Source organism: Methylobacterium jeotgali, from assembly GCF_022179345.1.
Taxonomy (GTDB): Bacteria; Pseudomonadota; Alphaproteobacteria; order Rhizobiales; family Beijerinckiaceae; genus Methylobacterium; species Methylobacterium jeotgali.
Genome location: NZ_BPQR01000015.1, coordinates 1 through 54,576 on the forward strand (window position 1 = coordinate 1; position 54,576 = coordinate 54,576).

The 54,576-nt window shown below is 72.5% G+C and carries 55 protein-coding genes, 1 tRNA gene and 1 pseudogene (1 of these 57 only partly in view); 31 read left to right on the top strand and 26 right to left on the bottom strand.

All coding sequences use genetic code 11. From position 1 onward, the window contains the following. The 6 genes from MFF04_RS04625 to MFF04_RS04650 form a co-directional block, all read right to left on the bottom strand. A partial coding sequence (locus MFF04_RS04625) for a triphosphoribosyl-dephospho-CoA synthase (protein WP_238274294.1) occupies positions 1 to 239 on the bottom strand: 239 nt, incomplete at its 3' end. Continuing rightward, on the bottom strand, positions 239 to 1,147 hold the full coding sequence (locus MFF04_RS04630; RefSeq protein ID WP_238274295.1) for an ATP-grasp domain-containing protein: 909 nt from the start codon (positions 1,145 to 1,147) through the stop codon (positions 239 to 241). The genes MFF04_RS04625 and MFF04_RS04630, both read right to left, overlap by 1 nt. 189 nt (positions 1,148 to 1,336) lie before the next feature. Continuing rightward, positions 1,337 to 2,311, bottom strand: a complete 975-nt coding sequence (gene mch / locus MFF04_RS04635; protein ID WP_238274296.1) for a methenyltetrahydromethanopterin cyclohydrolase — start codon at positions 2,309 to 2,311, stop codon at positions 1,337 to 1,339. Next, complete coding sequence (locus tag MFF04_RS04640) at positions 2,256 to 3,452, bottom strand: ATP-grasp domain-containing protein (RefSeq protein ID WP_238274297.1); 1,197 nt, start codon at positions 3,450 to 3,452, stop codon at positions 2,256 to 2,258. Before MFF04_RS04640 ends, mch begins: the two co-directional genes overlap by 56 nt. An 8-nt stretch (positions 3,453 to 3,460) precedes the next feature. Then, complete coding sequence (locus MFF04_RS04645; RefSeq protein WP_238274298.1) at positions 3,461 to 4,354, bottom strand: NADP-dependent methylenetetrahydromethanopterin/methylenetetrahydrofolate dehydrogenase; 894 nt, start codon at positions 4,352 to 4,354, stop codon at positions 3,461 to 3,463. A gap of 149 nt (positions 4,355 to 4,503) precedes the next feature. Next, a complete protein-coding gene (locus tag MFF04_RS04650; protein WP_238274299.1) occupies positions 4,504 to 5,532 on the bottom strand; it encodes a beta-ribofuranosylaminobenzene 5'-phosphate synthase family protein in 1,029 nt (342 codons plus the stop codon). Between the two features lie 309 nt (positions 5,533 to 5,841). Here MFF04_RS04650 and MFF04_RS04655 point away from each other — a divergent pair, with 309 nt between their 5' ends. The 16 genes and pseudogenes from MFF04_RS04655 (at position 5,842) to folK (ending at position 19,583) form a co-directional block, all read left to right on the top strand. Next, the gene (locus MFF04_RS04655; protein ID WP_238274349.1) at positions 5,842 to 6,867 is read left to right on the top strand and encodes a molybdopterin-binding domain-containing protein; all 1,026 of its coding nucleotides are present in this window, start codon (positions 5,842 to 5,844) and stop codon (positions 6,865 to 6,867) included. Then, a complete protein-coding gene (locus MFF04_RS04660; RefSeq protein WP_238274300.1) occupies positions 6,867 to 8,510 on the top strand; it encodes a formylmethanofuran dehydrogenase subunit A in 1,644 nt (547 codons plus the stop codon). Before MFF04_RS04655 ends, MFF04_RS04660 begins: the two co-directional genes overlap by 1 nt. A gap of 46 nt (positions 8,511 to 8,556) precedes the next feature. Continuing rightward, on the top strand, positions 8,557 to 9,492 hold the full coding sequence (fhcD, locus tag MFF04_RS04665; RefSeq protein WP_238274301.1) for a formylmethanofuran--tetrahydromethanopterin N-formyltransferase: 936 nt from the start codon (positions 8,557 to 8,559) through the stop codon (positions 9,490 to 9,492). Beyond that, entirely contained in the window at positions 9,489 to 10,283 is a 795-nt protein-coding gene (locus MFF04_RS04670; protein ID WP_238274302.1) for a formylmethanofuran dehydrogenase subunit C, read from the top strand. The genes fhcD and MFF04_RS04670 overlap by 4 nt, the downstream gene beginning before the upstream one ends. Positions 10,284 to 10,429: 146 nt before the next feature. Continuing rightward, positions 10,430 to 10,636 (top strand): hypothetical protein, encoded by a 207-nt coding sequence (locus tag MFF04_RS04675; RefSeq protein ID WP_238274303.1) that lies wholly within the window; start codon positions 10,430 to 10,432, stop codon positions 10,634 to 10,636. A gap of 100 nt (positions 10,637 to 10,736) precedes the next feature. Continuing rightward, on the top strand, positions 10,737 to 12,338 hold the full coding sequence (locus MFF04_RS04680; RefSeq protein WP_238274350.1) for a sensor histidine kinase: 1,602 nt from the start codon (positions 10,737 to 10,739) through the stop codon (positions 12,336 to 12,338). Continuing rightward, positions 12,335 to 13,039, top strand: a complete 705-nt coding sequence (locus tag MFF04_RS04685) for a response regulator transcription factor (protein ID WP_238274304.1) — start codon at positions 12,335 to 12,337, stop codon at positions 13,037 to 13,039. Before MFF04_RS04680 ends, MFF04_RS04685 begins: the two co-directional genes overlap by 4 nt. A gap of 263 nt (positions 13,040 to 13,302) precedes the next feature. After that, positions 13,303 to 13,392, top strand: coding sequence for a pyrroloquinoline quinone precursor peptide PqqA (gene pqqA, locus MFF04_RS04690; RefSeq protein ID WP_238274305.1), 90 nt, complete (start codon positions 13,303 to 13,305; stop codon positions 13,390 to 13,392). Positions 13,393 to 13,443: 51 nt separating this feature from the next. After that, a complete protein-coding gene (gene pqqB, locus MFF04_RS04695) occupies positions 13,444 to 14,343 on the top strand; it encodes a pyrroloquinoline quinone biosynthesis protein PqqB (RefSeq protein ID WP_238274306.1) in 900 nt (299 codons plus the stop codon). 144 nt (positions 14,344 to 14,487) lie between these two features. Continuing rightward, positions 14,488 to 15,579, top strand: coding sequence for a pyrroloquinoline-quinone synthase PqqC (gene pqqC / locus MFF04_RS04700; protein WP_238274307.1), 1,092 nt, complete (start codon positions 14,488 to 14,490; stop codon positions 15,577 to 15,579). After that, complete coding sequence (pqqE, locus tag MFF04_RS04705; RefSeq protein WP_238274308.1) at positions 15,576 to 16,724, top strand: pyrroloquinoline quinone biosynthesis protein PqqE; 1,149 nt, start codon at positions 15,576 to 15,578, stop codon at positions 16,722 to 16,724. Before pqqC ends, pqqE begins: the two co-directional genes overlap by 4 nt. Further along, positions 16,721 to 17,434: a hypothetical protein gene (locus MFF04_RS04710; RefSeq protein WP_238274309.1), complete on the top strand. Its 714-nt coding sequence runs from the start codon at positions 16,721 to 16,723 to the stop codon at positions 17,432 to 17,434. The genes pqqE and MFF04_RS04710 overlap by 4 nt, the downstream gene beginning before the upstream one ends. Further along, positions 17,415 to 17,792 carry a hypothetical protein gene (locus MFF04_RS04715; protein ID WP_238274310.1) on the top strand — a complete coding sequence of 126 codons (378 nt, stop codon included), beginning with the start codon at positions 17,415 to 17,417 and terminating at the stop codon, positions 17,790 to 17,792. The genes MFF04_RS04710 and MFF04_RS04715 overlap by 20 nt, the downstream gene beginning before the upstream one ends. Before the next feature lie 142 nt (positions 17,793 to 17,934). Further along, positions 17,935 to 18,714, top strand: a complete 780-nt coding sequence (folP, locus tag MFF04_RS04720) for a dihydropteroate synthase (protein ID WP_373319956.1) — start codon at positions 17,935 to 17,937, stop codon at positions 18,712 to 18,714. Then, positions 18,711 to 19,070: pseudogene (gene folB / locus MFF04_RS04725) on the top strand (dihydroneopterin aldolase); the annotation flags it as partial. The gene folP and the pseudogene folB, both read left to right, overlap by 4 nt. Further along, on the top strand, positions 19,056 to 19,583 hold the full coding sequence (folK, locus tag MFF04_RS04730; protein ID WP_238274352.1) for a 2-amino-4-hydroxy-6-hydroxymethyldihydropteridine diphosphokinase: 528 nt from the start codon (positions 19,056 to 19,058) through the stop codon (positions 19,581 to 19,583). The pseudogene folB and the gene folK, both read left to right, overlap by 15 nt. 53 nt (positions 19,584 to 19,636) lie before the next feature. Here the strand turns inward: folK and MFF04_RS04735 are convergent, their stop codons facing one another. Then, entirely contained in the window at positions 19,637 to 20,734 is a 1,098-nt protein-coding gene (locus MFF04_RS04735) for a 2'-deoxycytidine 5'-triphosphate deaminase (protein ID WP_238274311.1), read from the bottom strand. Further along, entirely contained in the window at positions 20,734 to 21,252 is a 519-nt protein-coding gene (locus MFF04_RS04740) for a hypothetical protein (protein WP_238274312.1), read from the bottom strand. Before MFF04_RS04740 ends, MFF04_RS04735 begins: the two co-directional genes overlap by 1 nt. A gap of 107 nt (positions 21,253 to 21,359) precedes the next feature. Between MFF04_RS04740 and apaG the strand changes: the two genes are divergently transcribed. Both apaG and argE read left to right on the top strand, forming a co-directional pair. Then, positions 21,360 to 21,752 (top strand): Co2+/Mg2+ efflux facilitator ApaG/CorD, encoded by a 393-nt coding sequence (gene apaG, locus MFF04_RS04745; RefSeq protein ID WP_238274313.1) that lies wholly within the window; start codon positions 21,360 to 21,362, stop codon positions 21,750 to 21,752. A 5-nt stretch (positions 21,753 to 21,757) separates the two neighbouring features. Then, a complete protein-coding gene (argE, locus tag MFF04_RS04750; protein ID WP_238274314.1) occupies positions 21,758 to 22,918 on the top strand; it encodes an acetylornithine deacetylase in 1,161 nt (386 codons plus the stop codon). 67 nt (positions 22,919 to 22,985) lie between these two features. Here argE and MFF04_RS04755 read toward each other — a convergent pair whose 3' ends face one another. The 4 genes from MFF04_RS04755 to MFF04_RS04770 form a co-directional block, all read right to left on the bottom strand. Next, entirely contained in the window at positions 22,986 to 24,044 is a 1,059-nt protein-coding gene (locus MFF04_RS04755; protein WP_238274315.1) for a hypothetical protein, read from the bottom strand. 160 nt (positions 24,045 to 24,204) lie between these two features. Beyond that, entirely contained in the window at positions 24,205 to 25,230 is a 1,026-nt protein-coding gene (locus MFF04_RS04760; RefSeq protein WP_238274316.1) for an Hsp33 family molecular chaperone, read from the bottom strand. 172 nt (positions 25,231 to 25,402) lie between these two features. Next, positions 25,403 to 26,365, bottom strand: coding sequence for an ornithine carbamoyltransferase (gene argF, locus MFF04_RS04765; protein WP_238274317.1), 963 nt, complete (start codon positions 26,363 to 26,365; stop codon positions 25,403 to 25,405). A 26-nt stretch (positions 26,366 to 26,391) separates the two neighbouring features. Continuing rightward, a complete protein-coding gene (locus tag MFF04_RS04770) occupies positions 26,392 to 27,588 on the bottom strand; it encodes an aspartate aminotransferase family protein (protein WP_238274318.1) in 1,197 nt (398 codons plus the stop codon). A 239-nt stretch (positions 27,589 to 27,827) separates the two neighbouring features. Between MFF04_RS04770 and MFF04_RS04775 the strand changes: the two genes are divergently transcribed. The 3 genes from MFF04_RS04775 (at position 27,828) to MFF04_RS04785 (ending at position 30,261) form a co-directional block, all read left to right on the top strand. Next, positions 27,828 to 28,301, top strand: a complete 474-nt coding sequence (locus MFF04_RS04775) for a RidA family protein (protein WP_238274319.1) — start codon at positions 27,828 to 27,830, stop codon at positions 28,299 to 28,301. Between the two features lie 2 nt (positions 28,302 to 28,303). Then, positions 28,304 to 29,047 (top strand): glycerophosphodiester phosphodiesterase family protein, encoded by a 744-nt coding sequence (locus MFF04_RS04780; protein WP_238274320.1) that lies wholly within the window; start codon positions 28,304 to 28,306, stop codon positions 29,045 to 29,047. A 248-nt stretch (positions 29,048 to 29,295) separates the two neighbouring features. Beyond that, positions 29,296 to 30,261 carry a class I SAM-dependent methyltransferase gene (locus MFF04_RS04785; RefSeq protein WP_238274321.1) on the top strand — a complete coding sequence of 322 codons (966 nt, stop codon included), beginning with the start codon at positions 29,296 to 29,298 and terminating at the stop codon, positions 30,259 to 30,261. A 441-nt stretch (positions 30,262 to 30,702) separates the two neighbouring features. Here MFF04_RS04785 and MFF04_RS04790 read toward each other — a convergent pair. Both MFF04_RS04790 and MFF04_RS04795 read right to left on the bottom strand, forming a co-directional pair. Beyond that, positions 30,703 to 30,778: transfer RNA gene (locus tag MFF04_RS04790), tRNA-Ile, on the bottom strand. A gap of 232 nt (positions 30,779 to 31,010) precedes the next feature. Further along, complete coding sequence (locus MFF04_RS04795; protein ID WP_238274322.1) at positions 31,011 to 32,168, bottom strand: alpha/beta hydrolase; 1,158 nt, start codon at positions 32,166 to 32,168, stop codon at positions 31,011 to 31,013. A gap of 50 nt (positions 32,169 to 32,218) precedes the next feature. Here MFF04_RS04795 and MFF04_RS04800 point away from each other — a divergent pair, with 50 nt between their 5' ends. Next, a complete protein-coding gene (locus MFF04_RS04800; RefSeq protein WP_238274323.1) occupies positions 32,219 to 32,863 on the top strand; it encodes a hypothetical protein in 645 nt (214 codons plus the stop codon). Between the two features lie 67 nt (positions 32,864 to 32,930). Here MFF04_RS04800 and MFF04_RS04805 read toward each other — a convergent pair whose 3' ends face one another. The 3 genes from MFF04_RS04805 to MFF04_RS04815 all read right to left on the bottom strand — a co-directional run bounded on the left by MFF04_RS04805 (position 32,931) and on the right by MFF04_RS04815 (position 34,952). Further along, on the bottom strand, positions 32,931 to 33,329 hold the full coding sequence (locus tag MFF04_RS04805; protein WP_238274324.1) for a hypothetical protein: 399 nt from the start codon (positions 33,327 to 33,329) through the stop codon (positions 32,931 to 32,933). A 144-nt stretch (positions 33,330 to 33,473) separates the two neighbouring features. After that, on the bottom strand, positions 33,474 to 34,133 hold the full coding sequence (locus MFF04_RS04810; protein ID WP_238274325.1) for a 3-oxoacid CoA-transferase subunit B: 660 nt from the start codon (positions 34,131 to 34,133) through the stop codon (positions 33,474 to 33,476). A gap of 81 nt (positions 34,134 to 34,214) precedes the next feature. Further along, a complete protein-coding gene (locus MFF04_RS04815) occupies positions 34,215 to 34,952 on the bottom strand; it encodes a CoA transferase subunit A (protein WP_238274326.1) in 738 nt (245 codons plus the stop codon). A gap of 249 nt (positions 34,953 to 35,201) precedes the next feature. Here MFF04_RS04815 and MFF04_RS04820 point away from each other — a divergent pair, with 249 nt between their 5' ends. Next, on the top strand, positions 35,202 to 37,091 hold the full coding sequence (locus tag MFF04_RS04820; protein WP_238274327.1) for an AsmA family protein: 1,890 nt from the start codon (positions 35,202 to 35,204) through the stop codon (positions 37,089 to 37,091). A 21-nt stretch (positions 37,092 to 37,112) separates the two neighbouring features. Here the strand turns inward: MFF04_RS04820 and MFF04_RS04825 are convergent, their stop codons facing one another. From MFF04_RS04825 to MFF04_RS04840, 4 genes are read right to left on the bottom strand one after another with little or no spacing between them, the layout of a single operon-like run. After that, complete coding sequence (locus MFF04_RS04825; RefSeq protein WP_238274328.1) at positions 37,113 to 37,886, bottom strand: ABC transporter permease subunit; 774 nt, start codon at positions 37,884 to 37,886, stop codon at positions 37,113 to 37,115. Beyond that, positions 37,883 to 38,791 carry an ABC transporter permease gene (locus MFF04_RS04830; protein WP_238274329.1) on the bottom strand — a complete coding sequence of 303 codons (909 nt, stop codon included), beginning with the start codon at positions 38,789 to 38,791 and terminating at the stop codon, positions 37,883 to 37,885. The genes MFF04_RS04825 and MFF04_RS04830 overlap by 4 nt, the downstream gene beginning before the upstream one ends. Beyond that, positions 38,788 to 39,867 carry an ABC transporter ATP-binding protein gene (locus tag MFF04_RS04835; protein WP_238274330.1) on the bottom strand — a complete coding sequence of 360 codons (1,080 nt, stop codon included), beginning with the start codon at positions 39,865 to 39,867 and terminating at the stop codon, positions 38,788 to 38,790. Before MFF04_RS04835 ends, MFF04_RS04830 begins: the two co-directional genes overlap by 4 nt. A 4-nt stretch (positions 39,868 to 39,871) precedes the next feature. After that, positions 39,872 to 40,558 carry a Crp/Fnr family transcriptional regulator gene (locus tag MFF04_RS04840; RefSeq protein WP_238274331.1) on the bottom strand — a complete coding sequence of 229 codons (687 nt, stop codon included), beginning with the start codon at positions 40,556 to 40,558 and terminating at the stop codon, positions 39,872 to 39,874. A gap of 334 nt (positions 40,559 to 40,892) precedes the next feature. On the opposite strand from MFF04_RS04840, the gene MFF04_RS04845 reads away from it, so the two are divergent. Both MFF04_RS04845 and MFF04_RS04850 read left to right on the top strand, forming a co-directional pair. After that, positions 40,893 to 41,768 (top strand): UDP-3-O-acyl-N-acetylglucosamine deacetylase, encoded by an 876-nt coding sequence (locus tag MFF04_RS04845; RefSeq protein WP_238274332.1) that lies wholly within the window; start codon positions 40,893 to 40,895, stop codon positions 41,766 to 41,768. Between the two features lie 58 nt (positions 41,769 to 41,826). Beyond that, on the top strand, positions 41,827 to 43,698 hold the full coding sequence (locus MFF04_RS04850; RefSeq protein ID WP_238274333.1) for an ABC-F family ATP-binding cassette domain-containing protein: 1,872 nt from the start codon (positions 41,827 to 41,829) through the stop codon (positions 43,696 to 43,698). 6 nt (positions 43,699 to 43,704) lie between these two features. On the opposite strand, the gene MFF04_RS04855 is transcribed toward MFF04_RS04850, so the two are convergent. Next, positions 43,705 to 44,832, bottom strand: coding sequence for a hypothetical protein (locus MFF04_RS04855; protein WP_238274334.1), 1,128 nt, complete (start codon positions 44,830 to 44,832; stop codon positions 43,705 to 43,707). Between the two features lie 55 nt (positions 44,833 to 44,887). Between MFF04_RS04855 and MFF04_RS04860 the strand changes: the two genes are divergently transcribed. The 4 genes from MFF04_RS04860 to MFF04_RS04875 are packed head-to-tail and all read left to right on the top strand — an operon-like array spanning position 44,888 to position 48,933. Then, a complete protein-coding gene (locus MFF04_RS04860; RefSeq protein WP_238274335.1) occupies positions 44,888 to 45,322 on the top strand; it encodes a GlcG/HbpS family heme-binding protein in 435 nt (144 codons plus the stop codon). Positions 45,323 to 45,326: 4 nt separating this feature from the next. After that, the gene (locus MFF04_RS04865) at positions 45,327 to 46,913 is read left to right on the top strand and encodes a peptide ABC transporter substrate-binding protein (protein WP_238274336.1); all 1,587 of its coding nucleotides are present in this window, start codon (positions 45,327 to 45,329) and stop codon (positions 46,911 to 46,913) included. Continuing rightward, positions 46,910 to 47,833 carry an ABC transporter permease subunit gene (locus tag MFF04_RS04870; RefSeq protein WP_238274337.1) on the top strand — a complete coding sequence of 308 codons (924 nt, stop codon included), beginning with the start codon at positions 46,910 to 46,912 and terminating at the stop codon, positions 47,831 to 47,833. Before MFF04_RS04865 ends, MFF04_RS04870 begins: the two co-directional genes overlap by 4 nt. Next, the gene (locus MFF04_RS04875; protein ID WP_238274338.1) at positions 47,830 to 48,933 is read left to right on the top strand and encodes an ABC transporter permease; all 1,104 of its coding nucleotides are present in this window, start codon (positions 47,830 to 47,832) and stop codon (positions 48,931 to 48,933) included. Before MFF04_RS04870 ends, MFF04_RS04875 begins: the two co-directional genes overlap by 4 nt. Here MFF04_RS04875 and MFF04_RS04880 read toward each other — a convergent pair. After that, positions 48,930 to 49,196 (bottom strand): hypothetical protein, encoded by a 267-nt coding sequence (locus MFF04_RS04880; protein ID WP_238274339.1) that lies wholly within the window; start codon positions 49,194 to 49,196, stop codon positions 48,930 to 48,932. The two genes, MFF04_RS04875 and MFF04_RS04880, sit on opposite strands and share 4 nt — an antisense overlap. A gap of 118 nt (positions 49,197 to 49,314) precedes the next feature. On the opposite strand from MFF04_RS04880, the gene MFF04_RS04885 reads away from it, so the two are divergent. Next, a complete protein-coding gene (locus MFF04_RS04885) occupies positions 49,315 to 50,787 on the top strand; it encodes an MFS transporter (RefSeq protein ID WP_238274340.1) in 1,473 nt (490 codons plus the stop codon). Between the two features lie 3 nt (positions 50,788 to 50,790). Here the strand turns inward: MFF04_RS04885 and MFF04_RS04890 are convergent, their stop codons facing one another. Continuing rightward, entirely contained in the window at positions 50,791 to 51,798 is a 1,008-nt protein-coding gene (locus MFF04_RS04890) for a glucokinase (protein ID WP_238274341.1), read from the bottom strand. Between the two features lie 27 nt (positions 51,799 to 51,825). Continuing rightward, on the bottom strand, positions 51,826 to 52,575 hold the full coding sequence (gene otsB, locus MFF04_RS04895; protein ID WP_238274342.1) for a trehalose-phosphatase: 750 nt from the start codon (positions 52,573 to 52,575) through the stop codon (positions 51,826 to 51,828). A gap of 159 nt (positions 52,576 to 52,734) precedes the next feature. Between otsB and MFF04_RS04900 the strand changes: the two genes are divergently transcribed. Further along, positions 52,735 to 53,967: a serine hydrolase domain-containing protein gene (locus tag MFF04_RS04900; RefSeq protein WP_238274343.1), complete on the top strand. Its 1,233-nt coding sequence runs from the start codon at positions 52,735 to 52,737 to the stop codon at positions 53,965 to 53,967. Between the two features lie 26 nt (positions 53,968 to 53,993). Here MFF04_RS04900 and MFF04_RS04905 read toward each other — a convergent pair whose 3' ends face one another. Next, positions 53,994 to 54,576: the 3' portion of a DUF2147 domain-containing protein gene (locus tag MFF04_RS04905; RefSeq protein ID WP_238274344.1), read on the bottom strand. The gene runs 56 nt beyond the window's last position; the window shows 583 of its 639 coding nt (coding positions 57-639); the start codon falls outside the window, past its right edge; the stop codon is at positions 53,994 to 53,996.

A 54,576-nucleotide genomic window follows, 5' to 3' on the forward strand; every position in this document is an offset into this window, starting at 1 on the left:
GCCGGAGCCCGTGTCGGGGCGCGGGTCGCGGCGACCGCCCCGCGGACCCGCTCCCCGACACGGGCTCCGGCGGCGGCCAGGAACGGCGCCGAGACCTCGGCGCTCGCCACGAAGTCGGCGGTCTCCATGCGGTGCCCGCCGGCATAGGCGTGGACGTTGCCGACCTTAAGCGCGTCGAGCTCGGCGAGGCAGGCCGCCCGGTAGAGGCTCTCGATCCGCTCGGGCGCCAGGGCCGGCATCAGGCGACGACGAGGCGTGGGGGCCGCGCGGCGCGCACCGCCGCGACGAAGCCCCGCGCGATGCAGGCGGCGATGTCGACCTCGGTGATCGATTGCAGGCCCGACCAGGCCGGCATCGAGTTGACCTCGAGGACCAGGAAGCCCCCCTCCCCGTCCTCCACGAGGTCGACGCCGGTATAGTCGCAGCCGACCGCCTCTGCCGCGGCCTCGGCCAGCGCTGCGGCGCGGGGCGGCATCGCCCAGGCGAGCGGCCGGCCTCCGCGGTGGACGTTGGTGATCCAGCCGTCGCCCTCGCGGATCATGCCGGCGATGGCCCGGCCCTCGCAGACGAAGACGCGGTAGTCGCGCCAGAGCCCGTCCCGCCGGGCGACGTAGCGCTGAAGATAGTAGACGCCGGAGACGTCCGTCTCCTGCGGCAGGTCCTCCGGCCGCTCGATCAGGCACAGGCCCTCGCCCTGCGATCCGAACAGGGGCTTCAGGACGAGCGGACGTCCCGGGGCCGCCTCGCTCGCGACGAGGGCCATGGCGGCCTCCCGGCGCGAGAGCACGAAGGTGTCCGGCGTCGGCAGGGCCTGGCGGGCGATGAGGAGGCTGGTGGCCGCCTTGTCGACGGAGCGCTCGATGGCGGTCGGCGCGTTCCAGACCACGGTGCCCGCCGCGACGAGCGCATGGAGCACGCCGAGCCGCATGGTCGTCGCCTCGAAGGTGCCCCCGGAGATGGTCCGCAGCAGCACCCCGTCCGGCAGGCCCTCGGGGAAGCCCGGCACCCGCAGCGGCTCGCCGCCGCCCGTCACCACGGCGACGTCGGCCAGCGAGAACAGCACCGGCTCGCAGCCGAGCGCGGTGAGCGCGGCGAGGAGCCGGTTCTTGTGCCAGTTGCCGTTGTCGGCGGCGAGCCCGATGCGCATGGAATCACTCAGGTTTCTCCCTCTCCCCTCCGCGGGAGCGGGTGGCCCCCGAAGGGGGTCGGGAGGGGGGAGCGACGCTTCGGAGCGGGGCGCGGCGTCGGATGGCGCGCGCCACGTCCGGCGCCGTCGTTCCCCCTCCAGCCTTGCCTGCGCAGGGCACTCTCCCCCGCAGAGGGCGAGGGTCGGGGTTCAGGCGAACGACGCCTCGACCAATGCCGGCTCCAGGCGGCCACCGCGGAAGCTCGCGCCGGTGCGCACGGAGGTGACGATCGCCTCGGCGGGCGAGAACAGGGCGCCGTCGATCTTGTAGAAGTCGCCGTTCACGCGGGAGAAGATCTCGGCGAAGGGGGCGCCGTGGTCGGCCGAGTTCGTTGAGGGGAGCTGCTCGGCGAGCGCCTTGGCGTCAGCATCGTCGGCATCGACGAAGAGCTGCACCCGGCCGCCGTAGATGATGGCGTCGTTGGTGCGGCCCATCGCCTTGATGAAGTCCGGGTGCGGGGGCGCGAGCGGCGCCGAGCCGATTCCGTCGAGGACCGCGTGGAGGTCGAAGCCGACCGTGTGCGCCTTGTGGAGCGCCACCTCGAGCACGCGGGCGACGACCTGCGTCGAGCCGGCGAGGCTCTGGGTCGGCGCGTAGATGAAGGTCACGTCCCCGGCCGCGAGCCCCGTGGCCTTGGCGACCTTCTCGACGACGCTCGCCGGGGGCGGCGCGCCGGCCTCGAGCACCAGGGCGGTCTTCGAGCCGCCGTCGCGGTAGCCGAGCTCGGCATAGAGCTCCTCGACCACGGCGAGCGCCCGGCCGGGCCCGGAGCCGAGGGCGAAGAAGCCGGAATCGCCCTCCTCGTCGGCGAGGCTCCAGCCGGCATATTGGCTGCCGAGGCAGGCGATGACGGGGTCGCTCGCGTGCACGGTGACGGAGTAGGGCCAGGCGGCGACGGGGCCGGTCGGCGCGATGGTGACGGTGCCGAGCCCCCCGAGGCAGATCTCGGCGATGCGCCGCCCGGCCTCGATGGAGCCGCGCACCGAGGCGCCGGCATCGACCATGCGGGCGCCGCCGGCGCCCTGCGTCACGGCGAGGCGGAGCGCGCCCGCATCCGCCACGAGGCGCTCAATGAGGGGCGCCGTGAGCGCGTTCACGCTCGGAAAGGTCTGGGCCGTGCTCATGCGTTGTCTCCCGATCGAGGAGGGCGTGCAGCGCGGCCGCCCTCTCCCGCAGATTGCCGATGGCCGCTCCGGCATCGGCCCCCGTGGCGAGCACCGTGCAGACGGGGCAGCCCCGTTCGATCACGCTGCCGGCGCGCGGGCGGTCGCGCAGGTGATCGGGCCAACCTGCCGACGTGCCGATGCGGTACGTCTGCGCCCCGTACCAGATCTCGGCGGCCGCCGCATCCACGGGTGCGGGCGGGAGCGGCGGGATTTCGCCGAGGCAGGCCGCGACATGGGCGGCCAGCAGCGGGCTCTCCCGCCGGTCGAGCACGTCGATCGTGGCGCCGGGGCGGGGGTTGATCTCGGTGAGCCACCAGCGGGCGCCGTCGCAGAGCAGGTCGGCGCTGGCCAGCCCGACGAGGCCGGTCTCGGCGGCGATCCGGTTCGCGGCCTCCGCGACCGCCGCGACGATCTCCGGCGGCAGCGGCGCGGGCTCGTCGCGCCCGCGGGCGAGGGCTCCGGCGTAGCGGAACGGGCGCAGCGGCGAGGGCGAGCCCCACTGCTCGGTGAGGGCGAGGGGGCGGGCGCCGCTGCCGTCGCAGAGGAGGTTCAGCGCGTAAGGCCGGCCCGGCACCCGCGCCTGGAGGTAGTGGCCCGGCGGCGCCCTGCCCCGCACGGCCGCTCGGATATGGCTGCCGCCGGAGCCGCCGGCGCGCTTCAGGAGGAACTTCTCGGGACTCTCGACGGGCCCCGGCGTGACGGCCGGATGCGGGATTTCGAGGCGCTCGCACAGCGCCGCGAAGCGGAACGGGTCCTTCAGCGCGGCGATCGTCTCCGGGCCGGCGCCGAGGAGGCGGTGGCGCGCCCCGATCCGCGCGACGAGGTCCGGCGCGCCCTCGAAGCCACTGCCGAGCACGACGCCGAGGGTCCCATGTCCCGCCGCGTCGCGGAGCGCGTCGAGGGCGCCTAGCACCGCCTCCCCGCCGAGCCGTCCGGTGCCGAAGCGGCCGGGCAGGCCGCGATGGGCCTCGGCGAGGTCCAGGGTGTCGGCATCCCCGAACAGGTCGGCGACGTAGGGACGGAACCCCGCCCGGCGGGCGGCCTCGGCGAGTGCCCGGCCCGACTGGGCCGCGATCAGGACGGCCGGGCCGCCTCGCATCCCGAGCGCTAGCCGGCGATCTCGACGGCGAGCGCGTAGGCGTCGCGGAAGTCGAGGCAGAGGGGCTCCTGCGCGTCGAGCATCCGCCGGAACAGGCGGCACTGGGTCTGGTACTTGACGTTGCCGACCGCGAGCGCGCCGATGCCGACGCCCTTGCCGACGGGCAGCGCCACGTCGACGGCGTTCACGTCGATGCCGGCGATGCCGGCGGGTGGCACGGCGTTGACGTCGGAGGCGACGAGGAGCTTCGGCGCGCTCTCCAAGTCCTCCGCCGAGAGGATCGGGATGCCGGCGGGCCCCGCCGAGAGGATCACGTCGGCGTCGACGATCGCGGCGCGGCGCGCCTCCGGCGTCGAGCCGTCCACGGCGCCGACCTCGATCCCGAAGCGCCACTTCATCGTGAAGGCGATCTTCGAGACCCGCTCCTCGCCGTCATGCCCGACGAGGACGCTGCGCGCGCCCTCCAGCGCCCCGATCACCGCCGCGACGTAGGCGACGACGCCCGCACCTCCAAAGATGACGATGCGCTTGCCCTTGAGATCGGTGCCGAACTTCGCCTTCAGCGCCCGCGAGACCTCCGCGACCATCGCCGCGCCGGTGGTGAAGGAGCCCGCCGGATCGGCGAAGACGTGGTTGGCGAAGGGCGGCACGAAGGCCTTCTTCGCCCGGTCCATCATGTCGAGGGCGTCCTCGGCGTTCTTGCCGCCGATGAAGATGCCGGTGCGCACGCCGTCCTGAGGGGCGCGGGAGAAGATCGAGTCCTGGGTGAGGGAGACCACGTCGGTGAGATCGACGCCGGTATAGGTGACGATGGTCTCGAAGCCGGCATCCACGGCCATGTTCACGTCGAACGGGCTCATGTGCTTGAGCGGCGTGAGCATGTGCAGGATCGAGCGGGCCATGGTCTGCCTCCTTCCCTCGGATCGGACGGCGCTCGTCGCCGCCCCTGATGCCGGGGTCCGTTCTGGCGCGGGAATGGTTTCGACGCGGATAAGGGCGCGGCGGGTGCCGGGCTCGTCTCGCCCTTGAGGAGCCTGCCGCCGCGCTCGGGTCAACCCATCCCGGGTCCGGCCGGGCGATTTTCCCCCTCGCGCAGGGTTCCGATCCAGGCGCCCTCGTTGCGCCCTCGCGCCACGAGGAAGCGCAGGCGGTCCCCGCCCCGCCCCTCGAGGTCGGCGACGAGGCTCTGCGCCTCGGCCTCCGAGCCGAGCAGCACGAAACCGGTCGGCCCCCAGGAGCTCTGTCCGTAGCCGGGGACGCCGCGCGCGGCGACGGCGGCCAGCGCCTCCGCGACCGCCGGGCTCGCGTAGCGGCCGCCCTGATGGGGCGCGAAATGGTCCCCGATCATGCGCTGGACCGCGGTGATCGCAGCGCCGAAGGCCGGTGCGTCGGCGACGACGCAGGCCGGCATCGCCTGCATGAGCACGAGCCGGCAGATCTCGGCCGCCTCCCGCTCAGGGAAGCGGGGCAGGTCCCGGAAGGCGGCGATCTCGCGCTTGCCGTGGACGCCGGTCATGCCGGTGTCGAGAATCAGCACCACCCGCCACGCCTCCGGGTAGGCGAGGCGCGCCACGACGGGGGGCGGCGCGCCGCTGTCGTCGCGGCCGCCGTCGACGATGAGCCCGCCCTCGGTGAAGGCCGCCAGCCCGACGCCGGAACGGTTGCCGCGGTCGAGGGCGTCGGCGAAATCCTCCGGCGCGAAGGGTCTTCTCGCGATGAATGCGAGCGCCGCCGCGACGGCGAGCGCGAGCTGCGTCCCCGAGCCGAAGCCCGCATGCGGCGGGATCGTCTCGGCGATCAGGATCGCGCCGGTCTCCGGGATGCCGAGATGCCCGGCGGCGGCCTTCGCATAGGCCAGCGCCCGCTCGGCCTCCGGCCCCTCGACCGACAGGCGCGGCGCGGCGCGCGCCTCCAGGGTGACGGCCGGCGCGTCGACCGCGAGCCCGATGCTGCCGAAGCGCCGGCCGAGCCCGCCATGCAGGTCGAGGAAGCCGAAATGCAGCCGCGCCGGGGCGTGGACGCGCACGCCCTGCAGGTCCGGTGGCGGGGCGTCGGAGCGGGAGGCGTCGCGCTCAGCCAAGGCAGTTGTCGCGGCGGTCATCGAGGCGGTCTTGGTCCGGCACTGCGGGGGGCTCCGGCGCCTCGGCGCGGGTGTTGCGGATGATCGCGGAACGAGGCCCGGCTTGTCCCACGGAGCCGGTGCCGGGGGCAACAGCGTCGTGGCTCGTGATCTCGGTCGGGGCGCATCGCGGCGCGATCTGCGTTCGCTACTTGCTTGGCGCGGCCGGCGGATGCAAACGTGCGCCCGCCGCAGGGGTCGGCGCGCCGCATGCCGGCGCCGCGGCCCTGAAAAAGAATATCGCATTCAGACGTTTCGCTCGGGGGGATGATGGCGGCCTGGGTCAAGGGGCAGGAGGTCGGGCTTGACGCGGCCGTGTCGGCGGCGGCGGCGCTGCTGTCGTCGGCGCGCGCGCCGATCGTGGCGGGGCTGAACGCCGAGCTGTCGGCGGTGCGCGCCGCCTTCCGCCTCGCCGCCGAGACCGGCGCGAGCGTCGACACCCTCGGTTCCGAAGGCACCTATGCCGAACTCGGCGCGCTCTCCCGGGGCGGCGCCATGACGACGACGCCCGCCGAGACGATCGGCCGGGCGGACACCGTGCTCGCGGTCGGCGCGGCCGCCCGGAGCGCCCCCCTGATCGACGCGCTGCGCGCCTCCCGGCCGAGCCGGGGCGTCGCGGCCGGCGCCGAGCGCACGCTCCTCACCCTCGACACCGCCGGTGATCCCGCCGTGGCGGTCGCCACGCTGCGGGCCTACGCCAAGGGCCACCTCGCCGGGGAGCATCCGAGCGCGGACATCGCCAGGGCGCTCTTCGCCGCGCGGTTCGGCGTGATCCTCTACGATCCGGCCGAGCTCGGCGAGTTCGGCATCGAGATGCTCCAGGCGCTGGGGCGCGACCTCAACGAGAGCACCCGCGTCTTCACGCTCTCCCTCGGGAGCGGCAGCCAGGACCGGGCGGTGGTGCCGCTCTCCGCCTGGACCACGGGCCAGGCGCCGCGGGTCGGCTTCGGCCGCGGCCTGCCCGAGCACGATCCCTGGCGCTTCGATGCCGCGCGGCTCGCCGCTTCCGGTGAGGCCGACGCCGCCCTGTGGCTCGCCTCCCTGCCCTGCGAGCGGCCTGGCTGGCTCGGGCGCCTGCGCACGGTCGCCCTGCTCGGTGAGGGCGCGGCGGCGCCCGACGTGGCCGAGATCGTCATCGCGGTCGCGGTCCCCGGCGAGGGCGTCGGCGGGACCTTGTGGGACGAGGGGCGCGCCGCGATCGCCTATCGCCCGGCCGCCGGCACGAGCGCCCTGCCCGCCGCCGCTGGGGTGATCGAGGCCATCCGCCGGGGCCTCGCAAGCAAGGAAGCCGCCTGATGCTGATCCGGATCAAGGGCGGCCGGGTCGTCGACCCGACCGCCGGCCGCGACGCCGTCGGCGACGTGGACATCGAGAACGGCCGCGTCGTCGCCGCCTCGGAGCGGACGCCGGACCGGACCATCGATGCATCGGGCTGCGTGGTGATGGCCGGCGGCGTCGAGGTGCACTCGCACATCGCCGGCGGCAACGTCGTGCTCTCGCGCCTGCTGCTCCCCGACCTCTACGTCAGCGAGGCGGCGCCCGAGGGCCATCCCTTCGCCCACGCCGGCGGCTCGGCGGCCTGGATCGGCGCGAACTACGCGCGGATGGGCTACACGACCGCCGTCGAGCCGGCGATGCCGCCCTCGAACGCGCTCGCCACCCAGCTCGAGCTCGCCGACATCCCGCTCCTCGACCGCGGCGCGCTCGCCGTGATGGGCAACGACGACCACCTGCTCTCGCTGCTGCGCGAGGGCGAGGGCCGCAACGCCGTGCGCGACCTCGTGGCATTGAACGTCGCGACCTCGCGCGGCCTCGGCGTGAAGTGCATCAACGCCGGCGGCGCCTCGGCCTTCAAGGACGGCATGCTGCGCCTGTCCCTCGACGACGAGATCCCCGTCTACGGCCTCTCGACGCGCAGGATCATGGGCGCCCTCCTCGACGCGGTCGAGGAGATCGGGGTGCCGCATCCGCTGCACGTCCACTGCAACAATCTCGGCCTGCCCGGCGCCGACGAGTCCTTCGTCGCGACCCTCGACGCGGCGGAGGGACGGCGCATCCACTTCGCCCACGCCCAGTTCTACGCCTACGGCGTCGCCGACCCGGAGAACCCGGCGACCGGCGGTTTCCGCTCGGCGGCCGAGCGCATCATCCGGGCGATGGAGACGAACCCCAACGCGACCTTCGACGTCGGCCAGGTCGTGTTCGGCCAGACCGTGACGATCTCCCTCGACATCCTGCGCCAGTTCGCCGGGCGCAAAGGCGCCAAGCCGAAGAAGTGGATCCTCAACGCCGGGGATGCCGAGGGCGGCGGCGTCGTGCCCTTCCTCTACCGGCCGAAGGGCCCGACGAGCTCGTTGCAATGGGCGATCGGCCTCGAGCTGATGCTGCTGTCGGGCGACCCGGAGCGCACCATCCTGACGACCGACCACCCGAACGGCGGCCCCTTCACCGAGTACCCGCGCATCATCCACTGGCTCATGGACAAGGAGGAGCGCGACCGCGAGATCGCGACGCTCCCGAAGATCGTCGGCGAGCGCTCGTCCCTGCCGGGTCTGGAGCGCGAGTACACGCTCTCGGAGATCGCCAAGCTGACCCGCTCCGGCCCGGCGAAACTCCTCGGGCTCGACGACCGCGGCCACCTGCGCCCCGGCGCGCGGGCGGACGTGGCGGTCTACCGGGACTCGAAGGACCGCACGGCGATGTTTTCCCGCGCCCGCCTCGTCCTCAAGGACGGGCAGACCATCGTCGAGGACGGCGAGGTCGTGGACTGGCGCGCCGGCCACAGCCTCAGCCTCTCGGTCGAGTCCGACAAGGCGATGGCGCGGCGCTCCGACGCCTACCTGAAGGACCGCTTCGGCGCCGGGCTCGACAGCTTCGCGGTGCCCGACGAGGCCTTCCCCATGGGCGACGTGTTCGAGGACGTGGCATGCCGGGCGTGAGACGGGTGGTTCGATCCTGCCTGCGGCGTGGGAAAGCGTGACGACGATGTCTGACCTCACCCTCAACGGCATCCCCGTCGTCGACACCTTCGCCGAGGCCTTCGACGTCGCCGGCACCGCCATCGTCGTCACCAACGATACGCCCAAATGGGCGATGATCGCGGCCACCGTGATGACCGGCTTCGCCACCTCGGTGATCGGCTGCGGCGCCGAGGCCGGCATCGACGCCGAGCTCTCCCCCGAGGAGACCCCGGACGGGCGGCCCGGCGTGCGCATCCTGCTGTTCGGCTTCGAGCCGAACGGGCTCAAGGACCAGCTCCTGAAGCGGGTCGGCCAGTGCATCCTCACCTGCCCCGGCACCGCCTGCTACGCCGGCGTCGAGGGCCCGACCAAGATCAAGCTCGGCGGCGCCATCCGCTACTTCGGCGACGGCTTCGCGATCGCCAAGCGCGTCACCGACGCCGAGGGCAAGGCGCGGCGCTACTGGCGCATCCCGGTGATGGACGGCGAGTTCCTCTGCGAGGATTCCGTTCGCGCCGTCGACGGGGCGGTCGGCGGAGGCAACCTGCTCTTCCTCGGCCGCACCCACGCCGAGACCCTCAAGGTCGCCGAGATCGCGGTGGAGGCGGCGAAGTCCGTGCCCGGCGCCATCCTGCCCTTCCCCGGCGGCATCGTGCGCTCGGGCTCGAAGGTCGGCGGCCGCACCAAGGGCATGATGGCCTCGACCAACGACGCCTACTGCCCGACGCTGAAGGGCCGGGCGGCCTCGGCCCTGCCCCCGGAGTGCGGCGTGGTGCTGGAGATCGTCATCGACGCCCTCACCTCGAAGGCGGTGGCCGAGTCGATGCGCGCCGGCCTGCACGCCGCCACCGAGGCGGGGGCCGCCCACGGGCTGCTGGCGGTGACGGCGGGCAACTATGGCGGCAATCTCGGCCGGCACCATTACCACCTGCGGGACCTCCTTTCGAAGGCATCGGCATGAGCGTCCTCACCCTGCGCGGGGCGCCCCCGGAGCGCCTCGACCTCAACGGCATCACGCCGCTCGCCCTCTCCCTGTTGAGCGAGGCGGAGGCGGCGCGGCTCCCCGTCGGCACCAGCCGTCGGGGCCTGACGCTCGGCGACTGCTTCGCGATCCGCCTCGACGGCTCGGCCGACCTCGTCATCGAGGGCGGCCACGAGCGCCTCGACCGGGTCGGCGGCGGCCTCTCCGAGGGGACGATCCGGGTCGAGGGCGACGTCGGCCAGCGCCTCGGCGAGGCCATGGCGGGGGGCGAGCTCACCGTCTCCGGTTCCGCCGGGCCCTTCGCGGCGACCGCCGCCACGGGCGGCCGGATCACGATCAAGGGCGATGCCGGCGAGGCTGCCGGCGGCGCCATCTACGCCGCCAAGGCGGGGCTCGACGGTGCCACCCTCGTCATCGAGGGCGAGGCCGGGGAGCGTCTCGGCGACCGCATGCGGCGCGGCCTGATCCTTGCCAACCGGGCCGGACGGCTCACCGGGGCGCGCATGATCGCCGGTACCATCGCCGCCCTCTCCGTCGGCGACCATCCGGGCTACGGCATGCGCCGGGGCACGCTGCTCCTCGGCGCGCACGGGACCCTGACCCCGACCTTCGTCGAGACCGGCCATCACGACCTCGTCTACCTGCGCCTGCTCGCCCGCTCGCTGAGCCGGCTCAGCCCCGCCCATGCCGAGCTCGCCCGCCGGCCGCTGAAGCGCTACTCCGGCGACCTCGCCACCCTCGCCAAGGGCGAGATCTGGGCGGCGGCGTAGGCTCGTCCAAAGGACGATCCACGGGGACGGCGCCGGGACTTGGCGGCGTCCTTATGAAGTTCATATGTTCGCGGGACGGCACGGAGCCGGCCCGCCGATGATCGTGCAGGGCGCGAAAGAACCTCCGGCCGCGGGAGGTCGACGCCGTGCTGATCCTTCTCTCCGCTTGTCTCATCGCGCAGCCGGCCACCTGCCGGGACGAGCGCATCGAGCTCTCCTACGAGGCGACGAGCGCCTTCGTCTGCTTGCGCCACGCCCAAGGGGCGCTCGCGACATGGCAGGCCTCGCATCCCGAGTGGCACGTCGCCCGCTGGCGCTGCGCGTCGAAGGAGACGCTGCCGAAGGACCTCTGAGCCGCGCTCGGCTCTCCGCACTTGGCGCGGCGCCGCCGGGATGACATCCTTGTGAGCGGATCGCGGCCCCATCGCAGGGTCGCGGCCGGGACAGGGGATGATGCGCTCGCTCAAGGTCCGTTTCGCGCTGCTGCTCGGCGTCAGCGGCCTCCTGGTCCTGCTCGCCGCGGCCGGGATGCTGCTCGCGGTCGGAGCGGCCGAGCGCGCCATCGACCGGACGCTCGCCGCGCAGGGGCGCCTCGAGCTTCTCGCCGAGCTGTCCGGGCGCCTGACCCAGTTCGGCCTCGCGGCCCTGGAGACCGCCGGCAACCCGGACGCCCAGCCCGAGGCCCTGACCATCGCCCGCACCAATGTCGACCGGGCGCTGGCCACCGTCGACGAGGCTCTGGCGAAGTCGGTCAGCGAGAGCAGCGATCCGCAGGATCGCAGCGCCTACGCCGCCCGCGCCCGGCCGATGGCGCAACTGCGGGCCGCCCGTGCCATCCTCGACCGGCAGGTCGCCCAGATCGAGCGGCAGACCGAGCCGGAGCGCCGCCAGAACGCGATCAAGGGCGCCCTCAACGGCTTCGGCGCGATGACCGGGCAGCCCCTCTCCTTCCTCATCGAGGCCGAGCGGCGCAGCATGGTGCTCGGCTCGGAGGAGGCGCAGACGCTCGCCCGGCGCCTGCGGCTCGCGGCGCTGGCGGCCCTCCTCGTCGCTCTCGTCTTCCTCGCGGTGCTCTACCGCAGCGTGACCCGCCCGACGCTGGCGCGGATCGAGGCGGTGCGGCGCGCGGCCGGCGCGGTGGGGCGCGGCGCCCTCGACACGCGGCTCTCCGTCGCCGACCGGGACGAGCTCGGCCTGCTCGTCGCCAACTTCAACCGCATGGTCGCCCGCCTCTCCCGCCGCGAGGGAAGGCTCGCCGCCGACCGGGCGGCGCTGGAGGACACGGTCGCCGCCCGCACCGCCGACCTGCGCGCCGCCAATGCCCGTCTCGAGGCGGTCGACGCCTCCCGGCGGCGCTTCTTCGCCGATGTCAGCCACGAGCTGCGCACGCCGCTCACCGTCATCCTCGGCGAGTGCGACCTCGCGGCGCGGCCGAGCGCGAGGCCCGTCGATCACGGCCCGGCCTTCGCCACCATCCGCAAGCGGGCCCAGCGCCTCAAGATGCGGGTCGAGGACCTGCTGCGCGTCGCCCGCTCGGAATCGGGGCGGATCGAGCTCGACCGGCAGCCCCTCGGCGCGGCCGCGGTCCTGGCCGAGGCCGTCGACAATGCCGGCTCCGAGGCGGCCCGCCGCCGGGTCCGTCTCGTGTTCGAGCCCGGCGCGGCGGATGCCGAGATCCTCGCCGACCGGGAATGGCTGCGGCAGGTGGTCGAGAGCCTGATCGACAACGCCTTCCGGCACGCGACCGGGCTGACGCAGGTCGTCGTTGACCTCTCGCAGGAGGGGGACCGGGCGCGGATCCGCATCTCCGACGACGGTCCGGGCTTTCCCGAGGCGGCGAGCGACCTGTTCGAGCGCTTCCAGCGCGGCGGCCGCCCCGGCGAATCCGGCTTCGGGATCGGTCTGGCCCTGGCGCGATGGGTCGTGGAACAGCATGATGGCGAGATCCGCATCGGCCGGGGCGAGGGCGGGCGGGGCGCGCGGGTGAGCCTGACGCTCCCCCTCCTCGCCGCTTCGGCGGACGCGATTCCGCAGGTGAGAGAGAGCGCAGCATGACCCGGGTCCTGATCGTCGAGGACGACGCCGACATCCGCTCCATGCTGGCCCGCGGGCTCGAGGCGGAGGGGTTCTCGGTGGGCATGGCCGGCCGCGTCGAGGACGCGCTCAGCGCCGCCCGCGACGACGCCCCCGGGGCGGTCGTCCTCGACATCACCCTGCCCGACGGCTCGGGCCACGACGTCTGCCGGTCGCTGCGCGAGGGCGGCTATCCCGGCCCGATCCTGTTCCTCAGCGCCCGCGACGAGATCCGCGACCGGGCCGAGGGGCTGGCGCTCGGGGCCGACGACTACATCGTCAAGCCGTTCGTGTTCGACGAGCTGGTGGCGCGGCTGCGTACCCATCTCCTGCGCCGCAGCGAATCGGAGGAGCCGCGCACCCTGGTGACGGCGGGCAAGCTCAACCTCGACCTCAACACCCGCTTGGCGAGCTGCGGCGAGGCCAGCGCCCGCCTCACGCCCCGCGAGGCGGAACTGCTCGCCATGCTGATGAGCGAGCCCAACAAGCCCGTCTCCCGCGCCGACATCTTCGAGAAGCTCTGGGCGAGCCAGGGCGGCCTCTCGCTCAACGTCGTCGACGTCTATGTCGGCTACCTGCGCTCCAAGATGGCCGATTTCGTCCGCCACGGCGGCCCGATCCTGACCACGGTGCGCGGGCGCGGCTTCATGCTCGACCTGCGGGGGCAGGACTTCCGGCACTAGGCGCCGGACCGGCCCGCGCAAGCGACGATTCGGAGCCTGCCGGAGGCGCGTCCCGCCCGACGCCGAACCCCTCTCTCGACGGGCTCGGAGGTTATCCCCGCGGCCTCGGCCTTTTGGGTAAATCCGGCAATCTGGCCTTGCACACCGCGCCAGGACATCCCATAACCTCCCGGCGCAAGAAAGTATTGCGTGTCAGAGTCTTAGGATCTTCTTAGGGTTGATCCCGAGGTGCCTGGCCAGAGAAGACCAAACGGAGAAACACCATGACCTGGGCTGCCCCCGTCGTTTCCGAGATCTGCGTCGGCATGGAAGTCACGAGCTACGAGTCGGCCGAGATCGACACCTTCCACTAAGGTGATCCGGCGGGCCGGGGATCGCGGGCGGGCTTCGCGGAGCGCAGAGCCATGCATGTCGTGATCCTCGGCTCGTCTGCCGGCGGCGGTCTCCCGCAGTGGAACTGCCGCTGCCCCATCTGCACCCTGGCCCGGACCGAGCCGCACCGCGTCCGGCCCCGCACCCAGTCGAGCATCGCCATCTCCCCCGACGGGACGGACTGGCTCCTGGTCAACGCCTCCCCCGACATCCGCCAGCAGCTCAACCAGACGCCGGCGCTCCATCCCCGCAAAGGCCTGCGGCATTCCCCCATCCGGGCGGTGCTGCTCACCAACGGCGACGTCGACCACGTCGCCGGTCTGCTGACCCTGCGCGAGGGCCAGCTCTTCTCCCTCTACGCCACCGCCGGCATCCTCGACTCCGTCAACGCCAACCGCGTCTTCGACGTGATGGCCGAGGGCGTGGTGACGCGTAGCCCGATCCGCCTCGACGAGGCGTTCGAGCCCCTGCCCGGCCTGCGGGTCACCCTGTTCTCGGTGCCGGGCAAGGTGCCCCTCTGGCTCGAGGACGAGACGATGCAGATCGGCGCCGAGACCGAGACCACGGTCGGTGCGATGATCGAGGCCGGCGGGCGCAGGCTCGCCTACGTTCCCGGCTGCGCCCGCGTCACCGACGGGCTGAGGGCCCGGATCGGGGGCGCCGACGCGCTGCTCTTCGACGGCACCGTGCTCCACGACGACGACATGATCCGCGCCGGGGTCGGCACCAAGACCGGCTGGCGCATGGGCCACGTGCCGATGCGCGGCGAGGGCGGCTCCGTCGAGGCGCTCGCCGACGTGCCCCTCGGCCGCAGGGTCTTCGTGCACATCAACAACACCAACCCGGTGCTGATCGAGGATTCGCCGGAGCGGCGCGACGTCGAGGCCGCGGGCTGGACCGTGGCCCATGACGGGCTCGCGCTGAGCCTCTAGGCCGCTTGGAAAAGCGCGCCGGCGGCAATATATTTTGCGCGATATAATCGCGTCGATATCATGCTGGCGGCCGGGGCGCCGTCTTCGTAGAATCGATCCAGAAGAAGGCGTCACAAGGCGCCGAGCCGGAGCTCAGGAAACGCCATGACCGCGATCTTCCCGCCGCCCTCCTCCGCCGCCGCGGAGCGTCTTCTCAGCCCCGAGGAGCTGGAGGCGGCGCTCCGCGAGATCGGCGCGAAGCGCTACCACAACCTGCACCCGTTCCACCGGCTGCTGCACGACGGCAAGCTCTCCAAGGATCAGGTCCGGGCCTGGGCGCTCAACCGCTACTACTACCAGGCGATGATCCCGGTGAAGGACGCCGCTTTGCTCGCCCGCCTGCCGGAGGCGAGCCTGCGCCGGGTCTGGCGCCAGCGCATCGTCGACCACGACGGCGACCACGAGGGCGACGGCGGCATCGAGCGCTGGCTGAAGCTCGCCGAGGGCGTCGGATTCGAGCGCGACTACGTGCTCTCCACGAAGGGCATCCTCTCGGCGACCCGCTTCTCGGTGGACGCCTACGTGCACTTCGTCTCCGAGCGCTCCCTGCTCGAGGCGATCGCCTCCTCGCTGACCGAGATGTTCTCGCCGACGATCATCTCCGAGCGTGTCGCGGGCATGCTCAAGAACTACGACTTCATCACCAAGGAGACGCTCGCCTATTTCGACAAGCGCCTCACACAGGCGCCCCGCGACGCCGACTTCGCCCTCGACTACGTCAAGCGCCACGCGGTGACGCCCGAGCAGCAGCGGGCGGCGATGGATGCGCTGACCTTCAAGTGCAACGTGCTCTGGACGCAGCTCGACGCCCTCTACTTCGCCTACGTCGCCCCCGGCATGGTCCCGCCCGACGCGTGGCAGCCCGGCGAGGGGCTGGTGCCCGAGAAGGCGGTGGCGCCCGCGGCCGGCGCGGCGGGGACCGGGGGGATCGGGGCGGGAGACGTTCCGCGCCTGCCCCGCGGTGTGCGCATGCGCTTCGACGAGGTGCGCAAGAAGCACGTGCTCCTCGCCCCCGAGCGCACCTTCGACCTCGACGACAACGCGGTGGCGGTGCTCACCCTGGTCGACGGCCAGCGCTCGGTCGCCGACATCGCCGCGCGGCTCGCCGAGACCTACAACGCCGACCGCGCCGTGATCGAGGCCGACATCCTCGTCATGCTCAACGACCTCGCGACGAAGAGGGTGCTTGAGAGATGAACGCGCTCGCGCCCAATCCCCGACCCGACATCCCGGCGCCGGTCGGCCTGCTCGCCGAGCTGACCCATCGCTGCCCGCTGCGCTGCCCCTACTGCTCGAACCCGCTGGAGCTCGACCGGCGCTCGCGGGAGCTCGATACCGGGACCTGGCAGCGGGTGCTGACGGAGGCGGCCGGGCTCGGCATCCTGCACGTCCACCTCTCCGGCGGCGAGCCGACGGCCCGCGACGACATCGTCGACATCACCGCGACCTGCGCGCGGCTCGGGCTCTACTCGAACCTGATCACCTCCGGTGTCGGCAAGGCGATCGACAAGCTCCAGGCCCTCTACGACGCCGGGCTCGATCACGTGCAGCTCTCCGTGCAGGGGGTCGACGCGCAGAATGCCGAGAAGATCGGCGGCCTCAGGAACGCGCAGCCGCAGAAGCTCGCCTTCGCCGAGAAGGTCACCGGTCTCGGCCTGCCGCTGACCCTCAACTCCGTGATCCACCGCGGCAACATCCACGAGGTCGAGGGCTTCATCGATCTGGCGGTGAAGCTCGGCGCCAAGCGTCTCGAGGTCGCCCACACCCAGTACTACGGCTGGGCCTACGTGAACCGCGCCGCCCTGATGCCGAACAAGGCCGATGTCGATGCCTCGATCCGCATCGTCGAGGCGGCCCGCGAGCGCCTGAAAGGCCAGCTCGTCATCGACCTCGTGGTGCCGGACTACTACGCCAAGTACCCGAAGGCCTGCGCCGGCGGCTGGGGCCGCAAGCTCATGAACGTCACCCCCGGCGGCAAGGTCCTGCCCTGCCACGCCGCCGAGACCATCCCCGGCCTGGAGTTCTGGTACGTCACCGAGCACTCGCTCGGCGACATCTGGGCCAACGCGCCGGCCTTCACCGCCTATCGCGGCACCGACTGGATGAAGGAGCCCTGCCGCTCCTGCGACCGCCGCGAGAAGGATTGGGGCGGCTGCCGCTGCCAGGCGCTGGCGCTCGCGGGCGATGCGGCGGCCACCGACCCGGCCTGCTCGCTCTCGCCGCTCCATGCCAAGGTGCGGGCGCTCGCCACCGAGGAGGCGGCGGAGACGCCGCCGGACTATACGTACCGCACGATCGGCGCCAACATCCGCACGCCGGTCAAGGAGGATGCCCCCCTGTGAAGGTCGAACCTGTCATCCGGCTCGCCGGCCTCTGCCTCGCCCTCTCCCTCGCGGCGCCGGCGCTTGCCCAGGAGCCTGTGCCCGCGCCGCAGAAGGCCGCCGTCTCGGCGCCCAACGCCGCCGATCTGCTCTTCGAGCAGCCGCAGATGCGCAACGCCGCGCCGGGCTCGACGCTGACCTACGCCTATGTCCGCCGCTCCGGCATCGCCAAGGCGCCCTTCGGTCCCAACCTCGACGATACGATCAAGCTCGCGATCGAGCCCGGCAAGGGCGCGGACGAGCGCACCATCCGCGTGCAGATGTTCTCGGGCATGAACCGCTTCCCGGCGGGCCCCTTCGAGGACATGCCCGGCAACCCGATCATCCCGCTCTTCCTGGAGAACCACCTGCGCGGCCTCGCCAAGGCGCTCGAGGCGAACCCGCGCTACCTCAAGCTCGCGATCCGCAAGGGCATGCGCGAGCGGGCGACCGTCACGCCGGTCAAGGTTCCCTACCAGGGCCGCGAGGTCGACGGCTGGCGCATCACCATGAAGCCCTTCGAGGGCGATCCCCTCGCCCAGCGGATGCGCGGGCTCGACAATCTCGCCTATACGTTCGTCACCGCCCCCGAGGTGCCCGGCGAGATCGTCTCGATCGAGGCGTCGTCGCGCAACGCCGAAGGGGGCGAGCTTCTCGAGGAGCGGTTGAGCTATGATCCGAAGGCTGGTTGAGCGGAGCGGCATCGCCGCGATCAGTGTCGCGCTGCTGGCGGGTCTGGCCTTGCCCGCCGGCGCCGCGGCGGACCTCGAGAACGACTACCCGACCGAGGCGCGCGCCGACTACGTGTTCGGCTGCATGGCCGCGAACGGGCAGACCCGCGAGTCGCTCCAGCGCTGCTCCTGCTCGCTCGACGCGCTCGCCTCGATCCTTCCTTACGACAAGTACGTCCAGGCCAGCACCATCCTGTCCATGCGTCAGGGTGTCGGCCAGCGGGCGAACGAGTTCAAGTCGACCAAGGTCTTCGACGACAAGATCGCCGACCTGAAGCGCGCCCAGGCGGAGGCCGAGATCCGCTGCTTCCGCGGCTGATCGCGGCCGCGGCGTTGCGCGTCGAAAAGCTTTCGTTCACAGCCTTGGCGGCCGGCTTCCCGGCCCGAGGCCCCGCTTGACCGTGACCGACACCCCTGCCCTCGCCCGCCTGCTGCCCGATCTCGGCCGCCGCGTGCTGGTGATGGGGATCCTCAACGTCACGCCGGACTCCTTCTCCGACGGCGGCCTCTTCGCCGCCGAGGAGGAAGCCGCGACGCAGGCCGAGAGCCTCGTCGCGGAGGGGGCGGCGATCCTCGACATCGGCGGCGAGTCGACCCGGCCCGGCCATACGCCGGTCCCGGCGGAGGAGGAGCAGGCCCGCGTCCTGCCGGTGATCCGCCGGCTCGCCGGGCGCGTCCCGGCGCCGATCTCCATCGACACCTACAAGGCCTCGACCGCCCGCGCGGCGCTGGAAGCGGGAGCGGCCATCGTCAACGACGTCTGGGGCCTTCAGCGCGAGCCCGACATCGCGACGGTCGCCGCCGCCCACGGGGCGCCGGTGATCGTCATGCACAACCGGGAGACGATCGACCCGAGCCTCGACATCCTCGACGACATGCGCCGCTTCTTCGAGCGCTCGCTCGACATCGCCCGGCACGCGGGACTCCCCGACGCCGACATCGTGCTCGACCCCGGCATCGGCTTCGGCAAGAGCTGGGAGCAGCATATCGAGGCCCTGCGCCGTCTGCCGGAGCTTCGGGCGCTCGGCTTCCCCCTCCTCGTCGGCGTCTCGCGAAAGTCCCTGCTCGGGCGCCTGCACGACCGCGAGACCAAGCCTTCCGAGCGCCTCAACGGCTCCATCGCCGCCCATGTGCTGGCGGCGAGCCTCGGCGCCGACATCGTGCGCGTCCACGACGTCGCCGCCCATGTCGAGGCGCTGCGGGTGGTCGACGCAGTGCTGCCGCGCGGAGAGGCGCGATGAGCGACCGCATCCTCGTCACCCGGCTCGCGGTCTTCGCCCGCCACGGCGTCCTCCCCGAGGAGGAGGTCCTCGGGCAGCGCTTCTACGTCTCGCTCGACTGCGGGCTCGACCTCTCCGAGGCCGGCCGCACCGACGACGTGTCCCACACGGTCAGCTACGCGGACCTCGCGGCGCTCGCCCTCGACATCGCCGGCAACCGCCGTTTCCGTCTGATCGAGGCGCTGGCCGAGGCCATCGCCGCGGCGATCCTCTCAGGCTTCCCGGCCATCGAGACCGTGCGGGTGCGCGTCGACAAGCCCTCGGCCCCCGTGCCCGCCATCCTCGACGGCGTCTCCGTCGAGATTTTTCGCGGACGGGGGACCGCCAGGGGAGCGCCCGTCGCGGCCGGCCTCGCGACCCGGGCCTATCTCGGCATCGGCAGCAACATCGGCGACAAGGCTGCCCGCCTCGACGCGGCGGTGGAGCGGCTCAGCCGCTATCCCGGCATCCGCGTCGTGGCGCGCTCCCACGACTACCGCACGCCCCCCTGGGGCGACACGGACCAGGACTGGTTCCTCAACGGCGCGCTCGCCGTCGAAACCGATCTCAGCCCGCACGCGCTGCTCACCGCCTGCCTCTCCGTCGAGGCCGCCATGGGCCGGGTGCGCGAGCGCCGCTGGGGGCCGCGGGTCATCGACATCGACGTGCTGCACTACGAGGGCGCCCAGGTCGACGACGCCCGCCTCGTGCTCCCCCACCGTTTCGTGCGGGAGCGCGCCTTCGTGCTGGTGCCGCTCGCCGAGATCGCGCCCGACCTCACCATCGGCGGCGAGCGCGTGGCGGACGCGCTGGCCAAGCTCGACCGCGGCGGGATCGAGCGGGTGGAGTAGCTGCTTTCGAAATGCATGCCCTCTCCCCGCCCGGCGGGGAGAAGGAGGCGCCATCAATCCACGAAGTGCTTCGACAGCTTAAGCCCCTGCGCCTGGTAGTTCGAGCCGGCGCCGGTCCCGTAGAGGGTCTCGGGCAGGCTCGCCATGCGCTCATAGACGAGGCGGCCGACGATCTGGCCGTCCTCCAGCAGGAACGGCACGTCGCGGGAGCGGACTTCGAGCACCGCCCGCGCCCCTGCCCCGCCGGCTGCCGCGGCGCCGAAGCCGGGGTCGAAGAAGCCCGCGTAGTGGACCCGGAACTCGCCGACGAGGGGATCGAAGGGCACCATCTCCGCAGCGTGGTCGGCGGGCACCTGCACCGCCTCCTTCGAGGCGAGGATGTAGAACTGCCCCGGATCGAGGATCAGCGAGCCGGAGCCGTCGGCGTGGAGCGGCTCCCAGAACGCGGCGGTCTTGTGGGCGCCCGGCCTGTCCACGTCGACGAGGCCGGTGTGGCGCTTGGCCCGGTAGCCGATCAGCCCCTCGAAGCCGGCGAGGTCCACGGAGACCGAGATGCCGCCGAGGAAGCTCGGCGTCGCGGCGGTGACGAGGGGCGTGCGGGCGTGGAGGGTCGCGAGCTCCGTATCCGACAGGCGCACCTCGCCCCGGCGGAAGCGGATCTGAGAGAGCCGCGAGCCGCGCCGCGCCAGCACCGGGAAGGTGCGGGGCGAGATCTCCGCGTAGAGCGGGCCCCGGTAGCCCGCGGGCACCTGGTCGAAGGCCTCCGCCCGGTCGGCGATGACGCGGGTGAACACGTCGATGCGCCCCGTCGAGCTCTTCGGGTTGGCGCTGCCCGAAAGGTCCGGCGGCAGTGCCAGCGACTCCTGAAGCTCGGCGATGTAGACGCAGCCCGTCTCCAGCACCGCGCCGTCCCGCAGGTCGATCTCGTGGAGCTTGTAGCGCTCGGCGCAAGTTGCGACGCTGCGCTGGGCGCCGGGCAGGAAGCTCGTGCGGACCCGGTAGGCCCTGTCGCCGAGGCGCAGGTCGAGGCTCGCGGGCTGGATCTGGTCGCCGGCATAGGGGCTCGCCGGGCGGATCGCCCCGGCCTCCGTCAGCGCCCGGATCGCCTGGGCCGGCAGGATGCCCTGCCCGCCCGTCTCTTCACGCGTCATCACGCTTCCCTTCCCGGTCGAGGCTCGGCGGCGGCCTCCTTCAAGGCAACCTTGGCGGCGCGATGGACCGCGCGGGCCAGCGCCAGCCGGGCCACGGCGCCGAGCGCCAGCAGGCCGGCGCCGGCCGTCGCGACCAGGGCGAAGGCGTCCGGCCGCACCAGCATCGCCCCGGCGAGCAGGATCGGCCCGGCGGGCTCCGCGAAGGACAGGACCAGCGAGGGCGGCCCGGCGAAGCGCCGGCCGAGACGCACGGCGAGCGCGCCCTCCCGGTCGGCGAGCCGCAGGGCGGCGCGCGCCAGCGCGTCGAGCGCGAGCGCCCCGATCACGGCCGCCGCCGCCAGCCCGTCGGCCGGCGGCCCCTTCCAGGCGAAGAGCAGGCAGAGCCAGCCCAGCGCCACCCGCGCGGCGAGGCTCCACGGCGCCGGCCCGCCGAGCCGTCCGCCGGCCCGCTCCATCGTCTCCCCGCGCCCCTGCACGCGCTGCGCATCCCCGACGTATTCCGCCGCGATTGACGGCATTTCCGTCGCCACGTACCACGAGCCTGCACGCCCCGCGACTGCTTCGCGGGCGTCGTTGACTGCTGACCCGGCCGAGAGGGCCCGTCGCCAGGAAGGCACCCGGGACGATGTACAAGGCAGAGACGCGCGGCATCAGCGTGACCGTGAACCCCCGCTTCGTCGAGGAGGAATCCTCGCCGGACGAGAGCCGCTACTTCTTCGCCTACACGGTCGAGATCGTGAACAACGGCATCGAGCAGGTGCAGCTGCGCTCCCGCCACTGGCGCATCATCGACGGGCGCGGCTCCTGCCAGGAGGTGCGCGGGGCCGGCGTCGTCGGCAAGCAGCCGGTGCTGCAGCCGGGCGAGTCCTTCAGCTACACGAGCGGCTGCCCGCTCACCACGCCGGACGGGCTGATGGCCGGCACCTACACCATCACCACGATCGCCGGAGAGAGCTTCGAGGCGGAGATCCCGGCCTTCTCCCTCGACTCGCCCCACGTGCGCCGGTCGCTACACTAGGCGGCATGCCCGAGCGCCTCGAGCCCCTCGACATCCTGGAGCGTCTCGTCTCCTTCGACACCGAGAGTTCGAAATCGAACCTCGCGCTGATCGACTGGGTCGCCGCCTATCTCGACGGGCACGGCGTGCCTTACGTCCGCGTGCCGAATGCGGCGGGCGACAAGGCGGCGCTCTTCGCCACGCTCGGGCCGAAGGTCGACGGCGGCGTCGTGCTGTCGGGCCATACCGACGTGGTGCCCGTGGCCGGCCAGGCCTGGACCGGCGACCCCTTCGTCCTGCGGGTCGCGGACGGGCGTGCCTACGGCCGGGGCGCCGTCGACATGAAGGGCTTCGACGCGCTGGCGCTGGCCCTGGTGCCGGAGGCGCTGGCGCTGGACCTGAAGCGCCCGCTGCACATCCTGCTCTCCTACGACGAGGAGACCACCTGCCTAGGGGTCGCCGACACCATCGCCCGCTTCGGCACCGACCTGCCCCGGCCCGGCGCGGTGATCGTCGGCGAGCCGACCGAGTTGCAGGTCGCCGACGCGCACAAGAGCGTCGTCACCTGTCTGACCACGGTGCACGGTCACGAGGCGCATTCGGCCAAGCCCGCTCTCGGCGCCAACGCGGTGATGGCGGCGGCCGAGCTCGTGGCCGAGCTGAACCGCATCTCCGACGCGATGATCGCCCGGGGCGACCCCTCCGGCCGGTTCGATCCGCCCTGGAGCACGGTCCATGTCGGCACGATCGTCGGCGGCACCGCCCGCAACATCCTGCCCAAGCTCTGCGCGTTCCAGTGGGAATTCCGGGGCCTGCCCGACCTCGACAGGGCGGAGATCCCGGCGCTGTTCGAGGAGAAGGTCCGGGCGGTGACGGCCGGGCGCCTCAACCGCTACGGCGATTACGGGCGCATCGAGACGATCGAGGAGGTGGCGGTGCCGGGGCTCGCCCCGGAGCCGGGCTCGGAGGCAGAGCGGATCGCCCTGCGGGCGGCCGGGCGCAACGGCACGATCAGCGTGCCCTACGCCACCGAAGCGGGGCGCTTCCAGGAGGCGGGTATCCCGACCGTCGTCTGCGGGCCGGGCTCCATCGACCAGGCCCACCAGCCCGACGAATCCATCACGCTCGCGGCGCTGGAAGAGGGCCGGGTCTTCCTCCGCCGCGTGCTGGCGGAGTGCGCCGCGTAGCGCGGCCCTTCCGACGCGAAAAGGGCCGGCGATGCCGGCCCTCTCCAATCTCGCGTGTCGAGCGTGCTCAGTTGCGGCCGCCGCGCTCGCCGCCCTGCTGCATGGCGCCGCCGCTGCGGCCGCCCTGACCGGCGGTCGAGCCGGTGGCGTTGCGATCGCCGCCGCGGTTCATGCCCTCGCCGCCGCGCTGATCGCCGACGTTGCGCATGCCGCCCTCACCGCCCCGATCGGCGGCGTTGCGCATGCCGTTCTCCCGCTGGCCGCGGTTCTCCATGCCGGCGTTGCGGGCGCCGTCGCGACGCATGTCGGCCTTGGTCTCGCTGTGGCGCGCCTCGCCGCGCGTCTCGGAGCGGAAGCCCTGGCTGGTGCGGGTCTCGGTCCGGGTCGAGAAGCCCTCCCGGCCGCCTTCGCGGTAGCCGACGTTGACGCTGCCGCCCCGATGCTCGGTGACCGACAGGCGACGGTATTCCGGCGAGCCGTAGATCACCCGCTGGCCACGGATGACCACGTAGCGCGGACGGCTCTCGCGCACGGTCACGAGGCGCTTGTACTCCGGCGAACCGTAGACCACGCGCTGGCCGCGGATCGTGACCCAGCGGGTGCCGCCGCGACGCTCGGTGACGACGAGCCGGCGGTACTCCGGCGAGCCGTAGACGACGCGCTGGCCGCCGATGAAGACGTAGCGGCCCTCGCGGCGACCCTCGTGGATATGGTCGCGGCCGTGGAAGCCGCCGCTGACCCGGGTCGAGCTGCGGATATCGGTGCGGCTCGATTCCGTGCGCTCGCTGCGGCGCCCGTCGCGGACCTCGCCGCGCGTCTGCCGCTCCGCGGACTCGGCGCGCTCGCCCCGCATGCCGTCGCGGCTGGCGCCCATCTGCTGGCGCTCGGCGCCGCCGCGCTCGGCGGTCTGGCCGCCCTGGCGGCTCTCGGAGCGGGCCTCACCCGCGCCGCTGCGACCCTCGGCGCGGGCGCCTTCGCTGCCGCGGGCACCCTGCCCGGCCGACAGCGCCCCGCGCTCCTGGCCCGATGCCTTGGCCGTGCCGGGCGCACCGGCGCCGGCCGCGTTCTGTGCGTAGGCCGAGGTGCTGAGAAGCAGCGCGGCGAGACCGATGGCGATCCTGTTCATGGCGTGAAGACCTCCAGTGGGTTCCGGTATCGAATTGCCGCACCAAAACGCTGGGTCTGCGCGAAGGGTTCAAATAAAAATGCGCCCGTCAAGGGCGCGGCGAGGCGAAAGCTCGGCCGTTCGAACGGACGAGCTTTCGAATACTTCGACCGTTCCGACGCTAGCTCGGCCGTTCCTGTCCGGTCGGCTCCACCTCGGCCGGGTCGACGTCGTAGCGACGCGAGCAGAACTCGCAGGTGATGCCGATGCGCCCGTCCTCGCCGACCATGTCCCGCCGCTCCTCGGCCGTGAAGGAGCGGATCATGCCGAGCACCCGCTCCTGCGAGCAGCGGCACTGCTCGACGACGGACTGCGACTCGAACACCCGCACGCCGCGCTCGTGGAACAGCCGGTAGAGCAGTCGCGCGCTCGACACCGCCGGGTCCACGAGCTCGTGGTCCTCGACGGTGCCGACGAGGGAGCGGGCCTCGGTCCAGGCGTCGTCCTCCCGCGGCTCGTCCACGCGGTGCCCCTCCGGCGCGTCGCCGGGGGGCAGGTCGGCGAGACGCGCACGGTCCGTCGATTGCGGCAGGAACTGCACGAGGAGCCCGCCCGCCCGGTAGCGGGCCTCGCCCCCGGCGACCTCCAGGGCGACCGCGAGGCGCACCTCGGTGGGGATCTGCTCCGATTGGCGGAAGTACTGATGGGCGGCCTCTTCCAGGCTCTGCCCCTGCAGCGCGACGACGCCCTGATAGCGGCCCCCCTGCGGACCCTGGTCGATGGTCATGGCGAGATGCCCGGCACCGGTCAGGGCCGAGGTCGCGAGCGGTCCGGCGCCCAGCGCGCTCACCGCCTCCGTCTCGAAGCGGGCGGTGGCGCGGATGCGGTCGGGTGCCTCGAAATCCACGACGATCATCGAGACGGGACCGTCCGTCTTGGTCTGGAGCTGGAAGCGGCCCTCGAACTTCAGGGAGGAGCCGAGCAGCACGGTGAGCGCGGTGGCCTCGCCGAGGAGCCGCGCGACCGGCTCCGGGTAGCCGTGCCGGCGCAGGATCGTGTCGAGGGCCGGGCCGAGGCGCACCACCCGGCCGCGCACGTCGAGAGCCTCCACGGCGAAGGGCAGCACCGCGTCGTCCAGGCCCTCATGGCCGTTGCCGGCGTGGGCGGGATGGCCCTCGGCGGGCCGGTGCGGATCGGTGGCGGTCATGCGGCAGTCCCTCGAACGGTCCCCGCCGGCCACGAGCCGCCCCGGTCCCTTTCGGGACCTGAGAAGGCGCGCCGCGATCCGCGCGGGCGCGATGCGGCAGGGGGCGGGGAAACGGGCGCGGAGGCGCCCGCCCCCGGCATATGGGGCCGCCCCCGCCCGATCCCAACCGGCCTCAGGCGCCGAGGCACCAGGCCAGGATGCCCTTCTGGGCGTGGAGGCGGTTCTCGGCCTCGTCGAACACCACGGATTGCGGCCCGTCGATGATCTCGGCCGTGACCTCCTCGCCCCGGTGGGCGGGCAGGCAGTGCATGAACACCGCGTCCTTGCCCGCCGCCGCCATCAGCGCGGCGTTGACCTGATAGGGCCCGAGCAGGTTGTGGCGGTGGCTCTCGTCGTGGTCGCCCATGGAGACCCAGCAGTCGGTCACCACCGCGTCGGCGCCGCGCACGGCCTCGAACGGATCGCGGGTGACGTTGAGGCGGGCGCCCTCCCGCTTCGCCCAGGCGATCAGCTCGGGCGCCGGAGCCAGCTCGGCGGGCGCGGCGACGTTGACCGTGAAGTCGAAGCGGGCGGCGGCATGGACCCAGCTCGTGAGCACGTTGTTGGCGTCCCCCGTCCACGCGACGGTGCGCCCGCGGATCGGACCCCGGTGCTCCTCGAAGGTGAGGAGGTCGGCCATGATCTGGCAGGGGTGCGAGACCTTGGTCAGCGCGTTGATGACCGGCACCTCGGCATGGGTGGCGAGCTCGCGCACCATGGCATGGTCGAGGGTGCGGATCATGATCGCGTCGACGAAGCGCGAGAGCACGCGGGCCGTGTCGGCGACGGTCTCGCCGCGGCCGAGCTGCATCTCCTTGCCCGTGAGCATCAGGGTCTCGCCGCCGAGCTCGCGCATGCCGACGTCGAAGGAGACGCGGGTGCGGGTCGAGGGCCGGTCGAAGACCATCGCCAGGAACTTGCCGGCGAGCGGGCGCTCCGCGGCGGGGCGGCCCTTGCGGCGGGCGGCCTTCATCGCGGCGCCGGCGTCGAGCATGCCGCGCAGCTCCGCGGCCGGCAGGTCGCTGAGGTCGATGAAGTGCCGGGGCGGCAGGGCAGCGCCACCGTCGAGGCTGCGGAGGGAGGGCTTGGCGGACATCGGGGATTCTCGGTGGGGGGCGGCGCTCATTCGGCCGCCCGGCGGAGCGCCGCGGGCGAGAGGCCGGCCGCGGTCGTCTCCAGGCGTTCGACCGCCTCGGACACGTCCGCTTCCGTGATGATCAGCGGCGGCAGGAGGCGCACGACGTTGTCGCCCGCGGGGATGACGAGGAGACGGGCGGCGCGGGCCGCCGCCACGAACGCCGTGTTGGACACGGCGCATTTGAGGCCGAGCATCAGCCCCTCGCCGCGCACCGCCTCGATCACGTCGGGGAAGCGGTCGCGCAAGGCGGCGAGCTTCTGCTTGAGCAGCAGACCCGTCCGCCGGACATGCTCGAGGAAGCCGTCGGCCAGCACCACGTCGAGGACGGCGTTGCCGACCGCCATGGCGAGCGGGTTGCCGCCGAAGGTAGTGCCATGGGTGCCCGCGGTCATGCCGCGGGCGGCCTCGCGCGTGGCAAGGCAGACGCCGAGCGGGAAGCCGCCGCCGATGCCCTTGGCCGCGCTCATGATGTCGGGGGCGATGCCCGACCACTCGTGCGCGAAGAGCTTGCCGGTGCGCCCGACGCCGGTCTGGACCTCGTCCATGATCAGCAGAAGGCCGCGTTCGTCGCAGAGCGCCCGCAGCCGCCGCAGCTCCTCGTGCGGGATCACCCGCAGGCCGCCCTCCCCCTGGATCGGCTCGATCATCAGGGCGGCGGTCTCGGGGCCGATGGCTGCCTCGAGGGCGGCGACGTCGCAGGGCGGCACCTGGTCGAAGCCCTCGACCTTCGGGCCGAAGCCCTCGATGTACTTCGCCTGTCCGCCGGCGGCGATCGTCGCCAGCGTGCGGCCGTGAAAGGCGCCCTCGAAGGTGACGATGCGGTAGCGCTCCGGATGACCTCCGGCGGCGTGGTACTTGCGCGCCATCTTGATGGCGGCCTCGTTGGCCTCCGCGCCGGAGTTGGCGAAGAAGGCGACGTCGGCGAAGGTCGCGTCCACGAGACGCCGGCCGAGGCGTTCACCCTCGGGGATCTCGAACAGGTTCGAGGTGTGCCAGAGCTTGCCGGCCTGCTCGGTGAGCGCGGCGACGAGGTGGGGATGCGCGTGGCCCAGCGCGTTCACGGCGATGCCGGCCCCGAAGTCGAGGTAGCGCTCGCCGTCGCTCGCGACGAGCCAGGCGCCCTCGCCGCGCTCGAAGGAGAGCGGCGCACGGGCGTAGGTCGGCAGCAGCGCGGAGGTCACGGATCCGGTCTCCAGGGTTGCGCTTTCGGCCCTCGGGCGCGGGAGGCCCGAAACGAAAGTGCCGCCTCGGGAGGGGCGGCACGCGCGCGATTACTATGAAACGGGGCCGTCCTGTCAATCTTGCGCGGGGTTCGGAGGCGGCGGAAACCGCCGCTTGCGGTGAGCCGGCTGCCTGTGCTCAGTCCCGGCTCCGGGGCCTCGACGGCCCTGGTCCGCACGGAATCGGCAAGGGAGACTCGATGTCCACCGTCAAGGAACGTCTGGAGCGGCTCGGGCTCACCCTGCCGAAGGCGGCCGCGCCCGTGGCCAACTACGTGCCCTTCGTGCGCAGCGGCAACCTCGTGGTGATCTCGGGCCAGATCTGCTTCGGCCCGGACGGCAAGCTCGACCCGGCGCATGTCGGCAAGCTCGGCGCCGAGGTCTCGGCGGAGGCCGGCATCGCGGCGGCCCGGCTCTGCGCCATCAACGTGCTGGCGCAGGTGCAGGCGGCGGTGGGCGACCTCGACCACGGCGTCGTCCAGTGCATCCGGCTCGGCGGCTTCATCAACGCCGTGCCGAGCTTTTCCGGCCTCGCCCCGATCATGAACGGCGCCTCCGATCTCATGGTCGACGTGCTGGGCGACCGCGGTCGCCACGCCCGCTCGACCGTCGGCGTCGCCGAGCTGCCCCTCGACGCGGCCGTCGAGGTCGAGGCGCTGTTCGAGGTCCGCTGACGATGCCCGCGCCCGGCTGGCTCGTCGCGCGCCCGATCGCTCATCGCGGGCTGCATGCCCGCGACGGCCGCCCGGAGAACACGCTCGCGGCGGCGCGGGCGGCGGTCGCGGCCGGCTACGCCATCGAGTGCGACGTGCGCCTGAGCGGCGACGGGCAGGTCATGGTGTTCCACGACGAGACCCTCGGCCGCCTCACCGGCGCAGCGGGCCGCGTCGATGCCACCCCGGCCTCCGTCCTCGCGGGTCTGAAGGTGCTCGGCACGGCCGAGACGATCCCGACGCTCGGCGACCTCCTCGCAACGGTCGGCGGCCGCGTGCCCCTCGTGGTCGAGCTGAAATCCGACTACTCGGGCGACCCTGGGCTCGCTCGCCGCGTCGCGGAGATGGTCGCGGGCTATGACGGCCCGCTGGCGCTCAAATCCTTCGATCCCGCCATCGTTGGGCAGCTACGCCCCCTCGCCCCGGAGCGCCCTCGCGGGATCGTCGCCGAAGCGACCCAGGACGATCCCGCCTACGCGCTCCTCCCCGAGGGGCTGCGGCGCGCGCTCGCCAACCTCCTGCATCTCGGCGAAAGCCGGCCCGACTTCCTCTCCTGGCGCGTCGGCGACCTGCCCCACGCCGCCCCCTATCTCTGCCGTCACCTCGGCCGGATGCCGGTGATGACCTGGACGGTGCGCAGCCCCGAACAGGCCGAACACGCCCGCCGCCACGCCGATCAGATCGTGTTCGAGGGGTTTCTGGTGTAGATCGCCGGAGAGATTGGTGGGCCCGGCAGGAGCGTCCACCAGAACCGGTTGCAAAGCCTAGGATCAGAACGGATCACTAGCGGGCACGCTGTTGGTGTCCCACCTTAATGTCTCGCCTGTGTATGCCGCCCAGTGCCTTATAGGGTCAAACTTGCGCGCATCCGCAATCATATTGCGGATGCGCGCATTACGCATGCTTATTTGTTACCTGCTCAAGATTTTTGGAGATGTGTTCTACAATCGGAAGCATGACGAAGATCGAGGCACGTTTGAGATGCTGGTCAAACGATGTAAAAAATTTGACACTTACCTGCGTATCAGCCTGTAAATTTGCAGACGCATCACAGTCGAGGACGACAATGGAACGCTGCCGCCTTTGCCACGGACCGACGACAGAGCTGTTTAATTTGCAGGTGCTTGGCCGCTACGACGTTCGTTACTTTGAGTGCAAAAGCTGTGGCAGTGCGCAGACCGAGGTGCCTTACTGGCTGAAGGATGCTTACGCTATTCCGGGAGTCCATGTTGATGTTGGCCAAGCTGCCCGCGTCGTAGCAACATGGCTGCGTCTGAATTCGATGTTGGAGCAAATTGGTTTCGACAAGGACCTTGTCGGAGTGGATTACGGCGGTGCGGCCGGCCTGCTTACGCGTCTGATGCGCGACAGCGGCTACAACTTTTATGCCTATGACACATACGATGACTCGAAATACGCGAACTACTTCCGTATCGCGACGTTCACGCAATGCAAGCCGGCGATCGTGACTGCGTTCGAGGTTTTCGAGCACTTCCCAGATCCGCGGACTTCACTGCTCGAGATTTTCGACAGCGGAGCCGATCTCGTCATATTCTCGGCCGTCTTCTACGAGCAGCAAGGGCCGGAATGGCCGTACCTGATCCCGTTCTGCGGCCAGCACGTTTTCTTCTATTCGCAGCGAGGCTTGGAAAGCTTTGCAAGTGAACACGGCTTCGACATGCGGCGAGTGCATGATTTTTGGGTGCTTGTCCGCCGGGGTACTCGGTACGAGACTGAAATCTATGAGGGCAGCATCAAGCACATCGACGCAAAATTCGCTGGTGACCATGTCCAGATGGTCGGCTGGGCCACGAGCGCAACAGTCCGCGACTTCGACTACGCCAAGGCGCGGTTTGAAAGGGAACTGCCTCTATATGTGAAGAAGCGAGGCTGGTTCGATTGGCTCAGCAGGAAACGGTAGTTCTCGGACGCGACTATGCGCACTATGTCTCGGTGCGCCCAGACACGAGAACATGCGCGATCTCCCAAGGGGGATCGCCCGTCGAGAATCTGTGCACCTCGTCCTTGCTTTGTGGTCTGCCAGGTCTCGGAAGTGCAGTTCCGGCGCCTTTCGCAGGTCGTCGTAACCCGTCGCCCTAGCGTGTCCGTGCCCGTACTCAATGGCTGATTCGGACAGCATCCGTGCCAGCTTGAGTGCCTGCTTCGGGTCACGGGTGCCAAGGGACGGCTTGAGGAAAACGGGCTTACCCGGAGGCTCTGTGGCGCTTGGGAGATGCTGCCGTATGTAGAAGATCCCATGCCGGGGTCGGGTCAGATAGGTCGGATTGCGCAATCCCGAGACCCCCTCGGGTGTCCCACCGGCAAGCCTTCATGCCCCAAGGCATTGCATCTAAGGAGAGATTGGTGGGCCCGGCAGGACTCGAACCTGCAACCAGACCGTTATGAGCGGTCGGCTCTAACCATTGAGCTACAGACCCGGACCCTCGTGCTCCGAGGGGTTTTCGCGCTGCCGGACCGTTCGCGCCGCGGCGGCGGATCGGAGACGGATGCGCATCGAGCGAGGTAGCCCGGCCTCGGGCCTTCAGCAAGGGCCTCACGGGGCCGGTTCGGCCGCGCGTCGAAACGGCATCGGCAGCGCACGCGGTTCGCGCGGCGCGGCCGATCGGGTGTCGGGCGCCGCGCCGATCATCGGCGCGGCGCTTCCGGCGATCACCTCGCCGGAGCGGCCGTTCCGGTGGCGGTGCCGGCGAAGGCCTTCTTCAGGTCGGCGACGACGGCGTCCTCGGCCTGCCTGGCCTTGGCCACGACGGTGCCCATGCCGAAGAACTCGTGCGTGACGCCCGCGTAGTCCCGGTGCTCCACGGTCACCCCCGCGGCCTTCAGCTTCTCGGCCAGGCCCTTGCCGTCGTCGCGGAGCGGATCGATCTCCGCGGTCACCACGGTGAAGGGCGGCAGGTTCTTGAGGTCCGCCTTGCCGACGATGTCGAGGCGCGGGTCGGCGCGGTCGGAATCTTGGCTCACGACGTGGTCGTAGAACCAGGCCATGGTGTCCCTGTCGAGGGGCTTGGTGCTGGTGTTGGCCTTGTAGGACTCCGTATCGAGATTGGTGCCGGCCATCGGGTAGACCGCGACGACGTGGAGCGGTGCGGCTGCCTTGCCGTCGCGGGCCTGGATCGCGATGTTGGTCGCGAGGTTGCCGCCGGCGCTCTCGCCGAGCAGCGCCACCCGCGCCGGGTCCCCGCCGAACGAGGCGGCGTTGGCGAGCGCCCATTGGTAGGCGGCGAGCGCGTCCTCGTGCTGGGCCGGGAACTTCGCCTCCGGCGCGTGCCGGTACTCGACCGAGACGACGACCGCGTTGGCGCCCTTGGCGATGGCCCGCGGCGTCGCGTCGTACACGTCGCGGTCGGCGATCACGAAGCCGCCGCCATGGTAGTAGACCACGACCGGCAGCGGGCCGCTCGCGCCGTCGGGCGTGTAGATGCGCACCGGCTGCGTGCCGCCCGCGGTCTCGTAGGCCGCCTCCTTGGTGGCGACGCCGGGCAGCGGCGCCGCGCTCTTGCCCTGTTCCTCGAGGTACGCGCGCACGCCGTCGGCGGCGCTCGGCTGCCTGCGGGCCTCCTCCGGCGAGAGCTTGGCGATCGGCTTCGGGTCGAGCTTCTTCATGGCGTCGAGCACGTGCTTCATGTCGACGTCGAGCCGGGCCATCGGCGAGCCGGTGACCGTCGAGACCGCGGCGTCGAGCCGGTCCTTGAGGGTCGGCTTCGCCTGGCCCGGGCTCTCCTGCGCGGGCGCCTGGGCAAGAGCAAGCGTGCCGGTCGGCAGGACGAAGGCGCAGGCGAGCAGGCTCGCGCGGAGATGATGCCTCATCGAATTCTCTCGGATGCGGCCTCGGACGGCGGCGCCGGTCTCGAGACCCGTTGCTGACGTGGATGCGAGGCCAACGTCGCGGGGCGCACCCGGTTCAAAAGCTCCAGCGCGGGCTCCCTGGCACGTTCGTGCTAAGCCTTTTCGTCCATCAACGATTCGTGAGGGACGACATGCTGGGTGGGATCGGCGGCTGGATTGTCGGAAAGCTCAAGTATCTTCTTCTGATCGCGGCCGTCGGCGGCCCGATCGTCGCCTGGTCGAGCTGGGAGGACGGGCAGCGCCGCCGCGAGGTCGAGGCGAAGGGCCAGACCGCCACCGCCACCATCGATGGCGCCACCCGCACCAAACGCCGGCGCAGCGGCACCAGCTACAGGGTGCATCTCAGTTGGACCGACACGGCGGGTCAGACTCACGCCGCCAAGGACGTGCCGATCTCCCGCGGCATGGCTGACCGAATCATCGTCGATGATCGGATCCAGGTCGACACCCTACCGATCAGGTATCTCGCGGAGGGCGGTGCCGCCGACAGGCTGGAGGCGGGCGAGAACGTCATCGTCGTCGATGACGAGGCCTCCCAGCTGCAGACCGACGACGAGATGATCACTATCGGCATCGGCGCTGGCATCGTTGGCGCCCTCGGATCGGCCTTGCTGTTCTGGCTCGGACGGCGGCGGCCGCAGGCGCAGCCGGCCTGAGCGACAAGCCAGCTGCGAAGGGAACGGCCAGCGCATCCCGCGAGGGGATGCGCCGGTCCGCGGCTCGCTACGCCAGGATCGGCGCGGTCTCGAACAGGAAGCCGTCGACGGCCGGGATCGTCACGGCAAGCGAGCCGGCATAGGCGGGCTTCGTCAGGCGCCAGGGATGGTTCGTGGCGGCGCGGATCGCCTCGGAGGGGCGCAGGCGCCGGGCGCGGCCGTCCGCGTCCACCTCCTCGACGGTGAGGAAGCCGTAGACCAGGAGCCGCGAGGCGGCGAGCTTGGTGTCGCGGTCGCCCGCGGCCACGGCGAGCGCGCCGCTCGCGTAGACCGCGTCCATCAGCGCGCGCTGCTCGCTGCGGCGGCGGATCTGGCTCTCGGCGATCCCGGGATAGGCGGCAGGGCGCGCGGCCCCCGCCCGGCGGAAGGGCACGACGTTGTCCGCGGCCCCGGAGACGCAACCCATACGCTTCACCCGCGTGCCGACGCGACGACTCGGGCCGGGCGGATGGCACGTGAGGTCGCGTCCCGGCGATCGGGAGACTCCTCCGATTCGGCTTAACCCGCGCTTAGCCATGCGCGGGGACCTCGCGTCCCGGAACGGGGCGCGTCAGGCGAGCGCCACCGTATAGTCGGCCTCGGTGCGGGCGCGGATGTCGGCCTCCGTCACGCCCTCGGCGAGCTCGATCAGGCGCATGCCGCCCTCGCCCCGCTTGTCGATGGTGAAGACGCCGAGATCGGTGATGACCATGTCGACGACCCGCGTGCCGGTGAGCGGCAGGTCGCAGGCTTTGAGGAGCTTGGCGCTCTCGGAGCCGTCCTTGTTCTTGGCTACGTGCTCCATGACCACGACGACGCGCTTGACGCCGGCCACGAGGTCCATGGCCCCGCCCATGCCCTTCACCATCTTGCCGGGGATCATCCAGTTGGCGAGGTCGCCGTTCTCGGCCACCTGCATGGCGCCGAGGATCGACAGGTTGATGTGCCCGCCCCGGATCATCCCGAACGAGTCCGCCGAGGAGAAGTAGCTCGTCGTCGGCAGCGCGGTGATGGTCTGCTTGCCGGCGTTGATGAGGTCGGCGTCCTCCTCGCCCTCGTAGGGGAAGGGCCCCATGCCGAGCATGCCGTTCTCCGACTGGAGCTGCACCGACATGCCCTCGGGGATGAAGTTCGAGACGAGCGTCGGGATGCCGATGCCGAGGTTCACGTAGAACCCGTCCTGCAGCTCCCTCGCCGCGCGCGCCGCCATCTCGTCGCGGGTCCAGGCCATGGGGGTCTCCTTGAAATCTTGCGCGCCGTCGTTCCGATTGTCGCGCGCCGCCGGTTCGGCCGGCGCGCGGTCTCGCCTGCCTCAGACCGGGCCGCCGCCGGCTCCGGCGGGCGCGGCCTCCGCACGCTTGCGGACCGTGCGCTGCTCGATCCGCTTCTCGCCCGCCGGCACGTGGACGATGCGCTTGATGAAGATGCCCGGCGTGTGGATGTCGTCGGCGTCGATGGTGCCCGGCGCCACGAGGTTCTCGACCTCGGCGACGGTGACGCGCGCGGCGGTCGCCATCATCGGGTTGAAGTTGCGTGCGGTCTTCCGGTAGCGGAGGTTGCCTTCCGTGTCCCCGGTATGGGCGTGGACGATGGCGAGGTCGGCGAAGAGGCTGCGCTCCATCACGTATTGCTCGCCATCGAACTCGCGCACCTCCTTGCCCTCGGCCACCTTGGTGCCGACGCCGGTCTTGGTGAAGAAGGCCGGGACGCCGGCCCCGCCGGCGCGGATGCGCTCGGCGAGCGTGCCCTGCGGGTTGAACTCGATCTCGAGCTCGCCGGCCAGGAACTGGCGGGCGAACTCCCGGTTCTCGCCGACATAGGACGAGATCATCCGCGCGACCTGACGGGTCTCGAGCAGCTTGCCGAGGCCGACGCCGTCGATGCCGGCGTTGTTCGAGACCACGGTGAGACCCTTCACGCCCGAGGCGCGTACCGCCTCGATCAGCGCGTCGGGGATGCCGCAGAGGCCGAACCCGCCGCACATCACGGTCATGCCGTCGCGCAGCAGGCCCGCGAGGGCGTCCGTCGCGTCAGGGTGGACCTTCTTCATACGCTCGTCCTTCGCTCGCGCCGCGTTCGTGCCGCGCCGCCCGTGCGGCCGTCTGTTCCCGATTCCCCGGGCCGGGTCCAGACCGGCGGGCCCCGTCCCGGTCACAGATGTGCAAGCATGAAGCGGGCCGGGCAGACAAAGCCCCGCGGAGGGTCTATGACACGTGTCCGCGGCCCCTCGTCGGCACGCCCGCCCGCCCGGTCCGGCGCATCCGAGCCGCCCGGCCGGCCATCATCCCCACGGAGTTCGATGCCGCTTCGCCTCCCGAAGCTTCCGGGGCCGGCCTTGCCACGCCCTCGTCTCGGCCGCCGCGCCGGATGGGCGCTGGCCTGCCTCGGCGGCCTCGCGGCGGCCGGCACCGTCGCGGCGAGCCTGGACTGGACGGTGCCCGCCGGACCGGCGGCGCGCTTCGCGGAGCGGGCGCTCGCGGGATACGGCCTCACTCTCACCGTGGAAGGACCGGCGGAGCTGACGCTGCTGCCGATGCCGCGCCTCGGCTTCGCCCGCGCCCGCATCGCCACGCGGGAGGGCGAGACGCTCGCCGAGAGCGGTCGCCTGACCGTCGAGCTGGCGCCGACCGCGCTGCTCGCCGGGCGGGCGGAGATCGCCACCGTCGGCCTCGACGGCGCCCGCATCGATCTCGGCCGCCGCGACCGCAACGGGGTCTGGCACTCGCCCCTGAAGGCGCTGGCCGGTCGCCTCGTCGGAGACGCCGACGGGCATCCCCGCCGCGTCCTGCTCTCGGGCAGCACCCTGAGCCTGCGCGACGCGGACGGCGCCTTCGAGACCGCCGACGGGGTCGAGGCGGTGATGTCCTGGCCGTTCTGGAGCGCCAGCCTCGAATGCGCCGGGAGCCTCACATGGCGCGGCGCCCGCACCCGTTTCGCTCTCTCCCGCCTCAACGCCGGAGCGTTGGCGGGCGGCGGCGCGACGCCCTTCGCCGCGAGCCTCGTCTGGCCGGACGGCGAGATCGCCGCCGAGGGCACCTTCACCGGCGGCGAGGACCTCCGCCTGGCCGGAAGCGGCCGGCTCCAGGCCCGCGCCCTGCCGCGCACCCTCGCCTGGCTCGGCACCGACGTCGCGCTGGCGCCCTTCGTCGGGGACCTGTCCCTGGAGGGACCCTTCGAGGTAGCGGCCGGCACGGTCATGATGTCGAGGGTCGCGGTCGGCATCGGCAACAGCCGGCTCGAGGGCGCGATGTCGGCCCTCCTCGCCGGAAGGCCGTCGGTGCAGGCGACGCTCGCCGCCGACACCCTGGACCTCGGCCCCCTCCTCGGCGGCCTCGTGCGGCTGACCGACACCGCGCAGCCCGGCGCCTCCCAGGCCGTGGCCCTGCGCCCGCTGACCGGGGGCGACCTCGACCTGCGGCTCTCGGCGGCCGCGAGCCGCATCGGCCCGGTGCGGATCGAGGACATCGCCGCGAGCCTGCTGGTGCGGTCGGACGGCATTGAGGCCTCGCTCAGCCGGGCGCGGCTCGCCGGCACCGCCGTGAAGGGCCGCCTCGCGCTCATCGCCGCCGGAGAGGATGGCGGCGACACGGAGCTGCGGGCGCAGGGCTCCTTCGACCGGCTCGACCTCGGCGGCCTCCTCGCCGATCTGGGCCAGGAGCGCTGGCTGTTCGGCGGCACGCAAGGGCAATTCGTGCTGGAGAGCAGCGGCCGGGACATGGCCGCCCTCGTCGGGCGCCTGTCCGGCCGCGCCGCCTTCTCCATCGACAACGGCACGCTCGCCGGGCTCGACCTGTCGGACGTGATCCATCGCAATGGCGCCGTGGCCGCGGGCGCGCTCGCACGTCGCAACGGCCGCACTGTGTTCGAGCGGGCCGCCGTGACGCTCCGCTTCGCCGACGGCGTCGGCGAGATCGGCGACGGCTTCCTCAAGGGGCCGACCGTCTCGGCGGCCATCCGCGGCCGCCTCTCCCTGCCCGAGCGCAGCCTGAAGGCCCAGGTCGAGCTTCAGCACCGGGGCGGCGAGGCGGCGCGGCGGCCGACGCGCTTCGACCTCTCCGGCCCCCTCGACCGGGTGGCGGTGACGGCGGTGCCCCTCGATCGCGGCGGCGCCGATCCGGGCTCGGTGCCGACCGCCCTCACCTTGCCCGCCGCCCTGCCCGCAGGAGCGCGGGCCTACGCGGCGCCCTGAGGTGGGATCAAGCCGGCGGGATCAGGCCACGGTCCGCCGCCCGGTGAGCCACGTCGCGGTGAGCACCAGGACGCCCGCGGTGGCGAGCAGCAGCGTCGAGGCGGCGTTGATCTCCGGGTTCACCCCGAGCCTCACCTGGCTGTAGAGCCGCATCGGCAGGGTGGTGGCACCGGGGCCGGCGACGAAGCTCGCGATGACGAGGTCGTCGAGCGACAGGGTGAAGGCGAGGAGGAAGCCCGCCGCGACGGAGGGCGCGATCAACGGCAGCGTCACGCTCGCGAAGACCCGGGCCGGGGCGGCGCCGAGATCGGCGGCGGCCTCCTCCAGCGAGCGGTCGAGGCCGCGCAGGCGCGCCGCGACGATCACCGCGACGAAGCCGGTCCCGAAGGTCGCGTGGGCGACGACGATGGCGAACAGCCCCCGGTCCAGGCCGATCCCCACGAAGAGCAGCAGCAGCGAGAGGCCGGTGATCACCTCCGGCATCACCATCGGTGCGTAGACGAGGCCGGTGAAGAGGCCGCGGCCGGCGAAGCGCCCGTGCCGCTCCAGCGCCAGCGCGGCGAGCGTGCCGAGCCCCGTGGCGATGGCGGCGGAGGCGAGCGCCACCTTCAGGCTCGTCCAGGCGGCGGCGATGAGCGGCCCGTCGGCGATGAGCGTCGCGTACCAGCGCGTCGAGAACCCGCCCCAGACGGTGACCAGGGCGGAGGCGTTGAAAGAGTAGGCGACGAGCACGAGGATCGGCGCGTAGAGGAACGCGAGGCCGAGGCCGAGCGCCGTGCGTGTGAGCGCGCTCACCGGGCCGCCTCCGCGCCGGCCTTGCGGGCATCGCCCCGGAACAGCACGATCGGCCCGACCACGAGCACGAGCAGGACGACCGCCACCGCCGAGGCCAGCGGCCAGTCGCGGTTCGAGAAGAACTCGCTCCAGAGCACCCGGCCGAGCATCAGCGTGTCCGAGCCGCCGAGCAGGTCCGGGATGATGAACTCGCCGCACATCGGGATGAAGCAGAGCAGCGCGCCGGCCCGGAGCCCCGCCGCCGAAAGCGGCAGCGTCACGGTCCAGAACACCCGCGTCGGTCCCGCGCCGAGATCGGCAGCGGCCTCGCGGAGGGTCGGGTCGAGGCGGCTCATCACCGCGTAGAGCGGCAGTACCATGAAGGGCAGATAGGCGTAGACGAGCCCGATCAGCACCGCGCCTTGCGTGTTCAGGATCTCGAGGGGCGCCGGGATCAGCCCGAGGCGCAGGAGAGCGGCGTTCAGGAGCCCCTCGGGCTTGAGGATCGCGATCCAGGCGTAGACCCGGATCAGGAAGCTCGTCCAGAACGGCACCACGACGAGGGCGACGAGCAGTGGCTGCCAGCGGGACGGCGCCCGCGCCATGGCGTAGGCGAGCGCCGTGCCGACCCCGGCGAGGATCGCCGTCGCCGTGCCCGCGAAGGCCAGGGAGGAGAGGGCCGCGTCCCGGTAGAGGGCATCGCCCGCGAGCGTCTCGTAGTTCTGGAAGTGCAGCGCCTCGAGGAAGGTCGACCAGCCCTCGAGGCCGCCCTTCCAGTCGAGCACCGGCAGGTAGGGCGGCATCGCGGTCGCGGCCTCGGAGAGGCTGATCTTCAGGGTGATCGCGAAGGGCACCAGGAAGAAGGCCGACAGCCACAGCCACGGCGGCAGCCGCACCAGGGCATCGAGGAGCCGCGACCGCGTCATGCCGGCAGGATCGTCGCCGCGTCCGGCGGCCAGCGCAGGTGCAGGCTGCCGCCGGGCTCGGGCCAGCCGGTGGCCGCTGCCCCCGCCGGGGTGCTCGTCCGCAGCAGGGTGCCATCGGGCAGGCGCAGGCTCCGCCGCACCCGCTCGCCGAGGAAGGTCGTCTCGACCAGCGTCGCCGACAGCCCTTCTCCCGCCGTGGCCGGGGCGATCCGCTCGGGCCGGACGGCCAGCAGCACCGCGGCGCCCTCGCCGAGATCCACCTCCGGCGCGCGGCCCCGGAACGGTCCCAGCGCCGTCTCGACGCTCGCGAGACCGTCCGAGACTGCGCCGAGGCAGCCGGGGATGAGGTTCACGTCGCCGAGGAGCCCGGCGACGTAGCGGCTCGCCGGGCGCTCGTAGAGAGCCGCCGCGCTGCCGCACTGGACGAGGCGTCCGGCCTCCATCACGCCGATGCGGTCGGCGAGCGCCATCGCCTCGGCGGGGTCGTGGGTGACGACGACGAAGGCGGCGCCGAGCCTTCGTTGAAGGGCGCGCAGCTCCCCCTGCGTCTCCTCGCGCAAGGATCGGTCGAGGGCGCCGAGGGGCTCGTCGAGGAGCAGCACCTTCGGCTCGCGGGCGAGCGCCCGGGCCAGCGCCACCCGCTGGCGCTGGCCGCCGGAGAGCGTGTCCGGACGGCGGCCCCCGAGCCCGTCGAGGCGCACGAGGCCGAGGAGCTTTTCGATCCGGCCGGCGATCTCCGTCCGCGACAGGCCGAGACCTTTCAGCCCATAGGCGAGGTTTCCCGCCACGCTCAGGTGCGGGAACAGCGCGTAGGACTGGAACATCATGTTCACCGGCCGCCGGTGCGGCGGCAGGCTCGCAAGGTCTTCGCCCTCGAGGAGGATGCGGCCCGCGTCGAGGCTCTCGAAGCCCGCGACGAGGCGCAGCAGCGTGCTCTTCCCGCAGCCCGAGGGGCCGAGCAGACAGAAGAACTCTCCGGCCGCGAGGTCGAGGGAGACGCCGTCGACGGCCGCGTGCGCGCCGAAGCGCTTGGCGGCGGCCTCGATCCTCAGGAGCGGCCCTTCCCGGTCCGCCAAAGCCTCAGCTGTCCTCGCGCAGGGCCTCGGCGACCCGCGCTTCCAGAAGGTCCGGCCGGCGCAGCACCAGGGCGCCGCGGGTGCGGTCAACGAGTCCCTCGTTGGCCATCACCGTGAACTCGCGGGTCACCTGCTCCCGGCGGCAGCCGATGCGGGCGGCGAGCACGTGGTGGTAGGGCGGCGGGGTCACGACCCGCTCGTCGCCCCCGCCGGTGCGCGGCACAGAGAGGCGCAGCAGCTCCGCGTAGAGCCGGTGGCGCAGGTCGAGGAGCGCGTGCTCCATGAGGCGGGTGTTCAGCTCGCGCACCCGCTTGGTGAGCAGGCGGAACAGCCGGTCGGCGATGCTCTCTGAGGCGAACACCATCTGCCGGAAGACGCTCGCCGGCACCACGCAGACCTCGCCGCGGGTGAGCGCGGTGACGTTGGCCGAGCGGCCGACCCCGTCGAGCGCCGCGAGCTCGCCGAAGAAGGCGCCGCCGCGCATCTCGCCGAGGATCACCTCCTTGCCGGACTGGGTCCGGTTGAGGATGCGCACCTCGCCCTGGGCCAGGAAGTAGACGTCCGTCGAGACGTCGTCGAAGTCGACGAGCACCTCGTTCTCGTCGAAGCGCCGCCAGTGGCAGCGCGTCTCGAAGGGTCCGAGGTCGATCCCCGGATCCTTGAAGAACGGAATGGTCCCCAGCCGCGCCATCGAACACGCCCCCGCACCGCCGCCGCCGGATCGCTCTCGATCGTCCGGTCCCGCGTCGGCGGCCCCATTGACACGGCCATTCCCCGTCCGGCGTGACGCAGGGCACGTGGCCCCCGTCCCCGTCCGCAGTCGCGGAGGATTGTTCCGTCCCTCCGAGGATCGTGCCGGGCGGCCGGACGGGGGTCAAGTCGAAGCGCGGCGGTTCGGGGTGGATGAAGCGCCTGTCGGGCTTCGCAGAATCCCGGTGTGTCGCGGCCGCCGCTTCCCCTGCCCCGCCGCCTCGTCTATCCGCCCGGCGGACGAACGGCGCGAGGCCGGAGAGTGGGGCTTCGTTATGAGCGGGCGCGCACCCGAACCGCAGGCGACGCTGGCTGCGCCCTTCGAGGCCGAGGGCGGCGGGCTGCACACGGCCGGGCACGGGCATGTCCGGGTCTCCCCGGCCCCCGCCGACACCGGCATCCTGTTCCGCCGCACTCTCAAGGGCGGTCGCGTCGTCTCCGTGACGGCCGATTGGCGCGCCCGCGTCTCGCAGCCGCTCTGCACGGCGCTGAAGACGCCGGATGGGCCGCTCCTGCGCACCGTCGAGCACCTGCTCGCGTCGCTCTCCGCGCTGCGGATCGACAACGCGCTGGTCGAGACCGACGCCGAGGAGCTGCCGATCTTCGACGGCAGCGCCGCGCCCTGGTGCGCGGCGATCCTCGAGGCCGGGCGCCGGGAGCTCGACGCCCCGCGCCGGGTCATCCGGGTCCGGGAGCCGGTGGAGTTCCGGGACGGCCGCCGCTTCCTTCGCGTCGAGCCGGCCGAGGGGCTGTTCCTCTCCGGCTCGCTCTCGCTGGCCCATTTCGGCGCGATGGAATGGGAGGGGGAGGTGACGCCCGAGCGCTTCGTCGCCGAGCTCGCGCCCTCGCGCAGCTTCGGGCGGCTGAAATGGGCGCTGCCGGCCAAGCTCTACGGGCTCGTGACCCGGAAACCCCTGCTGCGGGGCGCGAGCTTCCGCACCACGGCGGCGCTGGTCGGCGGGCGCGTCGTCGGTGGCATGCGGATGCCGGGCGAGCCGGTGCGCCACCGCCTGATGGACCTCGTCGGCGACATCTCCCTCGCCGGCCACCCGATCCACGGCCGCTTCACGGGCGCCCATATCGGCCACGAGGTCAACCACGCCCTGGTCGCCCGGCTGATGGAGCGGACGGAGGCCTGGGAACTGGTGTGAGGGGATCGCGCAGGGGATCGCGCTTGCCCCCCGGCCCGCGCCCGGCCAGAACGCGGCCATGCTGCGCGTCAACGACCTCACCTACCGCATCGGCGAGCGCCTGATCCTCGACGGCGCGAGCTTCACGATCCCCGACGGGGCCCGCGTCGGCCTCGTCGGGCGCAACGGGGCCGGCAAGACCACCCTGTTCCGGGCGATCCTCGGCGAATTGCCGACCGACACCGGCGCCGTCGCGATGCCGAAGGGCATGCGCATCGGCGCCGTGGCGCAGGAGGCCCCCGCCGGGCCGGAGACGCTCCATTCCGTGGTGCTCGCCGCCGACACCGAGCGCGCCCGGCTGATGGCCGAGGCCGAGGGCGCCGACGGGGTGCGCCGGGCCGAGATCGAGACCCGGCTGGTCGATATCGACGCCCACTCCGCCCCGGCGAGGGCCGCCGCGATCCTGCACGGGCTCGGCTTCGACGCGGCGGCGCAGGCGCGCCCCTGCTCGGACTTCTCCGGCGGCTGGCGGATGCGCGTGGCGCTGGCCGCCGTGCTGTTCTCCGAGCCCGACCTGCTGCTCCTCGACGAGCCCACCAACTATCTCGACATCGAGGGCACGCTCTGGCTCTACGACTACCTGGAGAGATACCCGCGCACGGCGATCATCATCAGCCACGACCGGGACTTGCTCGACACGAGCGTCGACCACATCCTCCACCTCGACCGGGGCAAGCTCGCGATCTACCGGGGCGGCTACTCCAGCTTCGCCCGGCAGCTCTCCGAGAAGCGCGTGCTCCAGGCCAAGGCCAAGGCCCGGCAGGAGGCCGAGCGCGCCCATCTCCAGAGCTTCATCGACCGCTTCAAGGCCAAGGCGACCAAGGCCCGGCAGGCGCAGTCGCGGGTCAAGCGCCTCGCCAGGATGGAGCCGATCGCGGTGCTGATCGAGGACGACGTGCCGGTCATCCACCTGCCGAGCCCGGAGCGGCCCCTCTCCCCGCCGATCGTCGCCATGGAGCGGGTCAACGCCGGCTACGGCGAGCGCATCGTGCTGAAGGGCCTGAACCTGTCGCTCGCCCCCGACGACCGGGTGGCGCTGCTGGGGTCCAACGGCAACGGCAAGTCGACCTTCTGCAAGCTGATCGGCGGGCGGCTGCCGCCTCTCTCAGGGGAGCTGAGGCGCTCCTCGAAAATGGAGGTCGCCTACTTCGCCCAGCACCAGCTCGACGAGCTGCGCCCCAGCGACAACGCCGTCGCCCATGTGCGCGACCTGATGCCGGACGCGCCCGAGGCCCGCGTGCGCTCGGCCGCCGCGCGGCTGGGCTTCGGCGCCACCAAGGCCGACACGCCGGTCGAGAAGCTCTCGGGCGGCGAGAAGGCGCGGCTGCTGATGGGGCTCGCGGCCTTCTCCGGCCCGCACCTGCTCATCCTCGACGAGCCCACGAACCACCTCGACATCGAGAGCCGGCAGGCGCTCGTCGAGGCGATCAACGACTACGAGGGCGCCGTCATCCTCGTCAGCCACGACCGCTTCCTAATCGAGGCCTGCGCCGACCGGCTGTGGCTCGTCGCGGACGGCTCGGTGAAGGTCTTCGACGGGGACATGGACGATTACCGCCGCCTCGTCCTAGCCGGCCCCGAGCGGGAGGATGCGGGCCAAGCTGAGCCCGGCGGCGGCCGTCAGGCGGAGGCCCGCCGGCAGGGCGTCGAGCGCCGGGCGGCGCTGGCTCCGCTTCGCAAGCGCCTGGAGGCCGTCGAGGCGCGCATGGCCAAGCTCTCGGCGGCCATCGCCAAGATCGACGCGGCGCTCGGCGACGGCAGCGCCTTCCGCCAGGACGCCGCCAAGGCCGGAGACCTCGCCCGGATGCGCGCCGAGGCCGCGGCCGCGCTCGAGGGCGCGGAGGAGGAGTGGCTGTCGCTCAGCGGCGAGATCGAGGCCGCGACGGGCTGAGCGGCCTCACACCACCTTCCACCGCGAGTAGCCCGTCCGCCAGGCGATCTCGTCGCCCGCCCGCTCGAACAGCTCCGCCGGCAGGCGCCGCCAGGGCGGTGGCCGGCGGAAGCCGAAGCGGGCGATGGCCTCGTGCATCAGGAGCGCGATCTGGGCCTCCTGCTCCGGGCTCGTCGGATGGCCGGCGATCTCGTTCGGGGGCTTGCGGGCCGCCGACGCGACGACGCTCTCCCAGGAGGCGCCCCAGAGGTCGCGCGCGAAGGCCTCGTTGAGAGGGGCGAAGCGCGCCTCCATCCGGGCCCGGATCTCCGGCGCGTCGCCCCGGAAGCTCTCGGTGTCGAGCCCCCGCGACCAGGCCGCCTCGTCGATGACGTGGCCGATGATCCGGGGATGTCCCGGCACCTGCCGGTGGACGCGCATCCGCCGCAGCCGCCGGGAGGCCTCGACGGCGAGCGGGCCGGAGGAGCGGTTGTCGGTCCGGCGCGTCGCGTCGTCGGGCACGAGGGGGGCGAGCCGCTCCCAGAGCCCGAGGTCGCGCAGCAGCCGTTCGAGAAGCGGCGCGCCGGAGCGCCCGTCCCGCAGCGGCGTCGCCGTGACCCGGCCCCGCGCCGCCGCCCGCCAGGGCGCGAGGCGGGCCCCGTAGTCGAAGCGCCGGGAGCGCCAGAGCAGGCGCCCGAAGCCGCGGAAGTCGCGGAACTCCTCCGCGAGCTGGGCGCGGTGCGCGTAGGCCGAGTTCAGCTGCTCGAAGGGCGGCTTGACCACGATCGCCGCCTCCAGCGCGAAGCCGTGCCGGGCGAAGACCTCCGCCAGCATCGCCGGCACGCCGAGAGAAGGCTTCTGGACCGCGAAATCCTCGTAGGACAGCACGACGGTGTCGGCCTGCGTCGCCGCCAGGGTCTCGGAGAGTTGCGCGAGCGCCGCCCGACGGCCCGGACGCCGCCCGTCGAGGGCTTCACCCAGCGCCTGGTGGTTGACGTTGAGCGCCTCCCGCGCGGCCTCGGGCAGGTCCGCCGGGGCTAGCTCGGGATAGAGGATTCCGGCCTCCGGGAGGCGCGCCCGCACCCGCGCCAGCAGCCCCTGAAAGGAGGTGGACCCCGTCCGCGGCATTCCGATATGGATGATGGCCCGACGCATCGGCCGCCTTCTACCCTTCCCGCGCGGCCCCGATCCAGAACCCGAGAGGACCGCGATGTCCGAGCTGACGCTGCGCGCCGCAAAGACCATCGTCGACACCGCGCTCGCGACCGCCCGCGGGCACGCGCTCAAGCCCCTCGCGGTGGTGGTCTATGATGCCCGCGGGTCTCTGAAATGTGTCCAGGCGGAGGACGGCACCTCGCTCCGCCGGGTCGAGATCGCCTCCGGCAAGGCCAACGGCGCCCTGGCGCTCGGCCTCGGCTCCCGCGCCATCGCCGCAAGGGCCGAGGCGCAGCCGCAGTTCGTCGCCGCCGTGAGCCACCTGGTCGGGCCGGCCGCCCTCGTGCCCGTGGCCGGCGGCGTGCTGATCCGCGACGGCGACCGGCTCGTCGGCGCGGTCGGCGTCTCCGGCGACACCTCGGACAACGACGAGATCTGCGCGATGGCGGGCATCCAGGCGGCGGGCTTCACCGCCGAGACCGGCGCCTGAGGGGATGCCTCTCGCCCGCCGCGACTGGCTCGGGGCGGGCGCGGCGCTGCTCTGCGGGCTCGGCCTTCCGCGGCCGGCGCAGGCGGATGCCCCCCTCTACCGGCGCGGCAACGACGCCGACCCGGAGACCCTCGACCCGCACCGCTCCTCGACGGTCGCCGAGGCGCATATCCTGCGCGACCTCTTCGAGGGGCTGCTCACCTACGACAATACGGGCGCTATCATCCCCGGCGCCGCCGAGCGCTGGGCGATCTCCGACGACGCCCTGACCCACACCTTCCACCTGCGCGCCGCCGGACGCTGGTCGAACGGCGATCCGGTCGAGGCGGCCGACTTCGTCGAGGCCCTGCGCCGCATCCTGCGGCCGGAGACGGCGGCGAAGTACGCCGAAGTCCTGTTCCCGATCCGCAACGCCGCGCCCGTCAACCGGGGCGAGGTTCCCCCCGACGCGCTCGGCGTCTCGGCGCCCGATCCGCGCACGGTGGTGATCGCCCTCGACAAGCCGACCCCCTACCTCCTCGAGCTTCTCACCCACCAGACCTCGATGCCGGTGCACCGCCCGAGCCTCGCCCGCTTCGGCGACGCCTTCGCGAGGCCGGGCAACCTCGTCTCCAACGGGCCCTATCGCCTGGAGGAGAGCGTGCCGAACGATCGGATCACGCTCGTCCGCAACCCGCATTTCCGCGAGGCGCCGCCGATCGCCCGCGTCGCCTTCGTGCCGACGCCCGACCTCGCCGGGGCGGTGCGGCGCTACGCGGCGGGCGAGCTGGATTCCCTCGCGGACCTGCCCGGCGACCAGATCGCGGCCCTGCGCCGCCGCTTCGGCGACCAGGTGATCCTCGGGCCGGCGCTGGGCGTCCTGGCGCTCGCGGTCAACACCCGCAAGAAGCCCTTCGACGATCCGCGCCTGCGCCGCGCCCTCTCGCTGGCCATCGACCGGGAGTACCTCGCGGAGGGCATCTGGGGCGGCACCATGGCGCCGGCCTACTCGCTCTGCCCGCCGGGGCTCGACCATTACGGCACGCCCCCCGAGACGGAGGGACGCGCCGCCGCCCCGATCGACAACGAGGCGGAGGCGATGCGCCTCCTGCGGGAGGCCGGCATCGGGCCGGGCTTCACGATCGAGTATCGCTTCAACAACAGCGACAACAACCGCGCCACGGCGGTCGCCATCGCCGACATGTGGCGCGGCCTCGGCATCGCGACGCGCTTCACCGCCACCGACGCCAAGACCCACTTCGCCTACCTGCGCGACGGGGGCGACTTCGACGTTGCCCGCATGTCCTGGATCGCCGACTACTCGGACCCGCAGAACTTCCTCTTCCTCCTGCGCGGCGGCAACGACGGGCTCAACCCCGGCCGCTACGCCAACCCCGCCTACGACGCCCTGCTCGCCCGAGCCGAGGGCGAGCGCGACCTCGCCATCCGCGCCGAGACGCTGGCCCAGGCCGAGCGCCTGCTCCTCGGCGAGCTGCCCTGGATTCCCCTGATGCACTACCGCTCGAAGGCGCTCGTCTCGCCGCGCCTCTCGGGCTACCGGCCGAACCTGCGCAACGTCGCACCGACCCGCTTCCTGAGGCTTTCGGCGTGATCGGCCTGGCGCTCCGGCGGCTCGCGCAAGGGGTACCGACGCTCCTCGTCGTCGCGACGGTGAGCTTCTTCCTGATGCGGCTCGCCCCCGGCGGGCCCTTCGACCTGGAGCGGCCCCTGGCGCCCGCCGCCATGGAGAACCTGCGCCGGGTCTACGGACTCGATCGCTCGCTCCCCGAGCAGTATCTCGGCTATCTCGCCGCCCTGCTCAGGGGCGACCTCGGGCCGTCCTTCTCCCATCGCGACCTCTCCGTCGCCGATCTCTTCGCCCGTGGCCTGCCGGTCTCGCTGACGCTCGGCTCCCTCGCCCTCCTTCTCGCGCTCGCCCTCGGGATCGGCCTCGGCAGCCTCGCGGCGCTGCGCCGGGGGAGCCTCGCCGACCGTCTCGTCGGCGGGCTCGCGGCCCTGAGCCTCTCCGTGCCGAGCTTCGTCGCGGCGCCGCTCCTCCAGATCGTCTTCGGACTCGGCTTAAGGCTGCTGCCGGTCGGCGGCTGGGAGGGCGGCGCGCCGCGAAACCTCGTCCTGCCCGTGCTGACCCTGGCGCTCCCCCAGATCGGCGCCATCGCGAGGCTGACCCGCGCCTCGCTCGCCGAGACCCTGCGCGCCCAGCCCGTGCGCACGCAGCGCGCCATGGGCCTGCCACCGGGCCGCATCCTGCGCCACGCCCTGCGCGGGGCGCTGCTGCCGGTGGTGGCGCTGCTCGGGCCGCTGGCGGCGGGGCTGCTGACGGGCTCGGTCGTGGTCGAGACGGTGTTCGGCCTGCCCGGCATCGGCCGCTACTTCGTGGAAGGGGCGCTCAACCGCGACTACACGCTGGTGATGGGCACGGTGCTGCTGGTGGCCGCCCTCGTAATCCTCTTCAACATCCTCGCCGACCTCGCCGCCGCCCTCCTCGACCCGCGCCTGCGGCCGGACGCATGAGCGGGGCCGCCCTCCCCGCGCCCCGCGGCCGGACGGCTCATCGCCTCGTCCGCAGCGGGAGCGCCCGGGCGAGCCTCGTCGTGCTTGCTCTGATCGCGCTTGCCTGCCTCTTCGGCCCCCGGCTCACCGGCCGCGCGCCGGAGCGCGCCTATCCAGACCTGCGCCAGCTCCCCCCGAGCCTGACCGCCCAGCCCTCCCCCACGACCCTGAGGCCGGCGCTGGAGCGGATCGCCTTCCGGATGCGCGCCGCGCTCGCGGAGGTCGAGGAGCGCGACGGCCGCCTCCGGCTCGTTCTGACCGCGCCCGGCGGCGTCGACGAGCGGGCCCTGGTCTACCTGCCCCGCTCCGACCTGTTCGGAACGCCGCGGGTCGTCGCCCGCGAGGACGGAGGCCGGCGCCTGACCGTCGAGGTGCCCGTGCGGCGCCTGCACTTCCCCCTCGGCACGGACATCCACGGGCGCGATCTCCTCACCCGCATCCTCGTCGCGGGCCGTATCTCGCTGGTGGTGGGGCTCGTCGCGACCCTCGTCGCCGGGGGTCTCGGCATCGCCTGGGGCGCCACCGCGGGGCTCGCGGGCGGCGCCGTCGACGCCGCGATGATGCGCGCCGTCGACGTGCTCTACGCCCTGCCCTTCGTGTTCTTCGTGATCGTGCTGGTGGTGCTCTTCCGGCCGGGCCTGATCCTCATCCTGATCGCCATCGGCGCCGTGGAATGGCTCGACATGGCCCGCCTCGTGCGCGCGCAGACCCTGGCGCTGAGCCGGCGGGACTTCTTCAGGGCGGCCCGCGCGCTCGGCGTCTCGGGCCTGCGCCTCGTCACCCGCCATGTCCTGCCGAACGCGCTCGGGCCGGTGATCGTGGCCGCGACGCTGCTGGTGCCGCGGGTGATCCTGCTGGAGAGTTTCCTCTCCTTCCTCGGCCTCGGCGTGCAGGAGCCCGAGACGAGCTGGGGCGTGCTGGTCGCGGAGGGCGCGCGGGCGATCGAGTCCGCACCCTGGATGCTCGCCGGCCCGGCGGGCTTCCTCGTCGCGACGCTCGTGGCGCTCAACCGCCTCGGCGACGCGCTGGCGGACGCGGCGGACCCGAGATCGGGCCTCTAACGGTTCTCGACGAGCGCCGGATAGACGAGGCGCACGTTGCGCCGCTCGTCCGGGATCGGCCCGGCCGGGCGCTCGTTCCGGAAAGGCTGCGCCGTTGGCACCGGCACGGGCGCCGCCGGGCGCAGGCGCCAATGCTCGGCCACCCCCGTCGTCAGGAGGGGCCGGCCCGGCGTCAGCGTCGCGTCGGCGGCCTGGATCGGCGCCACCGCGAAGCCGCCGAGGCTCGAGGCGAGAAGGAGGGTGAGGCGAAACGGAGCGTTCATGAGGGCGGATCCCGGAGGAGCGCCCTAAGTGAAGCCCGAGGCCGGTAAGCCACTGCCGAATCGGCGGCTTCCGATGCCGCCTTCTGAACAGAACTTCGAACTCAGGGTGAACGAGTCGATGACGAGCAGGACAGAGGCCGGCGCCGAAGCCCCGGAGCGCGTCGCGCCCGGCACCGTGATCGACACCGACATCTCCGCCCGGCTCGACCGCCTGCCCTGGGGGCGGTTCCACGTCCTCGTCATCGTGGCGCTCGGCATCACCTGGGTGCTCGACGGCCTCGAGGTGACGCTGGCCGGCGCCCTCGTCGGGGCGCTGCGCCAGCCGCCGATGTCCTTCTCGGAGTTCGACGTCGGGCTCGCGGCGAGCTCCTATCTCGTGGGCGCCGTGACGGGAGCGCTCGGCTTCGGCTGGCTCACCGACCGGATCGGGCGCAAGAAGCTGTTCTTCATCACGCTGGCCCTCTACCTCGCGGCCACCGCCGCCACGGGCCTCTCCTGGAACATCTGGAGCTTCTGCCTCTTCCGCTTCCTCACCGGGGCGGGGATCGGCGGCGAGTACACCGCGATCAACTCGACCATCCAGGAGCTCGTCCCGGCCCGCGTGCGCGGCTGGACGGACCTCGTCATCAACGGCTCCTTCTGGATCGGCGCGGCGCTGGGCTCCTTCCTCTCGATCGCCCTGCTGCGCCCCGAGTGGATCGACCCGACCTGGGGCTGGCGCATCGCCTTCTTCATCGGCGGCGGCATCGGCCTCGTGATCCTCCTGCTGCGCTCCTGGATCCCCGAGAGCCCCCGCTGGCTCGCGACCCACGGCTATGCCGCGGAGGCCGGCCGGGTGGTCTCCGGCATCGAGAAGCGCTTTACCGACGAGGGGATCACCCTGCCGCCGGTGGATGAGGGCAAGCGCCTGCGCCTCACGGTCCGCAGCCACACGCCGCTCTCGGAGGTGGCCGGTGCCATGTTCCGTACCAGCCGGCGGCAGACCGTGGTCGGCCTCGTGCTGATGATCGCCCAGGCCTTCTTCTACAACGCCCTGTTCTTCACCTACGCCCTGGTGCTGGAGCGCTTCTACGGCGTGCCGGGCGGGCATGTCGGCTGGTACCTGCTGCCCTTCGCGCTGGGCTCCTTCCTCGGGCCGGTGCTGCTCGGGCGGCTGTTCGACACGGTCGGCCGGCGGCCGATGATCGCCTTCACCTACGCGATCTCGGCGGTCCTGCTCGCGGGCGCCGGCTACCTGTTCAAGATCGAGGTGTTCGGCCCGGTCGGCCAGACGGCGGTGTGGATGGTGGTGTTCTTCTTCGCGAGCGCGGCGGCGAGTTCGGCCTACCTCACCGTCGCCGAGACCTTCCCGCTGGAGATCCGGGCGCTCGCCATCGCCGCCTTCTACGCCATCGGCACCGGGGTCGGCGGCGTCTCCGGGCCGCTCCTGTTCGGGGCGCTCGTCGAGAGCGGCTCCCGCGACTGGGTGCTCGTCGGCTACCTGATCGGCGCGGCGCTGATGGCGGTGGCGGCGGTCGTCGGCGGCATCTGGGGCACGGCCGCCGAGGGCAAGTCGCTGGAGAGCGTCTCGAAGCCCCTGGCGGCGGCGTGAGGTCTACCCCGCCCGCCAGACCTGCCCGTGGTAGACGAAGCGGTCGCTCTCGCTGGCGAGCGCTGCGAGGCCGTTGAAGGCCGGGTCCTGGACGGTGATGACGCTCGTCGGGACCGCCTCCATCATCGCCGCGAAGGGCGCCTTGGCCTCGAAGGCCCGGCGAAAGCCGCCCTTCCCGAGCACCGGCAGGATGCGCGGCGCGATGCCGCCGCCGATATAGACGCCGCCCGTGGCGAGGAAGGTCAGCGCCAGGTCTCCGCAGACCCGTCCGAGCAGGGTCGCGAAATGGTCCAACGCCTCGGACGCATGCGGGTCCTCGCCCGAGAGACCCCGCTCGGTGACGGCGGCGGGGTCGAGCTTCTCGGGCGGGCGGCCGGTGCGCAGGCTCGCGACCGCCTGATGCAGGCGCGCGAGGCCGGGGCCGGAGAGCAGCGTCTCCACGGTGACGCGGCCCTCGACCCGCTCGATGGCGCCCCAGAATGCCGCCTCGGCCTCGCTGCTCGGCCCGAGATCGGTGTGCCCGGCCTCCGTCGAGACGATGGCGAGGCGGTCGGCGTAGGGCACGAGGGCGGCCGCCCCGAAGCCGGTGCCCGGCCCGAGCACCAGACGGGCGCCGCCGGGCTGCTCCTTCGGGCAGGGGCCGACGGGCGTGAGGTCGTCCGGGGCGATGCCGGCGGCGCCGGCCGCTACGGGCACGTAGTCGTTGACGACGACGGCGCTCTCCAGGCCGAAGTCGCGGCCGATCCGCTCGCCCTCGATCACCCAGTGGGCGTTGGTGAGCTGCACCCTCGGCCCGTCGACACGCGCCGCGACGGCGAGGATCGCCGAGCGCGGCGGCCGTCCGCCGGTCGTGTCCTTGGCGAGCGAGGCCCGGACCGCGCTCGACGGGTCGGGATGGTCGACCGTCGCCTCGTGGGACAGGAGCCGCGGAGCGGCGCCCTTCTCCTCCACCAGCGCGAAGCGGGCGTTGGTGCCGCCGATGTCTCCCACGAGGACCGGGAACGCGACCATCCGGGCTTCTCCTTCTTCGGGTGGCTCTCAGGCGTCGGCCAGGGCGTCCGGATCGATCGGCGCGCCCTCCGCCCAGGCCCGCAGGGTCGCGCGGACGGCGACCGGATCGCCCAGGCGCTTGCGGGCCACGGTCTCGCCGGCCCCGACGCGGATGCTGATGCCCCCATCGTTGTTGACGCTGGTGAAGGCGATCTCGTCCGTGCGGTCGTCGCCGAGGAAGACCGGGCGGCGCCCCGCATAAGGCTGCGTCTCCAGGAAGGTGCGGATGGCCGCGGCCTTGGTCGCGGTCGCCGGCACGATCTCGCCGACCGCCTTGCCGAGCTGGAGCCGGTAGGCGCCCGCCAGCTCGGCGGCGACCGCCTCGACGGCGGCCTGCGCCCGCTCCGCGTCCCGCTCCGACGCGAGGCGCCAGTGTACGGCGACGGAGGCGCCCTTGTCCTCGATCAGCACCGCCTCCAGCCCTTCGAGCCGCGCTTCCAGCTCCGGGATCTTGACCCGCAGGGCCGGGTGGCCTTCCGCGCCGGCGCCGAGGACGACGCCGCCCCGCCGCAGGGCGACGCCGTGGAGGCCGGCCACGTCGAAGCGGGCGGGCGCCAGAAAATCGTCGATCACCTCGATCGGGCGCCCGGTCACGATCGCGAGAGCCCCGCCGAGGCGCTCGCGCAGGCGCTCCAGGGTCGGCACCAGGTCGGGATCGACCCGCACCGCGTCCGGGCGGGGGGCGATCTCCACGAGGGTGCCGTCGAAATCGAGGAAGAGCGCGGTGGTGTCGGGCAAAGGGAGATCTCCTGTCGGCGGCAAGGCTAGAGCGTTTCCGGCCGAAGGGGAGGCCGGCCCGGCGAAAGACGGCGCCGACCGCGCGGTTTTTGCCGCAGGTCCGGTTTGGCGCCTGGGGCCGGACGCCGCTACACCGCTCCCCTCGCGAGGAGAGCATCCATGACGAATCCGGCTCTGGCGGTGGTGGACGATCCCGGCGCGCTGGGCCTCTGTCCGGCGCGTCTCGAGCGCATCGACGGCTGGATGCGCCGGCTCGTGGACGAGGGGCGCCTCGCCGGCTTGTCGGTGGCGGTGGAGCGTCGCGGGCGCCTCGGCTTCTTCCGCGCCCACGGGCGGAGCGACCTCGCCCGCGGCCGGCCCTTCGCGGACGACACCATCGTGCGCATCTACTCGATGACGAAGCCGCTGACCTCGGTGGCGGTGATGATGCTCTACGAGGAGGGCCGCTTCCAGCTCGACGACCCCGTCACGCGCCTCCTGCCGGAGTTCGCGGGGATGCGCGTCCTGACCGGCGGCAACCGCGCCCGGCCCGAGACAGAACCCGCGCGGCGCGAGATCACGATCCGCGACCTCCTCACCCACACCGCGGGCCTCACCTACGGCTTCATGGAGGCGACGCTCGCCGACGAGATCTACCGGCGGGAGGGCATCGACTTCCACCGCAGGGACGCGAGCCTCGCCGAGGTCGTGGAGCGGCTGGCGGGCCTGCCGCTGCTGGCCCAGCCCGGCGAGGAGTGGAACTACAGCGTCGCCACCGACGTGCTCGGGCATCTCGTAGCGGTGGTCTCCGGCATCGATTTCGCGAGTTTCCTGCGGGAGCGTGTGATCGGCCCGCTCGGCATGGCCGACACCGACTTCCATGTACCGGCTGACAAGCTGCCGCGGTTCGCCGCGAACTACATCTACGACCGCGAGCGCCGCTTGAAGCTCTACGACGACAGCGTCGAGACCGCCTATGCGTCCCCGCCCGCCATCGCCTCGGGCGGCGGCGGCCTCGTCTCGACGGCGGCCGACTATCTCCGCTTCTGCCGATTCCTGCTGAACGGGGGCCAGCTCGACGGCGTGCGGCTCCTCGGGCGCAAGAGCGTCGCGCTGATGCTCGCCAACCACCTGCCGGGCGACCTCGCCGCCATGGGCACGCCGCGCTTCGCGGAGTCGTCCTACAGCGGTATCGGCTTCGGGCTCGGCGTCTCGGTGATGCTCGACCCGGCGCGCGCCCAGATCCTCGGCTCGCCCGGGGAGGCCGCCTGGGGCGGCGTCGCCTCGACGGCCTTCTGGATCGACCCGGCGGAGGACCTCTCGGTGGTCCTCCTGACCCAGCTCGTGCCCTCGTCCGCCCTGCCGATCCGACGCGAGCTGAGGGTGCTGGCCTATGCCGCGCTCACGGATTGAGCCGGCCCGCCGGAGCGGCGCCGGTCCTACTCCGCCGCCGGAGCCGGGGCGGCGGCCTTGGGGGCGGCGGCGGGCTTCGGCGCGGGCTTCGGGGTGGTGCCCGCTGCCGTGGCGCCGGCGGGCTTCGGTGCCCATTCCGCGTCCGCGCGAGGACCGTTCGCGCCGTTGGTCGGGCCGGCGAGCTGGCCCGGCAGCGTGTCGGTCACGCGGGTCCAGGTCTGCGAGCCGCACAGGACGGCGAGCATGCAGCCGCGCACCGAAAGTTCCGTCGGCTGCTCCGACCAGACCGTGACGTCGTAGCTCTTGCCGTTGTCGGCGTTGTAGATCTTGCCCTCGTACTTGCCGTCACCGTTGAGCTTGAGGCCGAGGATGATCTGGTGCCCGAGTGAGGGCCGGGTCTGCTTCTTCGGGTCCGGGTTGAACTTGTCGACGCGGGGCTTGCCCTCCTCGTTGAGGGGCACCTTCAGCCAGACCGCGTAGCCGCAGAGGTTCTTCTCGGAGGGGCCGCACTTCTCCGTGCGGATGCGGGCGCGGCCGTCCTCGGTGAGCCAGGTTCCGGTCGGATCGCCGGCGGGGGCCGCGAGCACGGGGGCCGCGAAGGCGACGAGA

Excerpts from the sequence above, each read along its gene's own strand:
- MFF04_RS04630 (WP_238274295.1), bottom strand. The coding sequence starts at position 1,147 with ATGCGCATCGGGCTCGCCGCCGACAACGGCAACTGGCACAAGAACCGG.
- mch (WP_238274296.1), bottom strand. The coding sequence starts at position 2,311 with ATGAGCACGGCCCAGACCTTTCCGAGCGTGAACGCGCTCACGGCGCCC.
- MFF04_RS04640 (WP_238274297.1), bottom strand. The coding sequence starts at position 3,452 with ATGCGAGGCGGCCCGGCCGTCCTGATCGCGGCCCAGTCGGGCCGGGCA.
- MFF04_RS04645 (WP_238274298.1), bottom strand. The coding sequence starts at position 4,354 with ATGGCCCGCTCGATCCTGCACATGCTCACGCCGCTCAAGCACATGAGC.
- MFF04_RS04655 (WP_238274349.1), top strand. The coding sequence starts at position 5,842 with ATGGCGGCCTGGGTCAAGGGGCAGGAGGTCGGGCTTGACGCGGCCGTG.
- MFF04_RS04660 (WP_238274300.1), top strand. The coding sequence starts at position 6,867 with ATGCTGATCCGGATCAAGGGCGGCCGGGTCGTCGACCCGACCGCCGGC.
- fhcD (WP_238274301.1), top strand. The coding sequence starts at position 8,557 with ATGTCTGACCTCACCCTCAACGGCATCCCCGTCGTCGACACCTTCGCC.
- MFF04_RS04670 (WP_238274302.1), top strand. The coding sequence starts at position 9,489 with ATGAGCGTCCTCACCCTGCGCGGGGCGCCCCCGGAGCGCCTCGACCTC.
- MFF04_RS04680 (WP_238274350.1), top strand. The coding sequence starts at position 10,737 with ATGCGCTCGCTCAAGGTCCGTTTCGCGCTGCTGCTCGGCGTCAGCGGC.
- MFF04_RS04685 (WP_238274304.1), top strand. The coding sequence starts at position 12,335 with ATGACCCGGGTCCTGATCGTCGAGGACGACGCCGACATCCGCTCCATG.
- pqqA (WP_238274305.1), top strand. The coding sequence starts at position 13,303 with ATGACCTGGGCTGCCCCCGTCGTTTCCGAGATCTGCGTCGGCATGGAA.
- pqqB (WP_238274306.1), top strand. The coding sequence starts at position 13,444 with ATGCATGTCGTGATCCTCGGCTCGTCTGCCGGCGGCGGTCTCCCGCAG.
- pqqC (WP_238274307.1), top strand. The coding sequence starts at position 14,488 with ATGACCGCGATCTTCCCGCCGCCCTCCTCCGCCGCCGCGGAGCGTCTT.
- pqqE (WP_238274308.1), top strand. The coding sequence starts at position 15,576 with ATGAACGCGCTCGCGCCCAATCCCCGACCCGACATCCCGGCGCCGGTC.
- MFF04_RS04715 (WP_238274310.1), top strand. The coding sequence starts at position 17,415 with ATGATCCGAAGGCTGGTTGAGCGGAGCGGCATCGCCGCGATCAGTGTC.
- folP (WP_373319956.1), top strand. The coding sequence starts at position 17,935 with ATGGGGATCCTCAACGTCACGCCGGACTCCTTCTCCGACGGCGGCCTC.
- MFF04_RS04735 (WP_238274311.1), bottom strand. The coding sequence starts at position 20,734 with ATGACGCGTGAAGAGACGGGCGGGCAGGGCATCCTGCCGGCCCAGGCG.
- MFF04_RS04740 (WP_238274312.1), bottom strand. The coding sequence starts at position 21,252 with ATGCCGTCAATCGCGGCGGAATACGTCGGGGATGCGCAGCGCGTGCAG.
- apaG (WP_238274313.1), top strand. The coding sequence starts at position 21,360 with ATGTACAAGGCAGAGACGCGCGGCATCAGCGTGACCGTGAACCCCCGC.
- argE (WP_238274314.1), top strand. The coding sequence starts at position 21,758 with ATGCCCGAGCGCCTCGAGCCCCTCGACATCCTGGAGCGTCTCGTCTCC.
- MFF04_RS04755 (WP_238274315.1), bottom strand. The coding sequence starts at position 24,044 with ATGAACAGGATCGCCATCGGTCTCGCCGCGCTGCTTCTCAGCACCTCG.
- MFF04_RS04760 (WP_238274316.1), bottom strand. The coding sequence starts at position 25,230 with ATGACCGCCACCGATCCGCACCGGCCCGCCGAGGGCCATCCCGCCCAC.
- argF (WP_238274317.1), bottom strand. The coding sequence starts at position 26,365 with ATGTCCGCCAAGCCCTCCCTCCGCAGCCTCGACGGTGGCGCTGCCCTG.
- MFF04_RS04775 (WP_238274319.1), top strand. The coding sequence starts at position 27,828 with ATGTCCACCGTCAAGGAACGTCTGGAGCGGCTCGGGCTCACCCTGCCG.
- MFF04_RS04780 (WP_238274320.1), top strand. The coding sequence starts at position 28,304 with ATGCCCGCGCCCGGCTGGCTCGTCGCGCGCCCGATCGCTCATCGCGGG.
- MFF04_RS04785 (WP_238274321.1), top strand. The coding sequence starts at position 29,296 with ATGACGAAGATCGAGGCACGTTTGAGATGCTGGTCAAACGATGTAAAA.
- MFF04_RS04795 (WP_238274322.1), bottom strand. The coding sequence starts at position 32,168 with ATGAGGCATCATCTCCGCGCGAGCCTGCTCGCCTGCGCCTTCGTCCTG.
- MFF04_RS04805 (WP_238274324.1), bottom strand. The coding sequence starts at position 33,329 with ATGGGTTGCGTCTCCGGGGCCGCGGACAACGTCGTGCCCTTCCGCCGG.
- MFF04_RS04810 (WP_238274325.1), bottom strand. The coding sequence starts at position 34,133 with ATGGCCTGGACCCGCGACGAGATGGCGGCGCGCGCGGCGAGGGAGCTG.
- MFF04_RS04815 (WP_238274326.1), bottom strand. The coding sequence starts at position 34,952 with ATGAAGAAGGTCCACCCTGACGCGACGGACGCCCTCGCGGGCCTGCTG.
- MFF04_RS04820 (WP_238274327.1), top strand. The coding sequence starts at position 35,202 with ATGCCGCTTCGCCTCCCGAAGCTTCCGGGGCCGGCCTTGCCACGCCCT.
- MFF04_RS04830 (WP_238274329.1), bottom strand. The coding sequence starts at position 38,791 with ATGACGCGGTCGCGGCTCCTCGATGCCCTGGTGCGGCTGCCGCCGTGG.
- MFF04_RS04840 (WP_238274331.1), bottom strand. The coding sequence starts at position 40,558 with ATGGCGCGGCTGGGGACCATTCCGTTCTTCAAGGATCCGGGGATCGAC.
- MFF04_RS04845 (WP_238274332.1), top strand. The coding sequence starts at position 40,893 with ATGAGCGGGCGCGCACCCGAACCGCAGGCGACGCTGGCTGCGCCCTTC.
- MFF04_RS04850 (WP_238274333.1), top strand. The coding sequence starts at position 41,827 with ATGCTGCGCGTCAACGACCTCACCTACCGCATCGGCGAGCGCCTGATC.
- MFF04_RS04855 (WP_238274334.1), bottom strand. The coding sequence starts at position 44,832 with ATGCGTCGGGCCATCATCCATATCGGAATGCCGCGGACGGGGTCCACC.
- MFF04_RS04860 (WP_238274335.1), top strand. The coding sequence starts at position 44,888 with ATGTCCGAGCTGACGCTGCGCGCCGCAAAGACCATCGTCGACACCGCG.
- MFF04_RS04865 (WP_238274336.1), top strand. The coding sequence starts at position 45,327 with ATGCCTCTCGCCCGCCGCGACTGGCTCGGGGCGGGCGCGGCGCTGCTC.
- MFF04_RS04875 (WP_238274338.1), top strand. The coding sequence starts at position 47,830 with ATGAGCGGGGCCGCCCTCCCCGCGCCCCGCGGCCGGACGGCTCATCGC.
- MFF04_RS04880 (WP_238274339.1), bottom strand. The coding sequence starts at position 49,196 with ATGAACGCTCCGTTTCGCCTCACCCTCCTTCTCGCCTCGAGCCTCGGC.
- MFF04_RS04885 (WP_238274340.1), top strand. The coding sequence starts at position 49,315 with ATGACGAGCAGGACAGAGGCCGGCGCCGAAGCCCCGGAGCGCGTCGCG.
- MFF04_RS04890 (WP_238274341.1), bottom strand. The coding sequence starts at position 51,798 with ATGGTCGCGTTCCCGGTCCTCGTGGGAGACATCGGCGGCACCAACGCC.
- MFF04_RS04900 (WP_238274343.1), top strand. The coding sequence starts at position 52,735 with ATGACGAATCCGGCTCTGGCGGTGGTGGACGATCCCGGCGCGCTGGGC.